At 72.5% G+C, this 41,650-nt stretch carries 31 protein-coding genes and 1 pseudogene (1 of these 32 cut by a window edge); 21 read left to right on the plus strand and 11 right to left on the minus strand.

Annotated elements, in window-relative coordinates:
- On the plus strand, positions 1–556 hold the 3' portion of the coding sequence (locus ACWEK3_RS26435) for a TetR family transcriptional regulator C-terminal domain-containing protein (RefSeq protein WP_450542112.1). It extends 332 nt beyond the left edge of the window; 556 of the gene's 888 nt are visible here — the last part of the coding sequence; its start codon lies beyond the left edge, outside the window; its stop codon occupies positions 554–556.
- Positions 537–1,193 carry an NUDIX hydrolase gene (locus ACWEK3_RS26440; protein WP_450542113.1) on the plus strand — a complete coding sequence of 219 codons (657 nt, stop codon included), beginning with the start codon at positions 537–539 and terminating at the stop codon, positions 1,191–1,193. Before ACWEK3_RS26435 ends, ACWEK3_RS26440 begins: the two co-directional genes overlap by 20 nt.
- A gap of 27 nt (positions 1,194–1,220) precedes the next feature.
- Here the strand turns inward: ACWEK3_RS26440 and ACWEK3_RS26445 are convergent, their stop codons facing one another.
- Positions 1,221–2,363 carry an acyl-CoA dehydrogenase family protein gene (locus ACWEK3_RS26445; protein WP_450542115.1) on the minus strand — a complete coding sequence of 381 codons (1,143 nt, stop codon included), beginning with the start codon at positions 2,361–2,363 and terminating at the stop codon, positions 1,221–1,223.
- Positions 2,364–2,610: 247 nt separating this feature from the next.
- Between ACWEK3_RS26445 and ACWEK3_RS26450 the strand changes: the two genes are divergently transcribed.
- Together ACWEK3_RS26450 and ACWEK3_RS26455 are read left to right on the plus strand one after the other, a co-directional pair.
- Positions 2,611–3,804 carry a CaiB/BaiF CoA transferase family protein gene (locus ACWEK3_RS26450; protein ID WP_453250731.1) on the plus strand — a complete coding sequence of 398 codons (1,194 nt, stop codon included), beginning with the start codon at positions 2,611–2,613 and terminating at the stop codon, positions 3,802–3,804.
- Positions 3,805–3,962: 158 nt separating this feature from the next.
- Positions 3,963–5,387, plus strand: a complete 1,425-nt coding sequence (locus ACWEK3_RS26455; RefSeq protein WP_453250732.1) for a purine-cytosine permease family protein — start codon at positions 3,963–3,965, stop codon at positions 5,385–5,387.
- Between the two features lie 25 nt (positions 5,388–5,412).
- On the opposite strand, the gene ACWEK3_RS26460 is transcribed toward ACWEK3_RS26455, so the two are convergent.
- Together ACWEK3_RS26460 and ACWEK3_RS26465 are read right to left on the minus strand one after the other, a co-directional pair.
- On the minus strand, positions 5,413–6,909 hold the full coding sequence (locus tag ACWEK3_RS26460) for a PucR family transcriptional regulator (protein ID WP_450542121.1): 1,497 nt from the start codon (positions 6,907–6,909) through the stop codon (positions 5,413–5,415).
- Between the two features lie 114 nt (positions 6,910–7,023).
- Entirely contained in the window at positions 7,024–7,947 is a 924-nt protein-coding gene (locus ACWEK3_RS26465) for a LysR family transcriptional regulator (RefSeq protein ID WP_450542123.1), read from the minus strand.
- Between the two features lie 225 nt (positions 7,948–8,172).
- On the opposite strand from ACWEK3_RS26465, the gene phnA reads away from it, so the two are divergent.
- The 3 genes from phnA to ACWEK3_RS26480 all read left to right on the plus strand — a co-directional run bounded on the left by phnA (position 8,173) and on the right by ACWEK3_RS26480 (position 12,107).
- Positions 8,173–9,417: a phosphonoacetate hydrolase gene (gene phnA / locus ACWEK3_RS26470; RefSeq protein WP_450542125.1), complete on the plus strand. Its 1,245-nt coding sequence runs from the start codon at positions 8,173–8,175 to the stop codon at positions 9,415–9,417.
- A 145-nt stretch (positions 9,418–9,562) separates the two neighbouring features.
- On the plus strand, positions 9,563–10,903 hold the full coding sequence (locus tag ACWEK3_RS26475) for an MFS transporter (RefSeq protein ID WP_450542127.1): 1,341 nt from the start codon (positions 9,563–9,565) through the stop codon (positions 10,901–10,903).
- A 70-nt stretch (positions 10,904–10,973) separates the two neighbouring features.
- Entirely contained in the window at positions 10,974–12,107 is a 1,134-nt protein-coding gene (locus ACWEK3_RS26480) for a TIGR03364 family FAD-dependent oxidoreductase (RefSeq protein ID WP_453250733.1), read from the plus strand.
- Between the two features lie 72 nt (positions 12,108–12,179).
- Here the strand turns inward: ACWEK3_RS26480 and ACWEK3_RS26485 are convergent, their stop codons facing one another.
- From ACWEK3_RS26485 to ACWEK3_RS26500, 4 genes are all read right to left on the minus strand, one after another.
- Positions 12,180–13,637: an aldehyde dehydrogenase family protein gene (locus ACWEK3_RS26485; protein ID WP_453250734.1), complete on the minus strand. Its 1,458-nt coding sequence runs from the start codon at positions 13,635–13,637 to the stop codon at positions 12,180–12,182.
- A gap of 174 nt (positions 13,638–13,811) precedes the next feature.
- The gene (locus ACWEK3_RS26490) at positions 13,812–14,873 is read right to left on the minus strand and encodes a P1 family peptidase (RefSeq protein ID WP_453250735.1); all 1,062 of its coding nucleotides are present in this window, start codon (positions 14,871–14,873) and stop codon (positions 13,812–13,814) included.
- An 80-nt stretch (positions 14,874–14,953) separates the two neighbouring features.
- Positions 14,954–16,099 (minus strand): winged helix DNA-binding domain-containing protein, encoded by a 1,146-nt coding sequence (locus tag ACWEK3_RS26495; RefSeq protein ID WP_453250736.1) that lies wholly within the window; start codon positions 16,097–16,099, stop codon positions 14,954–14,956.
- An 81-nt stretch (positions 16,100–16,180) separates the two neighbouring features.
- Complete coding sequence (locus ACWEK3_RS26500) at positions 16,181–18,361, minus strand: MMPL family transporter (protein ID WP_453250737.1); 2,181 nt, start codon at positions 18,359–18,361, stop codon at positions 16,181–16,183.
- Positions 18,362–18,570: 209 nt separating this feature from the next.
- On the opposite strand from ACWEK3_RS26500, the gene ACWEK3_RS26505 reads away from it, so the two are divergent.
- Positions 18,571–19,695 carry a sensor histidine kinase gene (locus ACWEK3_RS26505; protein ID WP_450542138.1) on the plus strand — a complete coding sequence of 375 codons (1,125 nt, stop codon included), beginning with the start codon at positions 18,571–18,573 and terminating at the stop codon, positions 19,693–19,695.
- Positions 19,692–20,354: a response regulator gene (locus tag ACWEK3_RS26510; RefSeq protein WP_450542140.1), complete on the plus strand. Its 663-nt coding sequence runs from the start codon at positions 19,692–19,694 to the stop codon at positions 20,352–20,354. The genes ACWEK3_RS26505 and ACWEK3_RS26510 overlap by 4 nt, the downstream gene beginning before the upstream one ends.
- Here ACWEK3_RS26510 and ACWEK3_RS26515 read toward each other — a convergent pair.
- Entirely contained in the window at positions 20,318–20,614 is a 297-nt protein-coding gene (locus ACWEK3_RS26515; RefSeq protein WP_453250745.1) for a hypothetical protein, read from the minus strand. The two genes, ACWEK3_RS26510 and ACWEK3_RS26515, sit on opposite strands and share 37 nt — an antisense overlap.
- A gap of 514 nt (positions 20,615–21,128) precedes the next feature.
- Between ACWEK3_RS26515 and ACWEK3_RS26520 the strand changes: the two genes are divergently transcribed.
- The 5 genes from ACWEK3_RS26520 (at position 21,129) to ACWEK3_RS26540 (ending at position 26,469) form a co-directional block, all read left to right on the plus strand.
- Positions 21,129–21,476 (plus strand): hypothetical protein, encoded by a 348-nt coding sequence (locus ACWEK3_RS26520; protein WP_450542142.1) that lies wholly within the window; start codon positions 21,129–21,131, stop codon positions 21,474–21,476.
- A complete protein-coding gene (locus ACWEK3_RS26525) occupies positions 21,473–23,233 on the plus strand; it encodes a CoA transferase (protein WP_453250738.1) in 1,761 nt (586 codons plus the stop codon). Before ACWEK3_RS26520 ends, ACWEK3_RS26525 begins: the two co-directional genes overlap by 4 nt.
- Before the next feature lie 75 nt (positions 23,234–23,308).
- Entirely contained in the window at positions 23,309–24,304 is a 996-nt protein-coding gene (locus tag ACWEK3_RS26530; RefSeq protein WP_453250739.1) for a UbiA family prenyltransferase, read from the plus strand.
- Positions 24,305–24,430: 126 nt separating this feature from the next.
- Complete coding sequence (locus tag ACWEK3_RS26535) at positions 24,431–26,026, plus strand: class I adenylate-forming enzyme family protein (protein WP_453250740.1); 1,596 nt, start codon at positions 24,431–24,433, stop codon at positions 26,024–26,026.
- On the plus strand, positions 26,017–26,469 hold the full coding sequence (locus ACWEK3_RS26540; protein ID WP_450542149.1) for a hypothetical protein: 453 nt from the start codon (positions 26,017–26,019) through the stop codon (positions 26,467–26,469). The genes ACWEK3_RS26535 and ACWEK3_RS26540 overlap by 10 nt, the downstream gene beginning before the upstream one ends.
- A 4-nt stretch (positions 26,470–26,473) precedes the next feature.
- Here the strand turns inward: ACWEK3_RS26540 and ACWEK3_RS26545 are convergent, their stop codons facing one another.
- Positions 26,474–27,010, minus strand: a complete 537-nt coding sequence (locus ACWEK3_RS26545; RefSeq protein WP_453250741.1) for an RDD family protein — start codon at positions 27,008–27,010, stop codon at positions 26,474–26,476.
- A gap of 240 nt (positions 27,011–27,250) precedes the next feature.
- Between ACWEK3_RS26545 and ACWEK3_RS26550 the strand changes: the two genes are divergently transcribed.
- From ACWEK3_RS26550 to ACWEK3_RS26560, 3 genes are all read left to right on the plus strand, one after another.
- Complete coding sequence (locus ACWEK3_RS26550; protein ID WP_361419858.1) at positions 27,251–27,928, plus strand: TetR/AcrR family transcriptional regulator; 678 nt, start codon at positions 27,251–27,253, stop codon at positions 27,926–27,928.
- Positions 27,879–28,673: a maleylpyruvate isomerase family mycothiol-dependent enzyme gene (locus ACWEK3_RS26555; protein ID WP_450542155.1), complete on the plus strand. Its 795-nt coding sequence runs from the start codon at positions 27,879–27,881 to the stop codon at positions 28,671–28,673. The genes ACWEK3_RS26550 and ACWEK3_RS26555 overlap by 50 nt, the downstream gene beginning before the upstream one ends.
- 188 nt (positions 28,674–28,861) lie before the next feature.
- Positions 28,862–29,659: a maleylpyruvate isomerase family mycothiol-dependent enzyme gene (locus ACWEK3_RS26560; protein WP_453250746.1), complete on the plus strand. Its 798-nt coding sequence runs from the start codon at positions 28,862–28,864 to the stop codon at positions 29,657–29,659.
- 49 nt (positions 29,660–29,708) lie between these two features.
- Here the strand turns inward: ACWEK3_RS26560 and ACWEK3_RS26565 are convergent, their stop codons facing one another.
- On the minus strand, positions 29,709–31,520 hold the full coding sequence (locus ACWEK3_RS26565) for a glycoside hydrolase family 35 protein (protein ID WP_453250742.1): 1,812 nt from the start codon (positions 31,518–31,520) through the stop codon (positions 29,709–29,711).
- A gap of 321 nt (positions 31,521–31,841) precedes the next feature.
- Between ACWEK3_RS26565 and ACWEK3_RS26570 the strand changes: the two genes are divergently transcribed.
- The 3 genes from ACWEK3_RS26570 to ACWEK3_RS26580 all read left to right on the plus strand — a co-directional run bounded on the left by ACWEK3_RS26570 (position 31,842) and on the right by ACWEK3_RS26580 (position 40,042).
- The gene (locus ACWEK3_RS26570; protein ID WP_450542158.1) at positions 31,842–32,882 is read left to right on the plus strand and encodes a LacI family DNA-binding transcriptional regulator; all 1,041 of its coding nucleotides are present in this window, start codon (positions 31,842–31,844) and stop codon (positions 32,880–32,882) included.
- Between the two features lie 303 nt (positions 32,883–33,185).
- Positions 33,186–35,918, plus strand: coding sequence for a family 20 glycosylhydrolase (locus tag ACWEK3_RS26575; protein ID WP_453250743.1), 2,733 nt, complete (start codon positions 33,186–33,188; stop codon positions 35,916–35,918).
- Positions 35,919–35,986: 68 nt separating this feature from the next.
- On the plus strand, positions 35,987–40,042 hold the full coding sequence (locus ACWEK3_RS26580; RefSeq protein ID WP_453250744.1) for an endo-alpha-N-acetylgalactosaminidase family protein: 4,056 nt from the start codon (positions 35,987–35,989) through the stop codon (positions 40,040–40,042).
- 158 nt (positions 40,043–40,200) lie between these two features.
- Here the strand turns inward: ACWEK3_RS26580 and ACWEK3_RS26585 are convergent, their stop codons facing one another.
- Positions 40,201–41,463, minus strand: coding sequence for a DUF418 domain-containing protein (locus ACWEK3_RS26585; protein WP_450547818.1), 1,263 nt, complete (start codon positions 41,461–41,463; stop codon positions 40,201–40,203).
- Between the two features lie 84 nt (positions 41,464–41,547).
- Here ACWEK3_RS26585 and ACWEK3_RS26590 point away from each other — a divergent pair.
- A pseudogene (locus tag ACWEK3_RS26590) lies at positions 41,548–41,650 on the plus strand (ABC transporter ATP-binding protein); the annotation flags it as partial.

Consider the following 41,650-nt stretch of genomic DNA (forward strand, 5'->3'; position numbering starts at 1 on the left):
GGGGTACCACGCCGTCCGGATCGCGGACATCGCCCGTGCCTGCGGGACCAGCAGCGGCGCCGTGCACTACTACTTCCCCACCAAGCAGGACTTGCTCAGCGCGGCGCTGCTGCACTGCGTCCACAGCGCCTTCGACCGGCAGAGTGTCGAATTGAGGGCCGTGGACAGCGCCCACGAACGCCTGCTGAAGCTCATCGACATGCAGCTGCCCGCACCGGGCCGGGTCCGCAACGAGTGGCTGGTGTGGCTTCAGTTCTGGGCCGAGACGGCACTGCGTCCCGAACTGCGCCCGATCCACAACGACTTCTACGCCCGCTGGCGGGAGGCCGTGGTCCGGATCATCCGGCGAGGGCAGCGCCAGGGGCAGTTCCGCGCCGACGCCGACGCCGAGCAACTGGCACTCGGCATCACCGCGCTCACCGACGGCCTGGCCATCCAGGTGCTCACCGGGGCACCGCAGGTCAGCGCCGAGCGGATGCGCGGCGTTCTGCTGGACTTCATCGAGCGCGAACTCCTCGCGCCTACAGGAGGATCCCATGAACCTGCCGACGCCTGACGGGTCCGCGGCCACCGCGCCCGTCACAGACCTGGGCGAGGCCGCCGACCGGATACGGGCCAATCTGGCCGCGTTCGAACGGCGCGAGGCCACCGCACCGCAGGCCACCCGCCGCGCCGGGGTGTGCCTCACCGTCTTCGCCCACCGTGGCCAGGCCCACGTCCTGCTGATCAAGAGGGCGCCCCGGGGCCGCAATGCCGGCCAGTGGGCCCTGCCCGGCGGCCGGTTGGACGAGGGAGAGACCCCGGTGGCCGCGGCCCTGCGGGAACTGACCGAGGAGACGGGGATCCCGGCGCAACCAGGCGACGTGGCCGGGCTGCTCGACGACTTCGTCACCGACTCCGGCTTCGTCATCACCCCGGTCGTCGTGATCCCCCGTCCACCGGTGACTCCGGCACGCGACCGGCGTGAGGTCCACTCCCTGCACCCCATCCCCCTGCACAGGCTCACCGACCCGGACATCCCCCGCTGGCGCACCGCCGACGACGGCCGACCACTCCTCCAACTGCCGCTGCGCCGCGGGATGGTGGTCCACCCGCCCACCGGCGCGCTGCTCTGGCAGTTCCGCGAGGTCGCGCTGCTGGGCCGCCCGACGCGCGTGGCCGACCTGGCCCAGCCCGTCTTCACCCGCACATGAGCCAACCGCCGGTCCTGCGGGCCGGGGCTACGGCAGGTTGCGGGCCACCACGATCCGCTGGATCTGGTTGGTCCCCTCGTAGATCTGGGTGATCTTCGCGTCGCGCATCATGCGCTCGACGGGGAAGTCCTTGGTGTAGCCGTAGCCGCCGAGCAGTTGCACCGCGTCGGTCGTCACGGCCATCGCCGTGTCGGAGGCGAGGCACTTGGCGGCCGCGCCGAAGTACGTCAGGTCGGGCGAGCCCGCCGAACTGCGGGCCGCGGCGGCGTAGACCATCTGCCGTGCCGACTCCACCTTCATCGCCATGTCGGCGAGCATGAACTGGACGCCCTGGAAGTCGGCGACGGCCTTGCCGAACTGCCGGCGTTCCCGCACATATCCGACCGCGTGGTCGAGGGCGCCCTGCGCGATGCCGAGCGCCTGGGCGCCGACCGAGACCCTGGTGTGGTCCAGGGTCGCCAGCGCCAGCCGGAGCCCTCTGCCGCGCTCGCCGAGCAGGCGGTCGCCGGGGATCCGGCAGCCGTCGAAGTACACCTCGCGGGTGACGGAGCCCTTCAGCCCCATCTTCCGTTCGGGCTCCCCGTAGTCGATGCCGGCGTCGTCCGCGTGGACGACGAACGCCGAGATGCCGCGGGAGCCCGCGTCGGGGTCGGTGACCGCGAAGACGATGAGGTACCTGGCCACACCGGCCGAGGTGATCCAGGTCTTGACGCCGTCCAGGACCCAGCCGTCCCCGTCGGCCGTCGCACGGCAGCGCATCGCGGCGACGTCGCTGCCCGCCTCCCGCTCGCTGATGGCGTAGGCCATCAGAGCCTCCCCGGAGGCCACTTCGGGCAGGTAGCGCCGCCGCTGCTCCTCCGTGCCGGCCAGCAGCAACGGGACCACGCCGAGCTTGTTGGACGTCTGGATGGTGGACGAGGAGGCGCACACCCGGGCGACTTCCTCGACGGCGACGGCCGCGGCGAGGGCGTCGACACCGTCGCCGCCGTACTCCTCCGGGATGCCGGGAGCGTGCAGCCCGGCGGCCACCAGCGTGTCGTAGTTCTCGTGCGGGAACCCGCCCCGCGCGTCGACCTCCGCGGCCCGGGGCCCCAGTTCCTTCTCGGCGACGGTACGGGCCGCGGCGCGGAACTCGTCGTACATCGGGGGCAGCAGGTACGGCGTCGTCATGGAGTACTCCTCGGTCGGAGAGTCGGGTGGCGAAGTGGCGGAGAGCCGGGTGCCGGAGTGGCGGAGTGCGGCACGGATTGGGGGCCGGCTCCATTGCGGCGCAAGCCCGCCCGCCGCGCCAATGTGCGTGCGCACAACGATCCGACAGATCTCCGTGCGGCCGCACATCGACGCCCCGAGGGCCCCCGGCTTACGTTCCGCATGCCGCGGTGTGATCCGGCCGCCCCCGACCGAAAGGCGTGAAGCCATGACTGTTCTGCACGGCCTGCGCGTGCTCGACCTGAGCCGGGTGCTGGCCGGCCCGTACTGCACGGCCCTGCTGGCGGACCTCGGCGCCGACGTGGTCAAGGTCGAGCCGCCCGGCGGTGACGACGCCCGGCACCTCGGGCCGTTCCGGGAGGGCGAGAGCGTGTACTTCGCCCAGCTCAACCGGGGCAAGCGCAGCATCGCCCTCGATCTGAAGGACCCCGGCGACCACGCGCTGCTGCTGCGGCTGGCCGAGCGGGCCGACGTCTTCGTCGAGAACTACCGTCCCGGGGTCGCCCGGCGGCTCGGCGTCGACCACGCCGCCCTCCGCGCGGCCAACCCGCGACTGGTCTACGCGAGCATCTCCGGCTTCGGGCAGAGCGGCCCGATGCGGGAGCACCCCGCCTACGACCTGATCGTCCAGGCCATGTCCGGTCTGATGGCCGGCACCGGCACGCCCGACGGGCCGCCCACCAGGGTCGGCGAGTCGGTCGGAGACCTGGTGGCCGGGCTGTTCGCCTCGTGGGCCGTCAACGCCGCGCTGTTCGACCGGGAGCGCAGCGGCCGGGGCCGGTACATCGACGTGGCCATGCTCGACTCCTTGGTGTCGCTCCAGGTCACCGCGATGAGCCTGCTCACGGCGACCGGAGACCTGCCCGGCCGGGTCGGCAACCGGCATCCGGTCTCCACCCCGTTCGACACCTATCGGACCGCCGACGGCCTGGTGGCGATCGCGGTCGCCGGCGAGGCGGTGTTCGCCCGGTTCGCCCGGCTGGTGGGGCGGCCCGACATGCCGTCGGACCCGCGGTTCCGCGACGACACCGCCCGGGCGCACCACATCGAGCAGGTGCGGGAGATCACCGAGCGGTGGTCCGCCGGCCTGACCACGGAGCAGGCCCTGAAGTCGGCGCAGGCCGCGGGAGTCCCGGCTGCCCCGATCTGGGACCTGACCGATGCGGTGAACAGCGAGCAGATCCGCGGGCGGGGGCTCGTCGGCGAGTTCGATCACCCCGTGCTGGGCCGCACGCCGTACCTGCGCCAGCCGGCGCGGTTCGGTCCGGACGGCGCGGCGGAAGGGGCGGGCACCGCCTCCGAGGTCCGCGGGACGGCGGCTCCGAGCCCGGCTCTCGGCGAGCACACCGACGCGGTTGTCGAGCAATGGCTCCGCGAGGACCGGGACCGGATCCGTCAATGAGTCCGGGCAGGCGCCGGCCGTAGGTTCGGGCCTCGCCACCCGGCCCAGGCAATCCTCAGACCATATTTTGCGCCAAAGCATTGACCTCTCATTCAACAAATCCCATTCTGAATGACCCTATGCAGTTCAGAAGCGGGTCTGTGGAAGAGGGCATATCTATGACAGGCGTGGTCGAACAACGCTCGATCGATGTCGTACCCGACGCCGAACGGCACGGCAGCGCGTTCAGCCAGTTCACTCTCTGGCTGGGCGCAAACCTCCAGATCACCGCGGTCGTCACCGGCGCGCTCGCGGTCGTCTTCGGCGGGGGCGCCTTCTGGTCGATCATCGGCCTGCTGCTCGGCAACCTGCTGGGCGGCGCGGTGATGGCCCTGCACTCCGCCCAGGGGCCCCGCCTCGGCCTGCCGCAGATGATCTCCAGCCGGGCCCAGTTCGGCGTCCGCGGAGCCGTCGTCCCGCTGGCCCTGGTCATCGTGATGTACGTCGGCTTCTTCGCCAGCGGCACCGTGCTGGCCGGCCAGGCGGTCGGCCAACTCACGCACCTCGGCGACACCACGGGCATCGTGATCTTCGCCCTGGTGACCGCGGTCACCACGCTCGTGGGCTACCGGCTGATCCACACCCTGGGACGAGTGGCCAGCGTCGTCTGCGCGCTCGCCTTCATCTACCTGGGCATCCGCCTCCTGGAGCACGCCGAACTGAGCACCCTCCTCGCCAACCGCTCCTTCGACCTGCCGCTGTTCCTTCTCGCCGTCTCCCTGTCCGCCTCCTGGCAGCTCGCCTTCGGCCCCTACGTCGCCGACTACTCGCGCTACCTGCCCCGCGCCACCTCTCCCCGCGCCACCTTCTGGTGGACCCTCGGCGGCTCGGCCCTCGGCTCCCAGTGGTCCATGACGTTCGGCGCGCTCGCGGCGGCCGCGGCCGGCAGCGCCTTCGTCGACAACCAGGTCGGCTACATCGTCGGCCTGGGCGGCGCGGGCCTCGCGGCCTCGTTCCTGTACTTCGTCATCGCCCTCGGCAAGCTGACGGTGAACGTGCTCAACACCTACGGCGGCTTCATGTCGATGGTCACCGGCATCAGCGGCTTCCGCGGGCAGCGGGCGCTGTCCACACGCGGCCGCGCCGCCTACATCGCCGGGATCATGATCGCGGGAACCGTGGTCGCCCTCCTGGGCAAGGACAGTTTCCTGTCCTCCTTCAAGGACTTCCTGCTCTTCCTGCTCACGGCCTTCACCCCCTGGTCGGCCGTCAACCTGGTGGACTACTACCTGATCGCCAAGGAGCGCTACGACCTGCCCGCCCTGAGCGACCCGCACGGCCGCTACGGCGCCTGGCGCGTCAAGGCACTCATCGTCTACGGCATCGGCCTTCTGGTCCAACTGCCGTTCCTGGCGACCAGTTTCTACACCGGCCCGCTGGTGAAGCCGCTCGGCGGCACGGACATCTCCTGGATCGTCGGCCTGGCCGTACCGGCCTTCCTCTACTGGCTCACGGCCCGCCGGGACACCGCCCACGTGCCGGACCGCATGATCCTCACCACCGAGCCGGGGACGAGGACCGGATCGCCCTCCCCCACCCCCTGACGGCGGAGGAGGCGGGAGCGCCCGTTCACTGCCCCGGCGGTGCGCCGGCGGGGTCGGCCTCCAGTGCCAGGAGGGCCAGCCACAGCTCCGTGCGGTCGGCCAGGCGGTCGAGGTCGCGGCCGGTGAGCTGCTCGATCAGCCGCAGCCGGTAGCGCAGGCTGTTGCGGTGCAGCGTCAGCTCCCGGGCGGTCGCGGCGGACGCGCAGTCGTGGGCGAGGTACGACCGCAGCGTGGTGACCAGCTCGGCCCGCTGTTCCTCGTCGTGCCGCAGCAGCGGCGCGAGCACGGCGTGGCCCAGCTCCCGCAGCGGCAGGTCCAGATTGCCCATCAGCAATCCGGCGATGCTCAGCGGCGCCGCCCGGTGCACCCCGGGGCCGGCCTGCGCCGCCTGGCGGGCCTCGAAGTAGCCGAGCCGCAGCCCGGCCACCCCGCGTCGCGGCTCGCCCACGCCCACGCGGACCCCCGGGTCGAGCACAGCCAGGTGGTCCGCGACGGTACGGGCGGCGGCCGCGGCATCGACGCCGTCGGGCACGATCATCATCACGGTGTCGTCGATCAGTGCGGTGGGCAGCCGGTCGCCCTCACGCTCCAGGAGCGGCCCCAGCGTCCACGGCAGGCTGCGCAGCCGCCCGGGGGCGCCGCCGACCCGGGCGACCACGACCACGTGCGGCCCCTCCACCGCGAGGCCGTACGCCGTCAGCCGGCGGCGGGCGTCGGCGTCGGAGACCGTGCGGTGCAGGACGTCCTCGAGGAGCTGGCCCAGCAGCTCCCGCCGGCCGTTGAGCACGGCCTGGTGACGGGCCACCTCGAGGCCGATGATGCTTGTGGCGAACGACAGCACGTCCTGCCGCACCGTGCCCAGCCGGGTGCGCAGCCACGCGACCGGCACACCGTCCACCACGATCGGCACGGACGTCCCCGCGTCGACCACCGCCCCCTCGTCCGCACCGGCCTGCGGCCACTCGGAGGAGGAGGGATGGCGTGCCAGCACACGCCCACCCGGCTCGACCACGGCCACCGGCCCGGCCCCCAGTTCGCGGTGCAGCCGCCGCAGCAGCCCGCGCAGCCCGTGACCGGACAGCAGCTCCCGGACCAGCTGGTCCTGGAGGACGACGGCCGATCGCACCGCGTCGTAGCGCTCCGCGAAGATCCGGTCGGCCACCCACCGGCTGATCTGCGCGAAGGGCACCTCCACGGGTGAGCCCAGGAGGGCCAGACCGACCCGCTCGGCGGTCTCGACGACGACGGGCGGCACGTCACGGTGCACCAGGCCGGTACCGAAGCAGAGCGCGGCCACCGGAAGCTCCGCCAGCCGGCCGAGCAGCCGGATCCACTCGGCGTCGTCCCGGTCCAGCATGCCCGTCGTCATCACCAGTTCGTCACCGCGCAGGAAGGGCGTCGGGTCCGGCAGTTCCGTCGTGGACACCCAGCCGATCCGCCGGTCCTCGTCGTGGCAGTGGCTGCTCAGCGCGCGAAGCCGCAGGGCGGGTTCGCTGAGGAGGTCGGGAACCGAGACGGGCACACGACGATTGTGCAACAGCACAAAACGTCCCGCGGAAGCCGGGCCGCGCCGTCTCGTACGAGACCGGTCCCCGGATCTCCGGCATGACCGGCCGACCTGGGCACCGGCCGCCGTTCAGGACGTGGCGGGCCCCGGGAGTTCACGCGGCCATTGGCCTACGGAGCGTAGTAGTTCGATGAACGCGCGCTCCGCCGGGGACAGCAGACGGTCCCTGCGGCGGACGAGGTTGACGGGCCGGGAGCGCGGGGCCGGGTCGACCGGCAGGACGGTCAGGGTCCCGGCGCGTACGTCGTCCACCACGGCGTGCTCGGAGATGAGGGCGAGTCCGAGGCCCGCCGCCACGCACTGCTTGACCGCCTCTGGGCCCCAGACCTCACCCCGTGACACTTCGGTCAACTCCCACTCCGCGAGCGCCTGTTCCTGGAGTTCACGTGTCTGCGAGCCCGGCTCACGCAGCAAAATGCGACAGCCCTTGAGGTCCCCCGGGCTCACCTGGTCCCGCGCCGCCAGCGGATGCCCCGGCGCCGCGATCAGCACCAGCCGCTCGCCGAGCACCGTCTCCGGCACCAGCCGGGACTCCGCCGGAACGCCCGCGACCACGGCGACACCGATGTCCCCGGCCAGCAGCCGCTCCAGCACCGCCTCGTTGTTGCCCACGAAGATGTCGCACTCGATGCCCGGATGCCGCTCCTGGAACCGGGCCAGGAGCGACGGCAGCAGATACGTGCCGACGGTCGTCGAGCCACCCACCAGCAGCCGTCCCGACACCAGACCGCTCACCTGCTGCACCGCCGCGACGGCCTCCTCGGCCAGCAGGAACACCCGCTTGCCGTACTCGGCCAGTATCTCGCCCTCGGCAGTCGGCCGCGCCCGGGTTCCCGAGCGGTCGATGAGGGTGACCTTGAGGGACTGCTCCAGCCGGCGCACCTGGTTGGAGACCGACGGCTGGCTCATGTAGAGACGGTGCGCCGCCGCCGAGAAGCCCTGGTGCTCCACGACCTGCATGAAGATCCACAATCGGTGGAGGTTGAGTTCCACACGCCTCCCTCAGGCCGTCGCCGATCACCCGAGCCGCCGACTCTAGCGTCAGAACACCCTGGTGGGGAGGGTGCGAGAGGCGGCGAGAGCACCGTTCGCGGCTATGACCGTCATAGCGAATCCGGTGGTTCTGCCCGTCCCCGGAGCGGTGCTACCCATGAAACAGCGGGACGGCCGACGCGATGGCCCTCCCGGCTCCTTCGACCTTCAGAGGTGGATCCGCACATGACCGAACCGCTGACAGTGAACGGACGCCGCTACCACCGGCCCCGCCGGCCCGTCGTCGTGGTGTGCATCGACGGCAGCGAGGACGCCTACCACGAGCGGGCCATCGCCGACGGCCGCATGCCCTTCCTGGAACGCATGCTCCATGCGGGCAGCGACCTGCGCGCCGACTGCACGATGCCGTCCTTCACCAATCCGAACAACCTGTCCATCGCCACTGGGGTGCCGCCCTCCGTCCACGGCATCTGCGGCAACTACTTCTACGACACCGCCGCCGGCACCGAGGTCATGATGAACGACCCCGAACTGCTGCGCGCGCCCACCCTGTTCGCCGCCTTCTCGCAGCAAGGGTCCAAGGTCGCCGTCATCACCGCCAAGGACAAGCTGCGCCGCCTCCTCGGCAGCGGTCTCGTCGACGGCATCTGCTTCTCCGCCGAGAAGGCCGACCAGGCCACGGAGGAGGAGAACGGCATCGGCAAGGTCCTCGCCCGGACCGGCATGGAACTGCCGTCCGTCTACAGCGCCGAGCTCAGCGAACTGGTCATGGCCGCCGGGGCCGACATCCTCGACAAGGACCGCCCCGACCTGATGTACCTGTCGCTCACCGACTACATCCAGCACAAGCACGCCCCCGGATCGCCCGTAGCCAACGACTTCTACGCCATGCTCGACCAGTACTTCGAGCGCATCGACGCGCTCGGCGCGGTACTCGTCGTCACGGCCGACCACGGTATGAACGCCAAGGCCGACCGCGACGGGAACGCCCGGGTCATCCATCTCCAGGACGTCCTCGACGCCCAGCTGGAGCCGGGCTCCGCACGGGTCGTGCTGCCGATCACCGACCCGTACACCGTGCACCACGGCGCACTGGGCTCCTACGCCACCGTCCATCTGCCCGAGCACGCCGACGCCGGCGCCGTCACCGCCCGACTCCAGGCCCTGGAGGGCGTGGACACAGTGCTGACCCGCGGCGAGGCGGCCGCCCGTTTCGAGCTGCCCGGCGACCGCATCGGCGACCTCGTCGTCATCGCGGAACGCAACACCGTGCTCGGTACGACGCCCGCCCGGCACGACATCTCCGGTTTCACCGAGCCCCTGCGCTCGCACGGGGGGCTGTCCGAGCAGAAGGTGCCGTTCCTCGTGAACGCGCCCGTCCCCGGTCTGCCCGACGGACACCGCCTGCGCAACTTCGACGCGTTCTGGGTCGGCACGGCGATCGCGGCAGGTGAGCCGCTCTCCGTCTGACCCGTCCAGCACACCCGTCGGCGACCGGCCCCGGCCGCCGGGGCCCGCCCGCCGAGCCCCGAGTACGAGCGTCCGGGGCCTTGCCATGCCCGCTGCCGCCCCCCACGCCAGCCCATCCGCCCCAGACGAGGGACAGGACACCGCCATGGCCGACCTCGCACCACCGCAACCGCACCGCACTCCCCTGACCGGCCCGGCACATGCCGACGCCGTCCGCTGGCGACGGCGGATCTTCGCCGTGACCTGGCTCGCCTATGCCGGGTTCTACTTCGTGCGCCAGGCCTTCTCCGTCGCCAAGCTCGGCATCCTCGACGACCCTGCCGCCAACACCGCCCTCACCGAACACGCCCTCGGCGTCATCGACGCGGTGTACCTCGCCGCCTATGCGGCCGGGCAGTTCCTGTGGGGCATGTGGGCCGACCGCTTCGGTCCCCGGGTGGTCGTCATCGGCGGCATGATCGGTGCCATCGCCGCGGCCTGCGTGATGGGCCTCAGCAGTGCTCTGCTGGTTTTCGGCGGCGCGATGGTCGTCCAGGGCCTCGCCCAGTCGGCCGGCTGGGCACCGCTGTGCAAGAACATGGGCAGCTTCTTCCCCATGCGGCAGCGCGGCCGGGCTCTCGGACTGTGGAGCACCAACTACGCGTTCGGCGGTCTGGCCGCGCCCCCGTTCCTCGGCTGGATCGCGTACGCCCTCTTCGACAGCTGGCGGGCCGCGTTCTTCTCGGGCGCGGCGACGCTCGGCGCCGTCCTGCTGTTGTTCGCGGCGTTCCAGAAGAACTCCCCGCGGGAGGCGGGCATCGCCGAGGACGACGCACCGGCCGGGGAGCCGACGCCGGGCGGGCGGCCCGCACCAGCCATGGATACCGGTGAACGGCGCCGCGGGATCGCCCTCTACCGTGAGACGCTGCGCGACCGCATGGTGCTGACCCTCGGCGCCACCTACTTCCTCCTCAAACCCGCCCGCTACGCGATCCTGCTGTGGGGTCCCGTACTCGTCAGCCGGCGGCTTCCCGACCTCGACAAGGTCGGTGCCGTCCTCGTCCCGATCGCGTTCGGCGCGGCGGGAGTTCTCGCTCCCATCGGCGTCGGCTGGCTCTCCGACCGGCTGTTCGCCTCGCGCCGCGTACCGCCGTGCGTGCTCGCGCTGGCCCTGCTGACGGCCGCCCTGGCGCTGTTCATGCCGCTCACCGCGACCGGCAGCGTCGCGGTCATGATCGGCGTCCTCGCCGTGATCGGACTGAGCGTGTACGCCGCCGACTCGATGATCTCCTGCGTCGCCGCAGTGGACTTCGGCACCGACAAGGGTGCGGGCACGGCGGCCGGGCTGGTCAACGGCTGCGGCTCCGTCGGTGCGATCCTCGGTGGCCTGCTGCCCGGGTTCCTCTCCGGGGGCGTGCTGTTCACCGGGTTCGCCGTCGCCGCGCTGCTCGCCGGGCTGCTGATGCTGCCGCACTGGAACCGGACGCCGCGCGCGGCCGGTGTGTGAGCTCCGTTCCTTCAGGACTCCTGCGTGACCCCTCGCCGTACCTTCCGCCGTACCCAGAGAGGAACACCCCATGACCGTCAACCGGGCCGACACCGTCGTCGTCGGCGCAGGCATCGTCGGACTCGCGCACGCCCTGGCCGCCGCCCGCCGCGGCGAACGCGTCGTCGTCTTCGAACGCGACGACTTCGCCGTCGGCGCCTCCATCCGCAACTTCGGCATGATCTGGGCCATCGGCCAGGAACGCGGCGTCGTCTACGAACGTGCGCTGCGCAGCCGGGAGATCTGGCTGGAGATCGCCGCCAAGACCGGGCTGTGGGCCGAGCAGACCGGCTCGCTGCACCTCGCCCACCACCCCGACGAGGTGGCGGTCCTCGAGGAGTTCCTCGCCGCCGCGCCCGCCGCGCGGGAACGCGGCACCACCATGATCACCGCCCGGGAGGCGACCGGGCGCAGCGCTACCGCCCGGCCGGACGGTCTGCTGGCCGCCCTGTGGAGCCCCACCGAGGTCAACATCGACCCCCGGCGGGCGATCCCCGCCGTCGCCGAACACCTCGTCGCCGAGTACGGGGTGGACATCCGGTTCGGCACCACCGTGCGCTCGATCGACATGCCGGCTGTCGCCACGACCGCGGGCGAGTGGCACGCCGAGCGGGTCTTCGTGTGCACCGGGAACGACTTCGCGACGCTTTATCCGGACGTCTTCGCCGAGAGCGGCCTGGTCCGCTGCAAGCTCCAGATGATGCGGACCGGCGTGCAGCCGGGCGGCCGGCAGCTCGGGCCGATGCTCTGCGGCGGTCTCACCCTGCTGCACTACGCGGCCTTCAACGGCCTGACCGCTCGTGCCGCGCTCGCCGACCGGATGGCCGTCGAGCTGCCGTTCCACCGCGAGCACGGCATCCACGTCCTGCTGTCCCAGACGGCGGACGGACGGCTGACGATCGGCGACAGCCACGCCTACGGCATGACGCACGATCCGTTCGAGAACGAGGAGATCAACGAGGCCGTCCTCTCCTACCTGGACACCTTCGCCGCCCTCCCCGACGCCCGCATCACCGAACGCTGGGCGGGCTACTACCCCTCGCTGCGGGACGGGCGCACCGAACTCGTCGTCTCCCCGGAGCCAGCCGTCACCGTCGTCAACGGTGTCGGCGGCGCCGGCATGACCCTGTCCTTCGGACTCGCGGAGGAGAACATCGGCGACTGAGCGCAGGACGGTGAGGAGCCCGGCGGAACGTTCCCGCCGGGCTCCTCACCGTTTCCGGACCGGTCTCCCGGGTCAGTAGGCGATGCAGGCCGAATGCCATGCGGTGTAGAAGTCCCACACCTGGGGCGAACACTCCGGGGGCCCGTACTGGGACGCCTTCGCGCCCGTGTGTGGCAGATGCGCGTACGCGCCGACCCCCGGCCGGTTCACGTGCAGCATCCCCGCCTCGAAGCGCTCCACCGCCTCGAACGCCCGTGACTGGGAGGCCGTGAACACCGTCGCACTCATTCCGTACTTCACCGAGTTCGCGATCCGTATCGCGTCGTCGAACCCGTCCGCGTCGACCACGGCCAGCACCGGGCCGAAGACCTCCTCCTGGGCGAGCTCGCTGTTCCACGGGACGTCCCGGATCACCGTCGGCTGCACGTAGCACCCCTGTGGCAGGTCCGCCCGTTCCTCCGGGCCGCCGCCGCAGAGCACCTTGCCGCCGTCGCGCTGAGCCCCGGCGATCGCCGACAGGGCCGCGTCCCTGCGTACCGTGTTGACCACTGGGCACACCTGGGAGGCCGGGTCGTCACCCGGGCCGACGCGCAGCCCGGCGACCCGTGGCACCAGCCGCTCGAGGAACTCCTCCCGCACCCGTACGTCCACCACCGCGCGGCTCGTCGCGCTGCACCGCTGTCCGGCCTGCCCGAACGCGCCGTGCACGACGGCGTCCACGGCCCGGTCCAGGTCGGCGTCGTCACAGACCACGACCGCGTTCTTGCCGCCGAGCTCCAGCTGGGTGCGCAGCAGGCGGTCCGCGCCGGCGGTCTGGATGGCGGTGCCCACGGCGAGCGAGCCGGTGAAACTGATGCCCGCCACAGCCGGGTTGGCGACGAGCGCCTCGCCGGCCGCGACGTCGCCCTGCACCAGGTTGAGTACCCCGTCCGGGACTCCGGCCTGCTGGAACACCTCCACCAGCAGGGCTGCGGTGAGCGGGGTCAGCGGCGAGGGTTTCAGCACCGCCGTGCACCCCGACAGCAGCGCCGGTGCCACTTTCCACATCGGGATCGCCAGAGGGAAGTTCCACGGCGAGACCAGACCCACCACGCCGATCGGGCGGCGGAAGGTGTAGGCGAACGTGCGCTCGTCCTCCGCGGGCGCCGTCACGCCGCCGAGCAGCCGCGCCTGCCCGGCCGTGAAGTCGAGTACGGCGCGTGCCCGGGCCACTTCACCGCGTGCCTCGGCGAGCAGCTTGCCCTGCTCGCGGGTGATGACGGCGGCGAACTCCTCGGCCCGTTCGGTGAGCAGGGTTCCGGCCCGTGCGAGAAACTCGGCTCGCCGGACCGGCCCGAGTCCACGCCAGCCGGGCAGCGCGGCCGTGGCGGCGTCGACCGCCCGGTCCACGTCGACGCCGCCCGACTCGGCGAACTCCCCGATCCGGTCGCTGACGTCGGCCGGGTTGGTGTTCTCCCTGGTCAGTCCCGACTCGGCCGGGTCCCATTGTCCGTCGATGAAGTTGCGCCGAAGGTGCTGTGACTGTGCCATGCCCTCCCCTTCGCTGGACCAACGCCGGCCGTGCTGCCGGACGTGGTCAGGCTCTCCGAAGGGCCGGGCCGTCACAATGCGCGATTGCCGAATGCGGCCGATAGCCGCGGCCTATCGCGTGCCGCCGCTGGTCCGGTGCCAGCCGGCCGGCCGCGCCGTCTCGTACGGGACCGATCAGAGCGCGGGAGTTCTGAGGGCGTCGAGCAGCCGGTCCGCGGGCAGGGCCGGCAGGGTGCGGCCGCCGAAGCCCGTGGTCGTGGTCGCGGCGAGCAGGGAGTTGAGCACCGCCTCCTCGACGGCGTCGAGGACGGCTTCGAACAGGGGCCCCAGTTCGGCGTCCGCCACCGGGGCGCCCGCCTCGGGTCGCGTACCGAAGGCGATGGCGTAGTCGCCGCTGCCGTGGCTGTAGGCCGCGCCGGTGCGGGCCAGGGCGAACACGGCCCGCCGCGCGACGCGGGTGAGCTGCCGCGCGTCGACGGGGGCGTCCGTGGCCACCACGATCATGCAGGAGCCGGTCTCCGCGACCGGCGCCGGGTCTCCGGTCATGCCCAGGGACCGAGGTGTGACGCAGCGGCCGAGCACCCGCAGCGTGCCGCCGAAGTTCGCCTGCACCAGGACCCCGGCGGTGCACCGCCGGCCCGCCAGTTCGGGGGTGCGCGAGGCGGTTCCGATGCCCGCCTTGAACCCCAGGGCGCCCGTTCCGGTTCCCGCGCCGACGCAGCCCTCGGCCACCGCGCCGCCCGACGCTCCGTCGAGCGCGGCCCGGACGTGTTCCTCGTGCACCGGCCGCGCGCGGATGTCGGACAGGAAGCCGTCGTTGCATTCGCCCACAACCGGGTTGAGGCTCTGCACCTCGCCGCATCCGGGCTGTTCGAGCATCCACCCGACGAGGGCGTCGGCGACCCGGAACGCCGACAGGGTGGAGGTGAGCAGCACCGGGGTCTCCAGCGTGCCGAGTTCGGTGAGCTGGGTGGTGCCGATGAGCTTGCCGTAGCCGTTGCCGGTGAACAGCCCGGCGGGCAGCGGCGAGTGGGGGCCGACGGTCCCGGACACGACCGCGGTCACTCCGCTGTGCACGTCGGGAGGACGCCGGACGGTGGTGTGCCCGACCCGGACGCCCGGCACATCGGTGATCGCGTTGAGGGGCCCGGTACCACCCTGCCCGACGACGATGCCGAGGTCACGGGCCCGAGGCCGGGTGCCCTGTGCCGACTGGGCGTGCGCCATGGGTTCCATACGACCGGACGCTACGCGCCGCACCGCTCGTTCGGGCAGCCGGGTCGGACAGGTCGGCCTGCACCGGCATGGGGTACGGCTCAGTCGCCACGCAGCAGGCGTGTCTCGGCGGCCGGCAGCCCCTTGGCCCACCAGTGGCCGTAGCGCCGGTATACCGTGTCCTCGCGGTCGGCGAGGAACCGCGTGAGCGAGCCGGCCTCCCTGGCCAGTCCCCGCCAGACGTGCTTCGGAAGCGGGTGGAAGGCGGTGGCCTCGATTCCTCCGTCGACGGGACGCCAGACGCCGGCGACGTAGCCGTCGACCAGCAGGGTGGGCAGTACGTCGCCGTTCACGCGCGTCACCAGCTTGCGGTACGCGGGCGGGATGACGCGGGCGCGGTCGGCGTAGACCAGCAGGATGCTGTCCCACATCGCCATCAGCCGGGGCGGGGCCGGGGTGTCCTCGGCCGGCCGCGGCGCGCCGGGGATGTCGTACAGCACCGTGCCGTCGGGGCCTTCCAACTGCTCCAGTTCGGCGGCGAGTGACTGCACCGCCATCCTCACTCTGGCCCGCTGGACCAGCGCGAACTGCGCCATGTCCGCCACCGACGCCGGGCCGAAGCCCTCCAGGTAGCGGCGTATCAGAGTGCGCAGACCCTCGACGGCGGCGTCCGGGTCGGCCAGCTCCGGCGGCGTGCCGGCGGCGACGTACGACTGCTGCGTGCCGAACGACCAGGGACCTCCCGTGGGCGCGTGCCACAGCGGCGCGTACTGGCGCAGCATCCGCCAGGCCGCCGGTTCCACCGGCGCGCCCAGCAACTCCTCGATGCGGCCCCGCGCCTCGGCGGCGGACCGCGGCCGGCCGGTGTACTCCAGCAGTCCCGGGATCAGCGCGTGGGCGTCGGCGGTGGTGAGCCCGGACGCCGTGAAGCGGGAGTCGCCGAGCCGGGAGGCGCGCAGTGTCGGTTCCATGGCCTCGCGGAACACCCGGTAGTCCTCCGCGTGGACCATGTGCAGCGTGATCCGCATCAGCGTCGACCTGACCGCCCGGTGGCCGGCCACGGCGGCGTCGAGGCCCGCCGGGTCGAAGCCGCTGAGCCGGTTCCACAGCGCCAGGTACGGCGAGGCGGGGTGCTGTGCCTGAAGAGCGACCACGCGCCGCACCGCGTCGGCGGCGGTGAGCGGCTCCCGGTCGAGCAACAACTGCCGGGCGAGGGTTGAGCGGTTGAGGGCGCGCGCGGTAATCATCCGGCCATCATGCCGAGCCTGTCTCCCGGTCGTGCGGGGAACCCCGCCCAAGGGTCCCCCGCACACCGGCTGGAGCAAAGGTCAGACCCTGGCCTCCTCCGCGACCTCGGCGCCTCGAGCCGCGGTCGTCCTCGGCGAACGGCGTCCGGGCATCCACCAGTTGGCGTTGCCGCACAGTTCCATCACCGCGGGGACGAGGATCATCCGGATGATGGTGGCGTCGATGAGCACGGCGACGGCCATGCCCAGCCCTCCCTGCTTGACCGCGACGTCGGGGCCGAGCAGGGAGGTCGTGAAGACGGCGACCATGATGGCGGCCGCCGCCGTGATGACCTTGGCGGTCCGCGCCATCCCGCGAGCGACGGCCATCCGGGTGTCGCCGGTGCGCTCGTACTCCTCACGGACCCGCGAGATCAGGAAGACCTCGTAGTCCATGGACAGGCCGAACAGAACCGGGAAGATCATCATCGGCACCCAGGTCGTGATCGGCATCTCGGTGGGGAAACCGAGGGCCGAGCCCAGCCATCCCCACTGGACGACCGCGACGAGCACGCCGTAGGCGGCACCGATCGCCAGCAGGTTCATCACGGCGGCCTGCAGCGCGATCGTGACCGACCGGACCAGCGCGATCAGCAGCACCAGGGACAGCGCGATGACGACCGCGATCATCAGGGGCAGGCGCGAGCCGATGTCGTCGGCCATGTCGATCGTGCCGGCGTTCGGGCCACCGACGTAGACCCCGTCGCCGCCGGGTGCCTTGGGCAGCACGTCGTCGCGGAGCCGGTGCACCACGTCCGCGGTCGCCTCGTCCTGGTATCCGGTCCGGGGGAAGGCCATGAAGATCGCGGCCTGCCCGTCCTTGCTGACCTGGGGCGGTGTGGTGTGGGCGATGCCCTCGGTCTTGCCGACCGCTTCGACGACGGGACCCAGACCGGTGTGTCCGGAGCCGACCTCGGTGGCGAAGATCAGGGGTGCGCCGTAGCCGGGACCGAAGCCCTCGGAGAGGATCTTGTACGAGGTGTAGCTGCTCCTGTCGTGGGGCTGGACACTGGCGTCGGGGTTGCTCAGCCGCATCGACAGCGTGGGGGCGGCCAGCACCAGCAGGACCGCGCCGGCCAGTACCGCGGCGACCAGCGGCCTGCGCTGCACCACGCCGGCCCAGCGCTCGGCGAGGGTACGGCGCTCCCGGGCCGGGACACCGTCGGCCCCGCTCCGGCGCGACGTACGACGGGGCAGGCGCAGCGAGTTGATCCGGTGGCCGGTGAAGCCCAGGAACGCCGGCAGCAGGGTCACCGCGGCGATCATCGTCACCAGCACGATCACCGACGTGGCGACGGCCACCCCGGTCATCAGCCGCTGTCCCATGACGATCAGGCCCATCAGCGCGATCACGACGGTCGTGCCGGCGAACAGGACCGCGTGACCGGCCGTGGTGATGGCCTTGACCGTGGCGGTCTCCGGCTCGTCGCCGGCCTGCAGGCCGTCCTTGTAGCGGGTCACGATGAACAGCGCGTAGTCGATGCCGACGCCGAGCCCGATCATCGCGGCGAGGATCGCGGTGAAATCGGGTGAGGGGACCAGATACCCCACCAGCTTCATCAGGGCGAGGCCGGCGACGATCGCCAGAAGGGCGGTCACGATCGGCAGTCCCATCGCCACCAGCGACCCGAAGGCGATGAACAGGATCACGGCTGCCGCCACGATGCCCACGCTCTCGGACGAACCCTGCGCGGGTGTCTCGGCCTTCTCCGCCTTCTCCCCGCCCAGCCCCAGCGTCACGCCGTCGCCGGAGGCCTCCTTGACCATGGTCACCAAGGGCTTGACCTCGGTCTTCTTCACATCCTTGGCGGTCAGCGGGATGGTCGTACGGGCGATGCGACGATCCTTCGTCACCAGATCCTCGTCCTGATACGGCGAGGTCACCGGTCCCGTAAGGGGGGAGGCGTCCAGATCGGCGACGACCTTCTCGATCTTCTGCCGGGCGGCGGGGTCGTCGATCCCCTTCTCCGCCTTGATCGCGAGAGTCAGCGTGTCCCCCTGCCGCTCGGGGAAGTGCTTCTCGATCAGCGCCTGCGCCTTGGCGGAGTCGGAGTTTCCGCCGGAGAAGTCGTTGTCGGGGGCGGCGCCGAAGCCGAAGCCGGCGAACGCCACGGCGATCACGCCGACGATCCAGGCCAGGAGCACCAGGCGGCGCCGCCGGTAGCAGAACCGGGCCAGTCCCGCCAGGGCTCCTTCCGTACGGGGGGTGTCGGTTGCCGTCATCTTCTCCTCCTGCGACTGGACGTCGCCCGATCATGTCCGCCGGACCCGCCGCCGAACGTCCCTCAGGCGCGGACACTTTGGGCTGCTACCGGCGGCGCACGCGGCCGCGGCGGATACCGCGGGCGGCGCTCCTGTACCGCGGGCGCGGTACAGGAGCGCTCGTCCGCGAGCGTGATCCGCCCGCGGCGGCGTCCCGTTAGGGTGCGCCCATGGACAAAGGACGGTTCGGTGTCCCGGCCGGTGTCGGGGACTGGGCGATCGCCGTCGGCGTGGCGGGGGCGCTGCTGGCCACCGGGCTGTCCGGGGGGCACTCCGCCGACGACCTCGGCCTGCTCGGCTACGCGCTGCTGGTGGCCGGCGGTCTGGCGCTGGCCGCGCGCCGCCGGGCCCCGCTGCCCGTGCTGGCCGTCACCGGACTGTGCGCGGTGGGCTACCAGGCGGTCGGCTTCGATGTGCCCGCCGTCGCCTACCTGTTCGCGGTGTACGCCGCCATGCGAGCGGGGCACCGCACCGTCACCGTCGCGGCGAGCGTGGCCATGCTGGCCGCCCTCCCCCTCGCGGCCCTCGCCTCCCTGCACGACACGGGCCAGGCGTTCGCGCAGGCCCGCGGCGCCCTCGAAGTGGCCTGGCTGATCGCGGCCGGCGCGGCGGGCGAGGCGCTACGGCAGGCCGAGCGGCGGGCGGACGAGGCCGAACGCACCCGGGAGGAGACCGCGCGGCGCCGCGCCGACGAGGAACGGCTGCACATCGCACGGGAGTTGCACGATTCCCTCACCCACCAGATCTCCATCATCAAGGTGCAGGCCGAGGTCGCCGTCCATGTGGCCCGCAGGCGCGGCGAACAGGTGCCGGCGGCGCTGCTGGCGATCCAGGAGGCGGGACGTGAGGCGAGCCGGGAGCTGCGCGCGACCCTGGAGGCGCTGCGCGACGACGACACGGCCCCGCCGCGCGGTCTCGACCACGTCCCGGAGCTCGTGGAACGGGCCCGTGCCATCGGCCTGGACGCGACGCTGACGATCAAGGGGCAACGGCACGACGTGCCCGCCGCGGTGGACCGGACGGTCTACCGGATCGTTCAGGAGTCGCTGACCAACATCGCCCGGCATGCCGCCGCGGACTCGGCGTCGGTCCGGATCGACTGCCGACCGGACGCGCTCACGATACGCGTCGACGACGACGGCAGGGCCACGCCGGGCACCGCCCCGGTGCCCGGCGTGGGACTGCTGGGGATGCGTGAGCGCGTCACCGCCCTCGGGGGCCGGCTGCGGGCCGAGCCGCGTACCGAGGGAGGCTTCACCGTCCAGGCCGAACTACCCGTGGAGCAGACGTCGTGATCCGTGTCCTGCTGGTCGACGACCAGCCGCTCCTGCGCAGCGGATTCCGCGCGCTGCTCGACATGGAGGACGACATCGAGGTGGTGGCCGAGGCCGGCGACGGCATGGCCGGCCTGGCCCTGGTCCGGGAGCACCTGCCCGACATCGCGCTCGTCGACATCCGGATGCCGGTCCTCGACGGCATCGAGGTGACGCGGCGCATCGCCGCGGACCAGGCGCTGTCCGGGGTGCACGTCGTCATCCTGACCAACTACGGCCTGGACGAGTACGTCTTCGACGCGCTGCGGGCCGGGGCGGCCGGATTCCTCGTCAAGGACATCGTGCCGGAGGACTTCCTGCACGCCGTGCGTGTCGCCGCGCGGGGCGACGCCCTGCTCGCGCCGTCGATCACCCGCAAGCTGATCAGCCGGTACGTCACCCAGCCGCTCGACACGGGAGTCGGCCCGGGCCTGAAGGAACTGACCAACCGCGAACGCGAGGCGGTCGCCCTGGTCGCGCAGGGGCTGTCCAACGACCAGATCGCCGACCGCATGGTGATCAGCCCGATGACCGCGAAGACCCACGTCAACCGGGCCATGGTCAAACTCCGGGTCCGTGACCGCGCCCAACTCGTGGTCCTGGCCTACGAGTCGGGCCTGGTGACCCCGCGAAGCCGCTGACTGCGTCGGGCGGACCGCCGCCGTACCGGTCGGCACGCCGCGGCCGGGGCGGGGGCCGGGCGTGGCAGACAACCGGCGGCGAGAATCCCCCGCACCTCGTGATCGGTCATGTCCCGCACGTGCGAGCGCCGGGCGTTCATCCCGGCGACGACCTGCCGCGACACATCGCATCCGGTGACGGTGAGCCCGGCGGCGCCGGCGGTCCTGGCGAGCGGCAGCCCGACGTACCCGAGACCCACGACGGCCGGATCGCACACCATCCGCGCCTCTCCGCCGGGCCCCCAGTGACCGGGCGGGCCCGACGGCTCGCCGGTGACCGCCACCGCTGTGCATCGTGCACCGGGCCGCCGCAGGCCCCGGAGGCCGACAGGCCGCGCGCCTCCGACCGGGCGATCGTGCTCACTCAGCGCAGTGAAACCCACGTGCCCCCGGAACCGGCCGTCCCGGCGGCGAACCCGGGCCGCACGGCGGGGATGCCGCAGCGCGGCCACGAACGGAGTCGACACGGAGAGCAAGCTGACTGTCGCTCAATGTGATCTTCTGTGTGTGTCGTCGGGCAACGGGCCCGCGATGTCCAAGGAGATTTCATGCACCGCTGTCGGCAAGCGCTTCGCCATCGCCTTGGCCGCCGCGTCCCTCGCGGGCGTCCTCGGTCTGGCCGGCTCGGGTCGGCCCAGACGACGAGCGCGACGACCGCGCCCGAGCCGTTCTGAGCCGACCGCGGGGAGCCGCCGCAACGGTCGGCGGCTCCCCCAGTCCCGAGAGGTGAATCCCATGCGTCGTACCGCGCTCACCGCCGCGCCGGCCGCCGGAGTCGTCTTCGCCGGCGTCGGCCCGGCCGTCGCGCAGAACGCCCCCGGCAACGCCCGTGACGTCCCGGACACCAACCAGGTCGTCGTGTTCAGCGACGAGTTGCTCCCGCTGGAGGCATACCCGGACCCGCACGGCTGCCATCGGCTGCCCGCGCGCCACTCCCGTCTGGTGCTACACCTGCGTGACCGCCTCGTCGCCGCCGGCATGACCGACGCCGAACTCGCCGAGGTGCGCGAGGCGATGCGGCATCCGCGGTTCCGGGCCGGCTCGTGCGTGATCCACTCCGTGCAGGGGCGGCGAGGCCGGTGAGCGTCGACGCGTGCGTACGGACCGAGGCGCGTCGGGCGCCCGAACCGCACCGGCCGCTGGCCGGGATCCAGGTGAGCGCCGCGGGCGGCTCGACGGCGCTCGCGGTCGCCGCCGATCACCTGGCGCTCCTCGGCTGCGAACCGGCCACCGCCGGCCCGGGGCACGGCACCGGTGACACTCGTCCGGGGCACGGCACCGGTGACGCGGGCACCCTCGTCGCCGCTACGGGTGCCGGCGGCCTCACCTGCGCCATCGACTGGGCGGGCCCGGTGGCGCTGCCCCTGGCGAGCGAGGCCGATGTGCAGTCCGCCTGCGGCATCGCCCATATCCACGGGCGCCGGTACGGGACGCCCACGCCGCTCGGCCTCGACTACGCCGGAACGGTGGCCGGGGTACTCGCCGTGACCGGCATGCTCGCCGCGTTCCACGCCGCCGCGCGCGGCACCCGGATCGGCCGGGTGCGCACCTCGGTGGCGCAGGGCGCGCTCCTCGCCACCGGCCAGTACCTGGCCATGGCGAGCGCCGCCCGTACGCACCCTTCGGACGTGCCGGTGCCGATGACGTCCCCCGCTCCGGACGCCGCGGCACCGCCGTTCACCAGCGCCGACGGGGTCAGGTTCGAGATCGAGACACTCGACGCCGAGGCCTGGCAGAGCTTCTGGACCCTCCTCGACGCCGAGCGGACCGCGATCCGCCGGGGCTGGTCCCCGTTCCAGAACCGGTTCGCCACCGCTGTCTGCCCGCTGCCCGCCGCACTGCACCGCGTCGCCGCGCGGCGTTCCTACCAGGTGATCCGCTCCGTGGGCGCCCGGACCGACGTCAGCGTGCTGCCCGTCCGCGGCCCCGACGCACCGGAGCCGGGCGCCCTGCCCGAGACCCCGTGGACCGTCAGCGCACTGCCCGCGGACCGGCGGACCGCGGCGGGGCCCGCCGTGCCCTCACCCGCCACGGCCTCCCCCACGGTGTCCGGGCCACTCGCCGGGCTGGTCGTCGTCGAGTCCACCGGACGAGTGCAGGGGCCGCTCGCCGGGCACGTACTCGCCCGGCTCGGAGCCCGGGTGATCAAGGTCGAACCGCCGGGCGGGGACCCCCTGCGCGGCACCGAGCCGCTGGTCGGTGGCTGCTCGGCCCGCTTCCTGGCGCTCAACCAGGGCAAGGACGCGGTGGAGGCGAACCTGCGGACCCCGGGCGGCCGCGGCACGCTCCGCGAACTCGTCCGCGACGCCGATGTGTTCCTGCACGACTGGGCCCCTGGCAAGGCGGCCGCGTGGCACCTCGACGCGACCGATCTGGCCGGTGTCCGGCCCGGTCTCGTCCATGCCCGGGCGTCCGGCTGGGGCGAGGCCCTCGGGCCCACCCCGCCGCTCGGCACCGACTACCTGGTGCAGGCGGGCAGCGGCCTGGCCGGGCTGACCGCGCGGCACGGCGAGCCACCGACGCCCTCGCTGATGACGCTGCTCGACGTGCTCGGCGGTCTGGTCTGCGCCGAGGGGGTGCTGGCCGCGCTGGCGGCGCGCTCCACCAGCGGCCGCGACAGACACGGCAGCGCTCCACTCCTGCGTGTGGACACCTCTCTGCTCTCCGCCGCGACCCTACTGACCCGGCACGGATCCGGCGCCGCCGCCTCCCGCCGTCCCGGGCCGTCGGTGCCGCTGACGTCCGACCTCACCGAACTCGCCACGGACCCGCGGTTCGACGCCGCACTGACCCGGGCCGGCTGTGTCCTGCCCGGCACGCCCTGGGAGTTCACCGCATGACGGAGACCTGGACCACGGCGACACCGCTGCTCCGCGCCCCGCGGACGCCCGACGCCACGACCACAGGGAGCGTCCATGACCAGTGAGCTCAGTACCGGAACCGCCACGGAACCGCCGCCCCAGGAGGCCGGCGTCCGCACCGGCCGGGACCCGGGGGCACGGCTGCCCGCCTACCTCCGGCCGGCCAAGCTCGGCATGGTCGACTGCTACCTCAGCCTGGCCGTCGTCTGGTCGCTGCTCCCCGCGTCCCAGCGGCTCGACGGCGCGTCGCTGCCGACACTGCTCGCGTTCCTGCTGGGCGAGGTGTGCCTGGTGGCGGCGGCCGTCGCGTTCGGCGACGTCACCGGCTACCGGGACGGAACCGGCGCCGCGAACTACGGCCCCGACGCGCCGGCACGGGCACCGGCCCGCAAGCCGCTGCCGGCCGGGACGCTCAGCGAGGCGGCCGCGATCCGTTTCGCCTGGTGCGCGCTCGTCGCCGGGTGTCTGTGCTGGACGGCGGCGCTGGCCTGGGCGCCGCACCGCCCGTTGTGGGCGGTGCTCGCCCTGGTGGCCGCCGCCGTCGTCGTCCCGCAGTACTCGTGGGGCCTGCGGCTCAGCTACCGGGGATTCCAGGAAGTGTTCCTCGCCGTGGTCGGCTGGGCCTTCGTGCTGCCGCCGTTCGGCCTGCTCACCGGGGAGGCGACCGGGCTCGCGGCCGTGGAGGCGTTCCTGTTCGGGCTGGGTCCGGTCCTGTTCGGCGTGTACTCCAACACCCACGACGTCGCAGGTGACCGCGCGGTGGGCCGGCCGACCGCCGCGTGTCTGCTGTCCCTCCGCGGCAACCGCCTGTTCATCGGCGCGCTGTCGGTACTCGAGACCGCGGCGATCGTCACCGCGCCGCCGCTGGGGTTCGCCCCGTGGTGGTTCCCGCTCGCCTTCGTCCCGCTGAAGGCGACCCGCGTCCGGCAGTTCACGGTCGGCATGGTGCGCGGTGACGTCCTGCGCGGCCGGCTGATCGGCATCCGGGCCCACCGGATCCTGGTCGTCACACTCGTGGCGGTCAATCTCACGATCGCCGGCCTCGCCTGAGCCGGAAGGGCGGGGCGAGGACCCGGGCCGACGTCCCCGCGCTCCGTGCGGAGGCCCGCCCGACCCGCCGAGCCCCATCTTCCATCAGCTCCCGTGCGCGTAACGGGATTCCTCGGAGGTCATCCGATGAAACTCCTCGCCCCCGGACCGTTCTTCGACGTCCTGGCCGACCGCGGCACCGGGACGACGATCCATCTGAGCCGGCCGCTGGATATCGCGGCCGACGGCAGGACGACGTACGACATCCCGGACCTGGCCCATCTGGTGAGCCAGGCCGCGGGCTGGCTCGAGGGGCTGGGCGTGACGCCGGGCGACCGGGTCGCCGTGATCAAACCCAACCACTGGGACTACGTCCTGCTCGCCTGTGCCGCCGCCCGCATCGGCGCGGTGCCCGCGCTGATCTCCGACCGCCTCCCGGTGGAGACGCTCCAGGTGCTGCTCAAACGCCTCGACGCCAAGGCCCTGGTCACCACCTCGGCCACGCTGGCGGCCACGCGCGGCGCGGAGACCGACCTCACCGCCTTCACCCGCCGCACCCTCACCCTCGACGCCCCCGCACCCGGCGCGATCACGCTCGCGGACGTGCGCGGCCACCGGACGCCGCCGCCCCGCCCCCGCCCGGACGACCTGACCCTGGCCATCATGCACACCTCGGGAACCACCGGGATCCCCAAGCTGGTCCGGCACTCCGCCAGAACGCTGATCCACCGGATCGCCGCGGCCGAGGCCCGGCGCCTGCCCCTGGTGTCCGCCCGGCGTGACGACACCGTCGCCCAGGCGGCGTCGTACGCGCACGGGCGGGGCCTCGCCTGGACGATCAGCGTGTTCTGGCTCGCCCCGCGCGCGGCGGTGATCCTGGACGGCTACGACCCCCGGCTCGCCGAACCCGTCCTGCGCGCCCATCCGCCGACCATGCTGGAGGCCGCGCCCTCGGCCTTCGTGCGCTGGCAGCCGCTGGCGGCGTCGCCGGACAACCCCTTCCACGACGTCCGGCTCTACATCAACGCCTTCGACGCCGTGCACCCGCCCACGGTACGGACGTTCCTGACCGCGACCCGGCGCCGGCTGCCGCTGTGGGTGCAGGTCTGGGGGCAGTCCGAGACCGGGCCGCTCACCTTCCGCTGCCTGACGCGCAGATCGGTACGAGCGGGCGGGGAGCGCCACCCCACCACCCGGGACCTGGGGCGGACCGTGCCCGGCAAGGCCGGACTGCGCGTGGTGGACCCGGCGACCCTCCAGCCGGCGGGGCGCGGCAGGCCCGGCCTGGTGCAGGCCCGCACCAGAACGCTGTGCGCCGGATACGTCAGCGAACCGGAGCGAATGCGCGCCAAGTTGTCCGGTCCCTGGTTCACCACCGGGGACCTCGGCCTCATCACCCGCTCCGGCCGGCTGCTGCTGCTCGACCGCGAGGTGGACACGATCCCCGACGGCAGCTGCGTCGAGATCGAGGACGTGATCCACGACCGGCTGCCGGAGGTCGTCGAGGCGGTGGTGCTCGGTCGTGCGAGCGGACTGCCGCAGCCGGTCCTGGTGACCCAGGACGGCACGCTGGACCTCGACGCGTGGAAGCAGGCCGTGACCGACCTCCCGCCGCTCGGCGAGCCTGCGGTGCTGCCCCTGGACCAGCTCCCGCTCACCGCGACGGGCAAGGTCCGTCGGCAGGAACTGCGCGACCGACTGCTCGACGGGGCGCCGCCCTACGGCACCGGACGGTGGACCTGAGCCCCACTCGGGAGCCGTCCTACGCGCTGGAGGTCCCGGCCCTGGACGACCGGGTGTTCGCCGGCGCGATCCTCGACCACGCCAAGGCCCCCGACCGGGTTCCACCCGGCCGCGGTCTGATCAGTCTCTGCGCCTCCCCGTGCGCCTCCCCGGACCTGCCGGAGCGGCCCGACGACGAGGTCGTGTCCGTGGTCGCCGGGCGCGCCGAGCGGTACCTGCCGGGCCTGGCCGAGGCGACCCGCGAGGCGCACGTGGTGCGCCGGCCGGTGGGGCTGCCGGAGGCGACGCCGGCCGCGCTGCGGCTGCGGCGGGCGTTCCTGGACCGTCCTGCGCGCCGCGTCGACCACGCCCGGGACTGGGTGATGCTCCGCCCCAACAGCGAGGCCGCCGTCCGCTCGGCCGAGATCGCCGCGCACCGGGTCCTGTCCGCCGACGCACGCTGAGGTCTCAGGGTCTGGTGGTCAGGACGACACTGTTGGCCGCCTTGTCGTGCAGGCACTGCTGGAACGGCTTGTCCCACAGGCACCACAGCACGTCGACCAGACCCAGGAACGGCACGAATCCCATCAGGAAGCTGGTGAACCAGCGCAGCCACGCGCGTCCGAAGGAGAGGTGCCGCCCGTCGTCGAGCCGGGCGACACGCAACCCGCAGATCCGCTTGCCGTAGGTGGCGCCGGACTTCCAGTGCATGACGGGCTCGTAGCAGAGCAGGACCACACCGATCCCCGAGTATCCGATCACCCCGGCCACCATGCCGATGCTGTCGTTGTCCACCGTCAGGTTCTGGATCAGGACGACAAGCCCGGCCACGAGCAGCAGCGCCAGCAGCATGAACACCCCGTCCAGGAAGCGGGCGGCGAGCCGCGCGCCCTGGTTACCGAGGGCCCCGGGAGGCGGGCCCACCGGAGCGGGCCCGTAGGGCGGGGGGTACGTCGGCTGCCAGTATCCGTAGGGCTGCTGCTGCGGGGACTGGTACATGCTCATGCGCGGTCCTGGGTCGTCGGAAGGTCGGTGAGCGAGTGCCGCCGTGACGCGAGCCGTCCGCGATCCGCGGTGCGGCCGGAGCGAGCCACGGTCACTGGAGGGTCGCGGAGTGCTGCCCCCACGTCAACGCTCCGGGCGATCTTGGCAGTTGCCCGAGACGCACGCCCTTTCCCCAGCGTGTCCGATCGTGGAACTGACGGGGTATTGACTCCCCTACGCCCATGAGGCTTTCCTAAGGACATGAGGGAGGACCGGAGACTGCGCCGGCGCAACGACACCGTGCGGGAGATCCTCGACATCGCGCTCGAGGTGATGGCGGAAGAAGGCGTGGCCGCGCTGAGCATGGCCGAGGTGGCCCGGCGGATGGGCATGCGGCCGCCCTCGCTGTACCAGTACTTCCCGTCCAAGACGGCCGTCTACGACGCCCTGTTCGAGCGGGGGATGCGCGAGACGGTCGACGTCCTGGAGCCGTACCGGGCCATGCTCTCCCGGGATCCGCGCGGTGCCCTCCTGGCGGGCCAGCAGGCCACAGTCGCCTGGGCGATGGCCCATCCGGTCCTGGCGCAACTGCTGTACTGGCGGCCCGTGCCCGGATTCGAACCGACCCCGCGGGCCTTCGAACCCGCGGTGCGGCAACTGGAACTCCTGCGGGCCGCCCTCCAGGCCGCGGTGCGCGCCGGGCAGTTGTCGCCCGCCGCCGCCGAGGAGGACGGGATGGCCCTCTACACGGCGCTGATGGCCGGCGTGATCAGCCAGCAGCTCGCCAACGAACCGTCCGCGCGGGTCGAGGAGGGCCGCTTCACCCGGCTCACCCGGACGACGGTCGACATGTTCTTCCACTTCTACGCCCCCGAGGAGGGCGAGTGCGATGACTCAGACCTACGGGGAGGCCGCACGCCTGCCGCAGACCGGCCGTGACCAGTCGGTCGCGGTAGCCGAGGCGGAAGGCCGGGCCGCCATGGACGTACTCGACAAGCTCGGGGACGAGGACTGGCAGCGTCCCACCGACTGCGTGGAGTGGGACGTGCGCACGCTGGTCTCCCACCTCGTCGCCCAGTGCGAGGACAACATCTCCCTGGCCACCATGGTGCGCAGGGAGATCACGGGCAGGCGGCGCCACCGGGGCTTGGGCCCGGTCGACGCGCACATGGCGGCGCAGATCGCCGACCACGCCACCGTGTCCGGACCGGAGTTGGCCGAGCGGTTCGCGCTGCTGTGGCCTCGCGCCGTACAGGCCCGTCGGCGCCGCCCGGGACTGATGCGGCGCGCCAGGGTCGCCACCGGTGTGGCCGAGGCACCCCGGATGTCCGTGGGCCATCTGCTCGACACCATCTACAACCGCGACCTGTGGATGCACCGCGTCGACCTGGCACGGGCCACGGGGCAGCCCCTCGTGGTGGGGGAGCACGACCGGCTCATCGTCGAGCAGGTGATCCGCGACCTGGCCCTGACCTGGTCCGGGGCATCCGTCGTGCTGGAGCTCACCGGGCCCGCCGGGGGCACGTGGCTGATCGGCTCGGGCGAGCCCTCGTCGGTCGTCCGGGCGGACGCCGTCGCCTATCTGCGCGGCCTGGCCGGACGCGATCCGGACGTGCCGCTGGAACTGGTCTCCGGATCCGACGCCGCCCTCGTGGCCGCCCGCCGGGCCCGGATCGTCTTCTGATCCCCCGTCGGGCGTCTGGGAGCGGACTCGGCCGGGATCGTGGGGCAGCCGTCGCGGTACCGACCCGCCGGCTGCCCGACCCGGTACGCTCGGCCCCCGTTCACAGCGGGAACTCGACCGCGCGTACACGAGACAGGAAGGGGTCCAAGGGCGTGCATCCCACAGTGCGGCCGGGCAACGGGCGGCCGATGCCCGAAGGGCTCGCGGAAGCGATACGTGAGACCTCCGGTGACATCGCCGCGCTGCTGCGGGGCGCGGCAGGCCCGGCGCTTCCCGTTCCGCGGTCCGAGTGGACAGTAGGCGAGGCGGCCGCCCATCTGGCGCTGGCCAACGAACTGATGGCCGACCTCGCGCGCGGCCGGGAACGCCCCTACGGGGACGGCACACCGCAGAGCCTGGCCGCGGCCAACGCACGGGCCCTCGCCGCGTTCGAGGAGCGTCGGCCCGAGCCGCTCGCGGCGATGATCGTGGAACAGGCCGAGGCGTTCCTGGACGCCGTGGACCGGCCCGCGGACGAGGGCGCAGCGGACGACCCGGCGCTCGTCACGCCACTGGGCCGCATGAACAGCGCCACGCTCGCGTCCTATCTCCTGACGCACATGCTGGGCCACGGCTACGACCTGGCCCGGGCGCTGGGCCGCCCGCACATGGTCGACCGTGCCCGTGTCGGGCTGTGCATGCCGTTCATGCTCCTGGTCATGCCGAGGGTCACCGCGACGTCCACCGCGGGCATGACGGCGCGTTACGCCATCCGCCTGCGCGGCGGCGCCGCGTTCGGCGTCGCTCTCGACGACGGCGCCGTGCACGTGACCCCAGGGCCCGCGATCCGGCCCGACTGCACGATCCTGATCGAACCGGTCGCCTTCCTCCTCATCGCGCTGGGCCGCCTCAACCCGTGGCGGGCCATGGCCCGGGGGCACGTCATCGCCTGGGGCCGCAGGCCCTGGCTCGCGCCGCGCTTCCCGAACCTGTTCACGGCACCCTGATCCGCTCGGCTCCCCTGCGGCGCTGACCCCGGCCGTCGGGTCGGCGCCGCTACGAGGAGAAGGTCTCGACGTACTCCTCGGTCTCCCCCAGCTCCGGCGCGTCGCGCAACTCGATCCGCTCCCCGAGGCGTTCCAACTCCAGCAGGGTGACGGTGTTCTCGCCCTGCACCAGGAGCGGCGCCGGGACGTACAGCGTCATCTGGGGGCCGATCTCCCAGTACCGGCCGAGCAGGAAGCCGTTGATCCAGACGAACCCCTTGCCGAAACCGGGAAACGCCAGGAAGGTGTCCGCCCGCTCGTCCACCGTGAACCGTGCCGTCGCGAATCCGGCGGGGCCCCGCGGGTCGGTGGCGGACGCCGCGCGGTCGACCTCCTCCGCCGACCACTCGTCCAGCGGCAGCGGGTGCGTCGTCCAGCCGTTGACCATCCGGCGTCCCACCCGGACATGGCCGAGGATGCCCTTGCCCTGGCCGAGGAGCGGGCCGTAGTTGATCCGCCCCTGGTTCTCGACGAGGAGTTCCAGCCGTACCCGCCGCCCCGTGCCGTGAAGGGTGAGCGAGCCGGCCTCCCGGTCGACGACCCCGGCCGGGGCGCCGTCGACGAAGACCTGGGCGCGGTCGTGCAGTCCGCTGACGGTCAATTCAAGGGCGCCTTCAGGGAGTTTCGGGTGCGCACGGTTGAGCACCAGACCGGAGGACTGTCCCAGTTCCTCGAAGCTCGGCGGGTGGGGTGAGTCCACCGCCCGGGAGACGGCTTCCAGCCCGCCCAGCAGTTCGGCGCCCCGGACGACCGGGACGACGCGGGGTGCCAGCAGCGCGGGATCGGCGGGCGGTGGCTGCTCCGGGAGGCCGGTCACGGCGCCGAGCCGGTCGCGCAGGGCGAAGAACTTCGGGGTGAGCCCGCCGTGTTCGGCGATCGGCGCGTCCGAGTCATAGCTGGTCACGGTCGGCTGGATGGCCTCGCCGTCGTGGTTGGCGCCTGCCCAGAGCCCGAAGTTGGTGCCGCCGTGGGCCATGTAGAGGCTCACCGAGCCACCGGCGTCGAGGATGTCGCCCAGTGTCCCCGCAGCGCTCCGAGGCGACCGGACGTGGTGCCGCTCCCCCCAGTGGTCGAACCAGCCGTTCCAGAACTCCGCGCAGACGAACGGCTCGCCCCGGCGGCGCGCCCGCAGCAGTGCGGCGGCCTCGGCCGCCTGGGAGCCGAACGTCGCTGTCGCGAGTTCGTCGGGCAGCGTGCCGCCGTCGAGCATCAGCTCGGTCGGGCCGTCGGCCGTGAAGAGCAGTTCGGTGATGCCGCGTTCCACCAGGGCGTCGCGGACCCAGCGAAGGTACACGTGGTCGTCGCCGTAGCTGCCGTACTCGTTCTCGATCTGCACCGCGACGACGGGCCCTCCCCGCGCCGACTGAAGCGCGGCGAGACGCGGGATCAACTGGTCGAACCAGCCCGCCACCGCGTCCAGGAAGGGTCCGTGCGAGGACCGCGGCCGCATCCCCGGGGTGCCCGTCAGCCAGGCGGGCAGCCCGCCGTTGTCCCATTCGGCGCAGATGTACGGGCCGGGTCGCACCATCGCGTCCAGCCCGGCCTCCTGCGCGAGGCGGAGGAACCGTTCCACGTCGCACCAGCCGTCGAAGCGCGCCTGGCCCCGGTGCCGCTCGTGGAAGTTCCACGGCACATAGGTGTCGACCGTGTTCAGTCCCATGGCGGCGAGTCGTGCCAGTCGGTCCGGCCACTGGTCGGGGTGGACCCGGAAGTAGTGCAGCGACCCGGCGAGGACGCGGTGCGGGCGGCCGTGCCGCAGGAGTTCGCCGTCGGGGTGGGACAGGGCGGGCGTCGACCGGCGCATGTGGCGTGCCTCTCTCATGGTGCGGTGGTGCACGAGGCCGGCCCGCGACGGCGGGGGCGGCGCGCGGGAACGGGTCCGGGCGGGACCGCGCTCGCCACTGCCGCCCTGCGCGTGGTTGGCTTCCTCACGGCCTCTCCTTCGACGTGGGGTGGGGAGAGCGGAACCCGGCTCCCCTGCGGTCCGCCGCACGGCCGGGACACGCTGACGTGCCGGAACTATGACACAGGATGATAGCGATGCCAATGGGAGGGTGCCTCCGCTGCAAAAGGCACTCCGAGCAGCACGGACACCGCCGTGCGGGCGCTATCATCGCGGTGGGATGAGCGGACGAGGGAACGCATGAAGAAGCGGAGCGAAGACGACGGCGCCGCACGGCCCCCGGGCATGACCGATGTCGCCCGGCTCGCCGGGGTCTCCCCCCAGACCGTGTCGCGGACCCTGTCCGGCCACCCCAACGTGCGGGAAAGGACGCGGGCCAAGGTCCTCGCGGCCGTCGACCAGCTCGGGTACCGCAAGAACAACGCGGCGCGGATGCTGTCGTCCGGCCGCAGCCGCACCATCGGCGTGGTGACGCTGCAGACCACCTTCTACTCGCGCACCGCCGTCCTGTACGGCATCGAGAACGCGGCGCGCGAGGCGGGCTACTCGGTCTCCACCGCCACCACCGCCTCCCTGGACACCTCCGCCATCGAGGCAGCGCTGGCGCGCCTTGAGGAGCAGGGTGTCGAGGGGATCGTCCTCGCCGTCCCGCTGATCCATGTGAGCAGGCGGATCGAGCAGCTCACGGGCTCGGTTCCCACCGTCACCATCGACGGGTCGCGCACCTCCGCCACCGAGGTGGTGGCCGTCGACCAGACCCAGGCCGCACGCCTGGCCAGCCGGCATCTGCTGGACCTCGGGCACGAGACGGTCTGGCACGTCGCCGGGCCGCGCGAGTGGCTCGACGCGGTCAGCCGCACCCAGGGCTGGCGCGACACGCTCGAGGCGGAGGGCAGGAGCGTCCCGCCCGAGCTGGAGGGTGACTGGTCACCCGCGTCCGGGTACCGCAACGGCCTCGTCCTGGGCCGGATCCCGGACGTCACGGCCGTCTTCGTGGCCAGCGACGAGATGGCGTTCGGAGTGATCCGGGCGCTGCACGAGCTCGGCAGGCGGGTGCCCGACGACATCTCCGTCGTCGGCGTCGACGACATCGCCCTGGCCGAGTACTGCTCGCCCTCGCTGACCACCGTCGCCCAGCCGTTCACGCAGATGGGAGCTCTCGCCGTCTCCCATCTGATGCGCCATCTGGAGAACCCGGACGCCGCTCCCGAACCCGCGTCCGTCGAGCCGGCCCTGATCGTGCGCGCGAGCACCGCGCCGATGCGGCGGGGCGACCAGTAGAAAGCCCTCCGCTCGCGGCCGGAGCAGCCCCGGAAGGAGGCGGCTCCGGCCGCCGCTCTGCCGTGCCCGGTCGGGGCCTGTCCGTGCCCGACCGGCCCGGCCCGGCTGCGGCCGACTGCGGACAGCCGGCGGTGCTCTCCGACGATGCACAGCGATGCCATCCCTAACAGGGAATCGCAAACGGCATCTGGTGTTAGCGATGCCATTGGCCTACTGTCTCCCCCGCCCCCATCAGCGTCATGAGGAGGCGGCCAGGTGAAGCCCCTGCCCTGCGCCCCTCCCGACCCGAGGAGGAACGGCCCTGTGAGACCCCGATCCCGTAGGTCCCGGCGCCGCGTCGGCACGCTGGCCGCCCTGGTCACCGCGCTGGCCACGCTGACGACCACACCCGCCCCGGCGCTAACGGCCCCCGCACGCGCGGAGGCCGCGCCGGACGCGACGACCGCGCCGGTGACGGTCCCGGCACTGCCCGACTGGAAGCCCGCCGAGGGGGCTTTCCACCTCACCCGCCAAAGCCGCGTGCTGGTCGACCCGCGCGCCACCTCCACGCACGACGAGGCCGCGACGTTCGCTGACGACATCGCGGTGCAGACCGGCAAGCGGCCGCCCGTGGTGCACAGCACCGAGGCGGCGAAGGCCGGCGACATCGTGCTGCGGCTGGACACCTCCCGCACCGATCTGGGCGCCGAGGGCTACACGCTCACCGTCGGCACCGCCGCCACCGTCACCGCCCGGACGGACGCCGGCGCGTTCTACGGCACCCGCACCCTGCTGCAGATGTTCCACAGCGGCTCGGCTGTACCGGCGGGCAGCGCCGTCGACGTGCCGCGGTACGCCGAACGCGGCGTCGGCGTCTGCGCCTGCATCATCAACGTCTCCACCCCGTCGCTGGAGCGGCTGGTGAAGGACGCGGCGTACCTGAAGCTCAATCAGCTGTGGATCGAGCTGAAGGTGAAGAGCACCACCCACCCCGAGGCGAACGAATGGGGCTACTACACCAAGCCTCAGATCGCCGCCCTCCAGCGGCTCGCGCACCGCTACCACGTGACGCTGGTGCCCGAGGTGAACTCGCCGGGCCACATCGAGCCGTGGATCCGTCAACGCCCCGACCTGCAACTCACCGACAACGCCGGGCAGAAGCAGGTCAGCCGCCTCGACATCACCAAGCCCGAGGCGTTCACCTTCCTGACCCGGATCATCGACGAGTATTTCACGGTGTTCGACACGCCGTACTGGCACATGGGCGCGGACGAGTACATGCTCGGCTCGGACTACGCCAGGTACCCGCAGATGGCGGCGTACGCCAAGGAGAAGTTCGGCCCGGACGCCGTGCCGCAGGACGCGTTCGTGGACTTCGTCAACCGGGTCGACGCCCATGTGAGGGCCAAGGGCAAGACGCTGCGGATCTGGAACGACGGCATCACCTCCGCCGCGACGGTGCCGCTCAACCCCGATATCGTCGTCGAGCATTGGACCAACTCCGGTCTGAAGCCCAGCCGGCTGCTGGCCCAGGGGCACCGGCTGATGAACGCGAGCAACGCGCTGTACCACGTCCGTGGCAGCTACGGCGTCAACACCCGGAAGCTGTACGACGACGGCTGGGACCCGCGGAACTTCCTCGGCGAGACCGTCCCGTCGGCCGACGGCGTCACCGGCGCCAAGCTGACGATGTGGCCGGACAACGGCTCCGGCAACACCGAGAACGAGGTCGAGTCCGACGTCTTCGCGCCGCTGCGCCTGGTCGCCCAGGTCACCTGGGGCCGGCCGAAACCCGACCCGGACTACGCGGCCTTCACCGCCCGGGTGAACGCGGTCGGCCGGGCGCCCGGGTTCGAAAACGTGGACCGGACGCCGGTCCAGCCGGGCACGTACACCCTTGCACGCGGCGACGCGTTCCTGTCCGCAGCCACAGCCGCCGAGGGCGCGCCGCTGACCATGGGTGCAGCGGAGTCGGCGTGGGACCTCGGCACCACCGCGGACGGCTACTACACGCTGCGCAACGCCGCCACCGGCCGCTGCGCGGAGTCCCGGGTCGGCACCCGCTACCTCAACACCCCGCTCGAGCCCGGCACCCCGATCACCGCGCAGACCTGCGCCGCGGGCAACCGGCTGCAGCGCTGGCAGGCCACCGCGGCCGACGGCGGTGTCACCCTCACCAACGCGATCACCCGGATGGTGGCCGTCCTCGACGACGACGGCCGCCTGGTGCAGCAGGTGCCGGACGGCCACCGGGCCACGGTGTTCACCCTGGCGCCGGTGCTGAGGGTGTCCGCGGCAGCCGACCGGGCGACCGTCGTGCCGGGCGGCACCGCGACGCTGACCGTCACCGTCGCCAACACCACCGCCGCACCCGCCTCCTCGGTCGAGGTCCGGCCGGCCGCCCCGGCCGGCTGGACGGTGACCCCGGACGGCGCGACCGCGTCGACCGTAGCGCCCGGGGCGACCTGGACTGCCACCTTCACCGCCGCGCCGCCGCAGCGGGCGCAGGCCGGGACGGCCTCCCTCGGGGCCACGGTCGACTCCACTGTGCAGGGCGTCCGCCACAGGGTCGCCACCTCGGCGCAGCTGCGCCTGAGCTGCGCGGACACATCGACCCGGCCGACCGCCGTCACCTACGCGGACAGCCAGGAGACCGCCGGGGAGGATGGCCGGGCCGTCAACGCGATCGACGGGAACCCGGCGACGTACTGGCACACGGAGTGGTCGAGGAACGAGCCGCGTCCACCGCACGAGATCCGGTTCGACCTGGGCGCGGCGAAGTCCGTCTGCGCCGTCACCTACCTGCCCCGGCAGGGCAGCGGGGGCGGCTCCGGGAACGGCCGGATCGCCGACTACGAGATCTACCTGAGCACCGACGGCAGCACCTGGGGCGAACCGGTCGCCAAGGGCACCTTCCCCAACGCCGCCGAGGCCCAGTGGGTGCCGGTGCCGACCACGACGGCGCGTTACCTCAGGCTCGTCGCCCTGTCCGAGGTGAACGGCAATCCGTGGACCGCCGTCGCCGAGGTCGGCGTCGACGCGACGCCGGCCCCCTGACCCACCGGCCCCGACAAGGGCCGTGTCTTCCTCGCTCTCTCGTACCGGAGTCATCAGGAGGCCCCACCGTGGATGCCATCCACCCGCAACGCCCTCGACGCACGCCCCGATCAAGAACAGGCGCCGCCGCGGCGACCGCCGCGCTGCTCGCGCTCGGCACGCTGTCGGCCGGCGCCCTTCCCGCCCATGCCGGCCCGGCCGCCGCGCCCGCGACGGCGGCGCCGGCTCCCCCGGACCACCCCGCGACACCGGTCGAGTTGACCGGTCCCGGCCTGACGGTCCAGGTGGCCAAGGAGTTCCCGCAGGTCATCTCGTACACGATGGGCGGCAGAACGCTCGGCGGCCAGGCGCGGGCCCTGGACACCTTCATCGTCAACGGCACGGCGCACACCGCCACCACGACCATGACGGCGCACGGCAACCAGGCCGTCTACACCTCGGTCTTCGCCGATCTGCCGGACCTCACCATCACCTCGACGATCACGGTGACCGACGAGGGGACCGTCGTCTTCGCGGTGAAGAGCATCGAGGGCGCCGCCGCCTCCACCGTCGACCAGCTGTCGATCCCCGACCAGTCACTCGTCTCCGCCGACTCCTCCTCCCCGCACACGACCCTGGCCCGTACGAAGATCTCGACGAACTCGACCACCACGGCCGACGAGTTCGTCCCGATCACCGCCGCCACGGCCCCCGACAAGGCCGCCGTCGGCACGCCGTACGGCTTCGTGAGCAACGGCGATCTGGCGGGCGGCGTCATCACCAACGCCACCGACGACTCCGCGCAGGACAACAACGACAACTGGAACACCCGCCTTCAGTCGCGGATCGTGGACGCCGGCAACGGCGCCCGGCGCGCTGAGCTGTCGGCCGGTACGTACACCTACGCGCCCCGGGGCGCCACCGACCCGCGGGTGAGGACGTACGCCCTGCCCAAGGCGACCGTCGTGCTCGCCGCGGACGCCAACGGCGACGGCCGGGTGGACTGGCAGGACGGCGCCATCGCCTACCGCGACCACATGCCCCGGCCGCTCGGCGGGGACCGGGTGCCCGAGCGCGTCGTGCAGCACATCCCGTTCAACTTCGCCAGCCAGGCGACGAATCCGTTCCTCAAGACGCTCGACAACGTCAAGCGTGTCTCGATGGCCACGGACGACCTCGGCCAGTGGGTCCTGGAGAAGGGCTACGGCAGCGAGGGCCATGACTCGGCCCACCCGGACTACGGCGGCAACTACAACACCCGGGCCGGCGGGCTCGCCGACCTGAACAAGCTCACCAAGGCCGGTGCCGAGTACAACTCCGACTTCGCCGTGCACGTGAACGCCACCGAGGCGTACCCGCAGGCGAGGAACTTCAGTGAGGCCCTGGTCAAGGGCCAGGTCAACGGCTGGAACTGGCTGAACCAGTCGTACCACATCGACCAGCGCGCCGACCTGGGCTCCGGAGCCGTCCTCGACCGGTTCGAGCAGCTGCGCCGTGAGGCCCCGGGCCTCAAGGGCCTCTACGTCGACGTCTACTACTCCAGCGGCTGGCTGGCCGACTCGCTGGCGGCGCGGCTGCGGACGATGGGCTTCGAGGTCGCGACCGAGTGGGCCTACAAGTTCGAGGGCACGTCGACCTGGTCCCACTGGGCGAGCGACAAGGGCTACGGCGGCGCCACCAACAAGGGCATCAACTCCAACATCGTCCGGTTCATCGCCAACTCCGACCGCGACGTGTGGAACGTGGACCCGCTGCTCGGCGGCGCCAGCGTCAAGGAGTTCGAGGGCTGGACCGGCCACGACGACTTCAACGCCTTCTACCGGAACATCTGGACCGACAACCTGCCGACCAAGTTCCTCCAGCACTACCAGGTCATGAACTGGGACTTCGGCAAGTCCGCCACCCTCACCGGCGGTGTCCGGGTCGCGGTGGCCGACGGCAAGCGCCAGGTGTCGATGGACGGCACGGTCGTGCTCGACGGCGACACCTATCTGCTGCCCTGGGGCGAGGCGAAGGGCGGCAACGGCACCTCCTCGCCGAGCCGGGCCGACAAGATGTACTACTACAGCGCCTCCGGCGGCACCCGCACCTTCGACCTGACCCGGCAGTTCGCCTCCACTCGCAACTTCACGCTGTACAAGCTCACCGACCAGGGCCGGGTGAAGGCTGCCCAAGTGAAGGCCGAGGACGGGCGGGTGACGCTCACCGGCGACAAGGACCAGCCCTACGTCCTGGTCCCGAACGGGAACCAGGCCCCGCACCGGGACGCGCACTACGGCGAGGGCACCGGCCTGGCCGACCCCGGCTTCAACGCCGGAAACCTGGACGCCTGGAACCCGCGGGGCGGGGCGGCGGTCGCGCGCAGCGCCACCGGTGACAACGTCGTGCGGCTCGGCTCCGGCGAGTCCGGCATCTCCCAGCAGGTCAAGGACCTCAAGCCGGGCCGGCGGTACACGCTGAGCGCCCATGTCGAGGTCGCCGCCGGGCAGCGCCGCGCCGTCGCACTGGGCGTGACCGGCGACGGGGTGAAGGCGCGCAACGGTTTCGACACCACCCCGCTGCGGAACACCATGGCCGCCGACTCCAAGCAGGGCACCTACGCGCAGCGCGCGTCCGTCGCCTTCACCGCGCCCGCCGACGGCGAGGTCACCGTGGCGATCGGGGCGGCCGCCGGGGACGCGGCGGTCACCCTCGACGACGTGCGGATCATGGCCGACACCTCCACGCCGCTGCCGCGGGGCGAGGACGGCCCGTCCGGCGGCACCGTGGTCGCCCACGACGACTTCGAGGGCAACCAGCCCGGTTGGGGACCGTTCGTGAAGGGCGACGCGGGCGGCTCCACCGACCCGCGCACCAGCGTCAGCGAATTGCACGCCCCGTACAGCCAGAAAACCTGGAAGAACACCTACTCGCCCTACGCCTCGGGCACCCTCAAGGGCCAGGCGGTGGACGACGTCATCGGCGGGAAGCACTCGCTGAAGGCCCACGAGGAGAACACGGGACTGGTGTACCGGACGGTACCCGCCACGGTGCCGTTCACCGCCGGGCACAAGTACGCGGTCTCGTTCCGCTACCAGACCAACGTCGAAGGCCAGTGGGCCTGGGTGACAGGAGCGGACCGGGTCGGGGACGGCAAGGCCGTCTCCAAGGACATCACCCGCGAGACGCTCGCCCCCGCGCGGGACACCGCGACCTACTCCAAGGAGATCGTCGCCGGCTGCGGCGACACCTGGGTCGGCCTGCGCAAGCTCGGCGGCGCGGCCGGTACGGACTTCGTCCTCGACGACTTCCGCGTGACCGACCTCGGCCCGGTGAGCGGCGGCGCCGCCTGCGCGAGCGTGACCACTCCGGCCGGCGCCGACCTCAGCCCCGGCGTGCCGGGCGAGTACGTCACGACGTTCACCAACAACGAGCAGAGCGACGTCACGAACGTCGCCCTGCGGCTCGACGGCATGCCCGACGGCTGGACCGCCATGGTCGAGAAGCGCGACGGCAACCTCTTCGACAGCGTGAAGCCGGGCGCGACCGTGAGCACCACCTGGATCCTCACTCCGCCGGCGAGCGCCGCGGGGACGTCGGCGACCTGGAAGGCGACGGCCGTCTACGCCGATTCCGGTGTCACCAAGACGGTGTCGGCGGACGCCAGGGCGGCGGTCTCGACCGTGCCGGTCCTCTCGCCCGGCTCGATGACGGCGACCGCCGACTCGGAGAACCTCTCCTCGGGACCGGCCGAGGGCCCGGTGTCCAACGTGCTGGACGGTGACCCGGGCACCATCTGGCACACCGACTACAGCCACGGGAACGCGCCGTACCCGCACTGGGTGACGCTGAAGCCGGCCGGTCCGGCCGACGTGAACGGCTTCGGCTACCTCGACCGGCAGAGCGGCGGTCAGAACGGCCGTGTGGCGGGCTACGAGGTGGCCGTCTCCGACGACGGCCGCACCTGGTCCACGGTGGCCAGGGGCACCCTCGTCGACTCGCCGCAGATGCAGCGGATCTCCTTCCCCTCGGTGCGCGCCTCCTACGTGAGGTTCACCGCGCTGAACGCTCTCAACGGCCAGCCGTTCGCGGCCGCCGCCGAGATGCGTGTGTACGGCACTCCGGTGGACCTGCCCACCGGGTACCCGCCGGCCGACCGGCCGTAGCGGCACCCCCTGGCCCTGCCGCCACCGGTGTGTTCACCACCGGTGGCGGCAGGGCCGTCTCGGGTGATGCGACAACGCGGCTGGGGGGTCCGCTACTCGAAGAGCTTGGGAGAGCAGTGCCGGGCGTCGCGAGCCGGTGAACCTTTCCGGTCGCGGCACTAGCGGATGTGCCTGGCCGGGCTGGCGACCAGGTGGAGCAGGGACTCCAGGGGGCCGCGCCGGAACAGCCTGGTCCATGCCGTGGCCAGCAGCACGGCGGCGGCCATGAAGGCGAGGAGCACCGGAAGCGCGGACATGCCGTCGTCCTCGATCGCGGCCACGTGCCAGACGTCGGAGAGCAGCCACAGGGCGACGATGTGCAGGACGTACACGGTCAGCGCGATCATGCCGACCGCGGCGACGGGCCTGGCCGCGCGCGTGAGCCGTGGCAGCCGGGCGGCGACGGTCAGGCACACGGCCATCACGACCAGGGCCACGCCCGTGTTGCCGAGGATGGAGAACGTCGTCTCGCTGTGCGGTGCGGCCACCAGCAGCCAGGCGGGCGGGATGTGGTGCCCGGTCTCGCCGACCCGGTCGGACCACCACGCCGAGTTCGCCGCGCCGCCGTCCGTGGCGGCCGAGACGGCCGACAGGGCGCGCGGGACCAGGCGCAGGGCCAGCCAGGAGCCGCCGTAGCCGAGCAGTACAAGGGCGCCGCCGGCGGCGGCCAGCCGGGACCGGACGCCGGGCCGGGTGAGGTCGAGCCGGGCCACCGCCATGCCCGCGATCAGGTACGGCACCCAGGCGAGGACCGGATACCCCCCGGTGAACAGCAGTTCGATGACGCCGTGCGTGCCGGTGATCCGGGCCAGCGGGTCCCGGGCGACGACCGCGTCCGCCCAGTGCCCCTCCTCGATCGACTTCCGCACCACGTAGAGGATCTGCGGCAGGACCAGCGCACCGGCGGCGGCGATGAGCGCCAGGGCCCCGGCCCGCAGCCGGTACAACGGCAGGACGGCCAGGAAGAGCAGTCCGTAGAAGCTGAGGATCACGTCGACGCCCGTGTCGAGGGCGGTCAGGGCGTAGCCGAGCGCGACGAGCACGCCGGCGCGGATCATGATCCTGGCCATCGCCTGCCGGCCGGCCCTGCCGGTCCGGGGGCGCGGCCGGCCGGTCAGGACGATCAGCGAGAAGCCGGCCAGCAGCGCGAAGAGCGCGGAGGACCGGCCTCGTGCCGTCTCCAGCAGGAACCCCACCGGTCCGCCCACGGTCACGTCGGGGCCGACGTGGGCGGAGTACATGCCGAAGACCGCGAGTCCGCGCGCCAGGTCGATGCCGATCAGCCGTCCCGTCGACGGCGGCCCGGCGCGGGTACCGGTCGACTCGGCCCTCGTCCCGGACGGCGCCTGTGACGGCACGTACAACGATGCGTTCTGCGTCATGCCCTCAGACTCTGCCAAATAACCGGCACGACGCATATGTCCCCTTTCCGGAGACACCCGGCCGATCGGCCGGATCCGCCCCGGCCGGTCGGGCTGCCCGTCGCCCGCGCCCTGGAGCTGGCCGGGATCGCCCACCTGGCCGGACGGCGGGTGGACCGGCTCTCCGGTGGCCAGGCACAGCGGGTGC

The organism is Streptomyces sp. NPDC004721 (assembly GCF_053601495.1).

Excerpts from the sequence above, each read along its gene's own strand:
- ACWEK3_RS26490 (WP_453250735.1), bottom strand. The coding sequence starts at position 14,873 with ATGGAACCCATGGCGCACGCCCAGTCGGCACAGGGCACCCGGCCTCGG.
- ACWEK3_RS26555 (WP_450542155.1), top strand. The coding sequence starts at position 27,879 with ATGACTCAGACCTACGGGGAGGCCGCACGCCTGCCGCAGACCGGCCGT.
- ACWEK3_RS26550 (WP_361419858.1), top strand. The coding sequence starts at position 27,251 with ATGAGGGAGGACCGGAGACTGCGCCGGCGCAACGACACCGTGCGGGAG.
- ACWEK3_RS26545 (WP_453250741.1), bottom strand. The coding sequence starts at position 27,010 with ATGAGCATGTACCAGTCCCCGCAGCAGCAGCCCTACGGATACTGGCAG.
- ACWEK3_RS26535 (WP_453250740.1), top strand. The coding sequence starts at position 24,431 with ATGAAACTCCTCGCCCCCGGACCGTTCTTCGACGTCCTGGCCGACCGC.
- ACWEK3_RS26585 (WP_450547818.1), bottom strand. The coding sequence starts at position 41,463 with ATGACGCAGAACGCATCGTTGTACGTGCCGTCACAGGCGCCGTCCGGG.
- ACWEK3_RS26450 (WP_453250731.1), top strand. The coding sequence starts at position 2,611 with ATGACTGTTCTGCACGGCCTGCGCGTGCTCGACCTGAGCCGGGTGCTG.
- ACWEK3_RS26565 (WP_453250742.1), bottom strand. The coding sequence starts at position 31,520 with ATGAGAGAGGCACGCCACATGCGCCGGTCGACGCCCGCCCTGTCCCAC.
- ACWEK3_RS26480 (WP_453250733.1), top strand. The coding sequence starts at position 10,974 with ATGACCGTCAACCGGGCCGACACCGTCGTCGTCGGCGCAGGCATCGTC.
- ACWEK3_RS26440 (WP_450542113.1), top strand. The coding sequence starts at position 537 with ATGAACCTGCCGACGCCTGACGGGTCCGCGGCCACCGCGCCCGTCACA.
- ACWEK3_RS26515 (WP_453250745.1), bottom strand. The coding sequence starts at position 20,614 with ATGGTGTGCGATCCGGCCGTCGTGGGTCTCGGGTACGTCGGGCTGCCG.
- ACWEK3_RS26495 (WP_453250736.1), bottom strand. The coding sequence starts at position 16,099 with ATGATTACCGCGCGCGCCCTCAACCGCTCAACCCTCGCCCGGCAGTTG.
- ACWEK3_RS26560 (WP_453250746.1), top strand. The coding sequence starts at position 28,862 with ATGCCCGAAGGGCTCGCGGAAGCGATACGTGAGACCTCCGGTGACATC.
- ACWEK3_RS26505 (WP_450542138.1), top strand. The coding sequence starts at position 18,571 with ATGGACAAAGGACGGTTCGGTGTCCCGGCCGGTGTCGGGGACTGGGCG.
- ACWEK3_RS26445 (WP_450542115.1), bottom strand. The coding sequence starts at position 2,363 with ATGACGACGCCGTACCTGCTGCCCCCGATGTACGACGAGTTCCGCGCC.
- ACWEK3_RS26570 (WP_450542158.1), top strand. The coding sequence starts at position 31,842 with ATGAAGAAGCGGAGCGAAGACGACGGCGCCGCACGGCCCCCGGGCATG.
- ACWEK3_RS26475 (WP_450542127.1), top strand. The coding sequence starts at position 9,563 with ATGGCCGACCTCGCACCACCGCAACCGCACCGCACTCCCCTGACCGGC.
- ACWEK3_RS26500 (WP_453250737.1), bottom strand. The coding sequence starts at position 18,361 with ATGACGGCAACCGACACCCCCCGTACGGAAGGAGCCCTGGCGGGACTG.
- ACWEK3_RS26455 (WP_453250732.1), top strand. The coding sequence starts at position 3,963 with ATGACAGGCGTGGTCGAACAACGCTCGATCGATGTCGTACCCGACGCC.
- ACWEK3_RS26485 (WP_453250734.1), bottom strand. The coding sequence starts at position 13,637 with ATGGCACAGTCACAGCACCTTCGGCGCAACTTCATCGACGGACAATGG.
- ACWEK3_RS26520 (WP_450542142.1), top strand. The coding sequence starts at position 21,129 with ATGCGTCGTACCGCGCTCACCGCCGCGCCGGCCGCCGGAGTCGTCTTC.
- ACWEK3_RS26530 (WP_453250739.1), top strand. The coding sequence starts at position 23,309 with ATGACCAGTGAGCTCAGTACCGGAACCGCCACGGAACCGCCGCCCCAG.
- phnA (WP_450542125.1), top strand. The coding sequence starts at position 8,173 with ATGACCGAACCGCTGACAGTGAACGGACGCCGCTACCACCGGCCCCGC.